This window comes from Streptococcus suis, assembly GCF_002964045.1.
GTDB classification, from domain to species: domain Bacteria; phylum Bacillota; class Bacilli; order Lactobacillales; family Streptococcaceae; genus Streptococcus; species Streptococcus suis_U.
The window spans coordinates 1-40,799 of sequence record NZ_POPB01000345.1; the positions used below are offsets into that span (position 1 = coordinate 1).

The following is a 40,799-nucleotide window of genomic DNA, read 5'->3' on the forward strand; positions in this document are numbered from 1 at the left end:
TTTTCTTTGTGTAGCATAGGAGAACCTCATAAGTCCTTTTTCTTATATTATACTCCTAAATACGAAGAAAAGCCCTTAGAAAATCAATTCTAAGGACTTTGTCTTCAGTCTGAAATCTCGGCCTTATAAGCCGAGATTTTCATATTTTGTTCGATAGCCAATCTGCAAGATTTTTCCATCCTGAATCAGCAAGGGACGCTTAATCAGCATGCCATCATTGGATAACAGTTCCAAAGCTTGATCCACCGTTAAACTGTCAAATTTATCCTTAAGACCAAGTTCACGGTAGCTATTGCCTGATGTGTTAAAATACTTTTTCAATTCAAGACCCGTTTCTTCCATCCAGGCTTTGAGCTGGTCTGCACTGGGCGGCGTTGCCTTGATGTCAATAGCTTCAAATTCCAAGCCCAAACTCTTCAACTCTGCCTTGGCCGCTCGGCAGGTCGAACATTTAGGATATTCATAAAATAATATCATTTCTTCACCTCAAAGTGTAGATTTTCATGTTGCAAGAGCCAGATTTTCTTGTCCAAGCCACCTGCATAACCTGTTAATTGTCCCTTTTGATTAAGAACACGATGACAGGGGACAATGATAGAGTAAGGATTTCGCCCAACTGCTCCACCAATTGCCTGACCAGACCGAAGACCAAGTTGCTGGGCAAGTCTTCCATAGTTGGTCGTCTGGCCATGCGGTATCTCTTTTAATAGCCGCCAGACTTTTTCCTGAAATTCCGTTCCAATAGCTTCAAGCGTCAGGCTAGAAAAATCTACATCTTGACCTGAAAAATAAGCATCTAGCAAGAGACTGGTCTGATCTAAAATAGGATGTGAGCCTAGCACAGGCTTTTCATCTAAACCACGTTCAAAAAACTTCTGGTCCTCAAACCAGACACCTCGCAAGCCTTTATCACCGGCCACTAGGGACATGGGACCAATCGGACTCTGGTAGATTGTTTTTACATACATACCTAGTTTTTATTTTTAATAACACGGACCTTGACAATAGCATCGGTCGCTTCAAAATTAGTAACCAAAGCGTCAATTTTACTCTTATCTGCCTCATCCAAATCCAGCAAGGTATAGGCATAGTCACCTTTTGACTTGTTGATGATATTATCAATGTTAATGCCCAATTCAGAAACAGCTGTAGTGATTTTAGCCACCATGTTTGGAATATTTTTATTAATCAAGGTAATACGATATGGAGCATCCAAAAATTGTTTGACATTTGGGAAATTGACGGAGTTGATGATTTCACCTGTCTCCATAAAGCGACGAATGGTCTGACCAGCCGCAATGGCACAGTTGAGCTCCGCTTCTTCTGTTGAACCACCAACGTGTGGGAAGACGATGATATTATCTTTATTCAACACTTCTTCAGTACCAAAGTCAGTGATGTAATTCTTGATAACCCCTGCTTCAATGGCTTCAAACAAATCGGCATTGTTAACCAACTCACCACGGGCAAAGTTGATTAAGGTTGTCCCTTTTTTCATTTGACCAAAACTATCCGCATTAAATAAACCACGTGTTTTGTCTGTTAAAGGAACATGAACAGAAATGTAGTCAGCATTGGTAAAGACTTCTTTCAAATCATCCACACGTTTGACGTGACTTGAGATAGTCCAAGCTGTTTCAACAGACACGTACGGATCGTAGCCAAGTACATTCATACCGAGACGGCGAGCATCGTTAGCGATGCGAGCACCGATAGCACCAAGTCCGATAACACCAAGAGTCTTACCTGAAATTTCTGTCCCTGCAAACTGCTTCTTACCTGCCTCCACTTGCTTTGGCACATCATCACCTGAAAGCGTGTTAGCCCAGGCTGTCGCTCCGATATAGTCACGAGCAGACAAGAGGATAGAAGCAAGCACTGCCTCTTTTACGGCATTGGCATTAGCACCTGGAGTATTGAAGACCACAATCCCTTTCTCAGTAGCTTCCTCAATAGGAATGTTATTGGTCCCTGCTCCCGCACGCGCAATAGCCTTGAGATTTTCAGGAAAATCAAAACCGTGCAAGTTTTCAGAACGGATGATAAAGGCATCTGGATTGACAGCATGGTCACCATCAATCTGGAAACGATTGCCCAATTCCTTCAGACCAACTTGGTTAATATTGTTAAAGGTTCGTACGCTAAATACCATTTTTCTTACCTAAAAAGGCGGAAGAGCTACCGCCTGACTTTCATTTTTATTATTTACAGTCTTATAGTTTGCTTTTAGTACTAGCTTCAAAGGTTCGGGGAACCTTTGGAGGCTGGAAATAAAGAGGCTGGGTAAAAAGTCCTGCCACACTTCTCAGAGTTCGTGTCAACATCTCAGCGCAGTGGTTGATTGGCAGATTTGTTCGTGTTTCACACTCCAAATCTGACCTAATCAACTGTGCGGGGGTGGGAAGACGAACTCTTTTTTGACCAGTCGAGTTCTTTCCCACTCCCATCAAAAGTCGCAGCTAACTTCAATAATACAGTGGAGTATTAAAGGTTGGAAATAAGGAAATGAAGTTTCCTTCGTTGATGTAATAAAAGATAAACTAGGAGACTGGGCCTAAGAGCCAACGGTCGTCTTCACTTATCTCCTGATAGAGACTGCGTTCGCTCTTGTGCTTGATTTTTTGGTAAGCTAGGCGTTCGCCGTCCAAGGGAACTTTTCCACAATAGACAAAACCTAGCTTTTCCAGAATATGCTGCATGGGCAAGTTTTTCTCATGGGTATCACAGCGGAAGTCTGGCCCCTTTTGCCCTTCGATAATCCCTTGCAGGAAGGTCTGAACCACACCCTGTCCCTGAAACTCCTTGGCTACTGCCACACGATGAATAGTGGTGTAAAGGGGATTGTTGTGCTGCCACTTGCCGTCGAAAATAGCTTCATAGGCAGCCTCTGTCCCACGAAAGACAGCCGCATAAACCGCAACCTTTCCGTCCACCAGACCAACATAGCCCTTGCCTGTTAAAATATCATCAAAAATCGTATCATGGTCAGGGTAAGCCCCTTGCCACTGGCTACTGCCAGAAGCTGCTAGAAAGGCTCTTGCCTGATCAATAATCTGACTAATAGCTGCTACTTCATTAGGATGAGCAAGACGGATTTCCATTAGGCATTCTCCGCTTCAAATTTCTTCATAAAGTCAATCAAATCAACCACACCTTGGCGTGGGAAGGCATTGTAAAGTGATGCCCGCATTCCACCAACAGAACGGTGTCCCTTGATATTCTTAAAGCCTGCCGCTGTCGCTTCTTTGACAAACTTGGCATCCAATTCCTCGCTTGGTGAAACGAATGGAATGTTGGCTACTGAACGCTCTTCTTTTTTACGGACAGGGTTGCTGTAAAAAGCTGACGCGTCAATATAGTCGTAGAGCAGACCTGCTTTTTCACGGTTGATTTTCTCCATTTCATCCACACCACCGATTTCCTTGACCCACTCAAAGACAAGTTTGGAAATGTAGATAGAGTAAGCTGGCGGCGTATTATAGAGCGATTCATTTTCTGCTTGAATGCGGTAGTCCAACATGCTTGAAAGCATTGGTTGGTCGTTGAGGAAATCCTCACGGATAATGACAACTGTCACACCAGCTGGACCAATATTCTTCTGAGCACCTGCATAAATCATAGCAAAGTCTTCTACATTGTAACGAGCTGCCAAGATGTTTGAAGACATATCACCAATAACTGGAACACCGTTGGTATCTGGAATGTCATAGACAGCTGTACCTTCAATAGTATTGTTGGTTGTCAAGTGAACATAGGCTGCACTTGGATCAATGTCATTTTTATTAAAGGTCGGCAATTCTGCATAGGTGATGTCTTCTGTTGAACCTAGCAAAATTGGTTCAAAATCAATAGTCTTAGATAGTTTCACTGCCTCTGTATAGGCTTTTTTACCCCAAGAACCACCTGCTAGATAGTAAGCTTTCTTTCCTTGAGCAAAGTTGAGCGGAATCATGGTGAATTCCAATGATGCTCCGCCTTGCAAAAACATCACCTTGTAGTTGTCAGGAATAGCCATGAGTTCACGTAGAGTTGCCTCAGCACCTTTAATAATGTCGTCGAAGTCTTTGGAGCGATGGGACATCTCCAAAACACTCATTCCCGAACCATTGTAGTCCAAGAATTCAGCTTGAGCACGTTCAAGCACTGGTTTTGGCAATACTGCAGGACCTGCAGAGAAGTTGTAGATCGTCATAAAATCCCTCCAAAAATGTAATGTGTTCATTATATCACAAATTTTCAGACTATTCCATAAAATTAACTGAATTCTAAGAAAAGATACGGAAATTAGAAAAGACTAGGCCTTAACCTAGTCCATGGTACACATCATATACTTCTTGTTTTTTGAGTTGGTAGCGTTTGGCAACTTCTTTAATGGCCTGGTTGGGCTTGCGACCTGCTGCGATTTCCTTTTCCACCTCAGCTTTTAAATCCACATCTTCTGCAGATGGCATCTCTTCTTCACCAGCACCAGCGACAATAAGCAGGCATTCTCCTTTTAGAGGGTTGTCATTCAAATAGTCTAAAACTTCTGAAATAGTGCCTCGCTGGTATTCTTCATAGAGTTTGGTCAATTCTCGCACGACTGTCACCTGGCGGTCTCCATAAACAGAAAGCATGTTTTCCAAGGTATCTGCCACCCGATAAGGAGATTCATAGAAAATCTGCGTCTCAGGATAGGCCCGTTTCTCTTGGAAAAAATCCTTTTGCTGCCCTGCTTTTCGCGGTAAAAATCCATAGAATATATGTGGTTGCGGAGCCAAGCCAGAAGCAATCAAGGCTGTAATTCCAGCGGACGCACCAGGCAATGCCACAACAGGTATGTCTTCTGCAATAGCTGCCTTTACCAAGTCATGACCTGGATCTGAGATGGAAGGCAAGCCTGCATCAGATACCTGGGCAATGGACTGACCCGACTTGAGCCAATCAATCAAGACTGGAATTTTTTCATGGGCATTGTGTTCATGAAAAGAGATTTGCCTGGTTTCAATCTCAAAATGTTTGAGCAAGAGTCCTGTATTTCGTGTGTCTTCTGCCGCAATCATATCGACATCCTTCAAGGTTTGAATAGCTCGGAAGGTCATATCTTGCAAATTTCCAATTGGAGTCGGAACCAAGAAAAGACTCCCAAAACTTGTCTGACCCTTAAATGATTTTTGTACTTTCATCTCAATCTCGATTCAATAGTTCAATACAGAACATACAAGGCTCGTCGTTATCCCTGCGTTGTCCATAAGAAAAGGTACAGATATGAAAACCATCTTCGTAAATGTTTTCCAGATTTTCCTTACCAAAATTGGAAGACTTATGCCCTGTCTTATCTTCTTTTTCAAGACGCTCTCTTAGTTTGGAATTTTCCAAACGGAGAGTCGTATTTTCGTCAATGACACCCTGTAAATGTTTCTTAATGGCATCAACTTCTGCCAAGGTCGTCAAGAGATTCTGTGAAAAATCATCAAGGGCATCAAAAATTTCTTTCTTATCCATGGTCTTCCTTTCTATTTATTTTAGTGTCACATATTCTAAACTGTTCTGTAGGCTAACATTTGCCTGCCACATGAGTTTGGCTTTCAAAACGATATCCATTTTTTCCCGTGCCAATGGCTCCATCATTTTTTCAGCCAAGAGCAAACTAAGGAGATCAAACAATCGGCCCTGCTCTGCTTTTTCCACAGCTAAAGAAACTAAGGTCCCCACTTGCAAATAAGCTTGATTTGGGTTAAGGAGGAGCAAATCAATGAACTTTTTAGACTGGCCAATTAAATCTATGAAACTTTTATTTTCTGCTAACTTCCTTGCCTCATCTTGACTGGATACCAGTCGCGCCAAAATTGTTGCATCGGATTTCAACAAGCCTTCTTCTTCCAACATGCGTTCCAGGGCTGGTAGATTTTTAGGAAAGCCAATAATCTGAGTCCGACTCTTTATGGTTGGGAGGACTGCCTCTTCCTGATTGGTCAATAGAAAAATATGAATATCCGATTGTGGTTCTTCAATCACTTTGAGAAGGGAATTAGCTGCATTTGCATGCATTTTTTCTGCATCTCGTATGATGAAAACCTGTTTACTCGATTCAAAACCAGACTGCGAAAAATTCTTGACCAATTCGCGTACCGTTTCCGTCTTGATGATATTGCCCTGAGGAGCTAGCAAGGTCACATCAGAAAATTCACCCGCTTCAATCAAGCGACATGGACGACAATTCTGGCAGGGCAAAACACCCGCTTTTTCCAGACAAAATAAAGACTGGCTCAGCAAAATCGCCATGTCATAACTGGCAAAATCACCAGAAAACAGATAGGCATGGGCCAGACGATTTTGCTCTAAAATGGTAAGAAATCGTTGAAATACGATAGGCTGTAAAGCTTTTAGTTCCTCAATCTTCATGTTCTCTCTGCAAACCGTTTCTGAATCACTGCCAAGGCATCCGCAACAACTGCTTCTAGAGGCTGACTGGCATCAATCTTGACCAAACGCTCTGGCTCTGCTTCTAAAATACTGAGATAGCCTTGCCGAACCCGTTTGTGCATATCAGCTTTTTCCATGTCCAGACGATCCACATCCCGATCTGCATTTCGAGCAATTCGAGCCAAGCCCTCTTCTGTATCGATGTCAAAATAGAGGGTCAGATCTGGTTTCAGACCATCTGTCGCAAACTGGTTGAGCCAGTTAATATCAGCCACATCCAGACCACGTCCAAATCCCTGGTAAGCAATGGAAGAATCGATAAATCGATCAATCAAAAGCAACTTACCTTCAGCCAAGGGAGGTAAGATTTTTTCTTTCAAGTGCTGGCGACGGGCTGCGATAAACAGCAACAATTCCGTCTTATCGTCCATCTCAGTATTGGCAGGATTGAGAATAATATTGCGAATCTCTTCAGCAATCGCCACTCCACCTGGTTCCCTCGTCGTCACGACCTCTGGACCAAGCTCCTGTAAGGCTGGTAACAATTCCTGCAAAACCGTTGTCTTTCCCGCACCATCAGGACCTTCAAATGTAATAAAAAAACCGTTTCTCATCATTTCCTCGTTCTTAGAACCTGTAGTCACCGTTCAGCACTTCCTTCCAATGCACGTTTTTCAGCTACTCAGCCTTATTTTTTCAAAATAAAATCAGTATCCAATGAAAAACTGCCTTAATTAGCGAAAAACTATCTCTTATATACAAACACTTTACTTGTGAATGCAGGTTCTTAGATATTCATTCCATTTTACCAAAAATTAGCCAAAAAATCACTTGAAAAATTGACTTGTATTTAAGGAGAAAATCTTTTACAATTAATATATACACCTGAATGGAGATTTTACTTATGGGACAGCTGAAAAATTGTTTACTTATTTTACTCGGTGCTGGCTTGTTTGCATTTGGCTTGAACTACTTGATCATGCCAAACAGACTATTCGAAGGCGGGGCAACTGGACTGACCTTGATTATCTACTATCTCTTTCATATACAACCCTGGATTATGAACATTATCATCAATATCCCCTTGTTCTTACTCGGTTGGAAAATTTTAGGAAAAAAGACCCTGTATCTTAGTATATTCGGTACTTTTGCCGTTACATTCTGGTTAGCAATTTTTGAAAAAATTCCATTTTCAATCCAACTCCAACAAGACCTTATCCTGGTCAGCATTCTCGGAGGAATCCTAATGGGGCTGGGCCTTGGAACCATTTTTAGGGCAGGCGGAACAACTGGCGGAAGTGATATTATTGCCCGAATAGGTCATAAATACCTACCATTTTCTATTGGACAAATCATCCTTTTTGTTGATATATTAATTTTAACATTGATCGTTATTGTCTTCAAAGACCTTCGTACCGTGCTTTATACCTTAATGATGCTGACAATTGCTTCTAGAATGATTGATTTTGTTACGGAAGGCGGTTACGGTAGCAAGGGCGTGATGATTGTTTCGCAAAAATCCGAGCAACTAGCCCAGGCAATAGATAGTGAAATTGAACGAGGGGTAACCTTTATCAAGGCCCAAGGTTTTTACAGCAAAACCAATATAAATATGATTTATTCTGTCATCTATAAGAGCCAATTACAAGAAATGAAAGAACTCATCCATCGCATCGATCCCCACGCCTTTATCACCATTACAGATGCCCGTGAGGTATTGGGGGAAGGATTTACTCTCGACAGGGATAAGAAACCACTCGAGCGACATTGAAAAACTGCAGACCAAAATATCTGCAGTTTTTGTATTATTCAGCTGGTTCAATTGGCTGTTCAGCTTCTGACTGGGCTGCTTTTCCTTGGTCTAGCAAGGCAGCAATAATTTTCTGATCACGCAATTTAACAGAATCATTAATGGTTTCTGCGGAGCGAACAATGGCTGCTTCCAACTCACGACGTTTTTGACGACCTTCGTCAATAGCCGCAATAATACCATTGTTCTGGGCGACCAAACTCTCTGCCAACTTGGTAACAGAAGCTACTGAAAGGGTAGGATTTTGTGCCGTACGTTCCATCATCGGAATGGCTTCTTTTGACGTATCCGCCAGCATTTGAAGAGCAGCATTGTTGGCATTGACAATGGCATCTGCTGTCTGACTAGATTTGATAGACTGTTGGAGGATACCCAACTGGGCAATTGACAGCTTCATTGTTGGAATGGTATTGCGGCGCAACATACCCAAACGTTGCTTCATATCCGACGAAACTTTGACAAGGTTACGCATTTGTGGTGTTGTTGTCCAGGCAACATAGAGGCGACTCATGTATTCTGAGTGTTGTTGTTCCAAGATATTGGCAACTTCCGTCACACGCGCCAGCTTTTCAGAAGCAACTTGATAGTCTACCGTAGTTGGTTGCAGACCTGACAAGCGTTCCTGCTCTGCTTTTGCTCGCTGGGCAGCCTCTTGACCAGTCGCTTCAATAAAGGCAATCACTCCGACTAAGTTCTCAATTGACTTGGTATTGTTCTCAATCAAGAGCTCTGCAGACACGATGTTGCGGGACAGGACTTCCTCTTGCTTGACCACGCTGGCCGCCATGCTGTCCATTTTCTTTTCAATGGTCTGCGAATCAAAGTAAAATTCCTGCAAGTCATTTTTTGTCTGCTTAAACAAGCGTTGGAAGAAACCTGGTTTCTTTTCTAATTCAGCAGTTGTCGAAATGTCCTTGTACTTGGCCACAAAACCATTCAATTCACGGTTGGTATTGGCCAACAGCTCATCCACCTGTGGAATTTCTATCTTTTTCTGCTCAGACAGAATGTGGTTGACCGTTGCATTGACTTCTTCCACGGCTTCCTTACCGAAGTCCAAGAGAGCATTCTGGTTGGCCAAGAAATTATCTACCAATTGCGGTGCCTTGGCCCGAATGCCTGTCTGTTGTTCTGGTGTCAACTGTGCCAAAAAAGATACCTTGGTCGAATCTCCAGCAGGTGTTGCTTGAATGATCTCTGTGGTCTTGTCCTTGGTCGACAAACTATTGTTGGCAATTTGATCAATATCGAAATTAAATCCTGACATTTTATCCCTCTTTCTTCTTCATCATGCGCAGGCTGATTTCAAAATCCTGCATATCTGCTTCGTTAAATTGTTTAATGGTATCGTCCAAATCCCTGTCAAAGGTTTCCAGAGCCAGCTTGGCCTGGGCAAGGCGCTCCTCTGCATTGAAATAATCTTTTGGAGATTCCTTAATTTTCAAATAACCTTGTAAAATATCCCTAAAGCGGCTCATATTGGCTTCATGAATAGCTGTCAACTCTTCCCGCTTATCCGCTGCATTTTCAAGTTTTTCTAGAATAACCTGATTGTCCCTTTGAATATTGCAATAGGTTTCAAGAATTTCAGAAGCCAATTCCGAAATTCGTTTTTGTTCGTCCCAGGTTTCATCTTGATAGGCTTCAACAGAATCCACCACTTCATCTTCATCAACAGATCCAGTAAATGTTGAAGTTTTTTCAGGTATTTTCAATTGATACTTGAGTTGCAAGGTATCAACAATTTCCTTGCTTTGATAGGCATCCAAGTACTTGCCATTCTTTTGATACAATTGGTCTAATTCAAATAATTCTCCTAAGATGCGACTACGCAAGCTTAAAACTGCTTTATCTTCACCATTTTCCGCCAACAATTGCTGGTGTTTTTCAAAACCAGACCGAATACTGAGTTGGAGGGTCTGCAAACGGTTGATTTTATCCCCATGCAAAAAACGGTTGATATTGTCACGATTAAAAAGAGCACCAAGAATTGGTAATAATACTCGTCCCAATCCCTTCAGCAAGCCCAAAACGAGGACAAGCAGGATACTTTCAATATCGTCATCTCGTCTGTACTTCTTATAATTCTTATATCCCATACTTCCTCCTCTTGTAATCCCTTTTATTATACCATATTACCGATTTTTCTAATCAAAAATTATCAATGAATAGAAAGAAAAAGTCGAGTAAACCCGACTTTTAGATATTCTTTGCAACTGTTGGTACCAAGCTATCAATTTGCAATCCAGCCCCTTCAAATAGTGACCGAACTTCCTCGATATCTACCTTACCATCAATTTGAACTTCAATCACAACCTTGCCAGACGTGGTTGCAAGTTGGACTGTTGACACAATATTGTATTCCTTATCAGCTACCAGACGGATGATCTTCTCTAATTCTCCTGCCTTATTGTCAACGAGGAAACGAGCACGCACACCCTCTTCACCATAGCCTGAAACATTGAGAAAGGCTGCAAAAACATCTCGGTCAGTAATGACACCGTAAAGCTGACCATTATCCACAACTGGTAAGATACCAACCTTGTTTTTATACATGAGGTAAACAGCATCTTCAAGACTTGCATAGCCTGAAACGGTGATGACATTTTTAATCATGACATCCTTAACCTTAGTCTTATTTAGCAGATAGTTCATCTCATAAATGGATAGGCTCGTTGCCTTAGATGGGCTTGCTTCTGCAATAGTTCCTTCTGTTACCAAGCCAACTAGTTTGTCATTTTCAATAACAGGTAGACGGTGCAAACCTTGTTCGCGCATCAAATCAGCCGCATGAGCAATGGTCGTATCTGGTGAAATGTAAACAACCTTACGAGTCATAAAATCTTTAACTGACATAGGATTTCCTCCTTCGAAATTTCATACCTTATTATATCACAAATCCGAAAACGATTTCAATATGTTGTGAAAAGAAATGAAAATCAGCGATAAAAAACCGCTGATTGTTCCACATATAACTATTTCTATTACCCTTTTACAGCAAAGTAATGACCACTTGGGCTAGCAAAGTTAAAGTTAGGGAATGGTTCCGCATTGACTGGACTGCAGGTATCTGTCAAACCAGCGATGCGTTCTTGAAGACCTTCAATATCGTCTGTTTCAAACAAGATACTTGGCTTCATATCGATCACCTCTGGTGATACTTGGCGAATAAATTCGTTAGCATAGACAGTAATAGTCGTAGTTGCTTCTGGATGTGGCTTCATATCAAAAGTTTCATAGCCCATCATCTCAGCTTCATTGAAGATTGTGAAACCAGCAGCGCTCCAAAAAGCCTTCTCAGCAGCAACATCATCCACATAAAACATCAATCCAAATTCTTTGGTAAACATCATTTCTCCTTATCATTTCAATGTGGTCTATACATAATTCCACATAATTAACTCAATCTATTTTATCTTATCAGCATTTTCTTCAGTTTGCAAAACTGGGATTTCTGATAATTCCTTTTTCAAATTCTTAATCTCACTTTTCAATGACATATTCTTAGTCAATCCAAGTAAATATTGAATGAACATACCAATCAAGAGCGAGCCAATTATCACCAAAATCAAGGGCATTCTAAATTGTCCAAATAAATAATTGACCACAACTACCTGACGATTTGTCAATGAAAGAACAACCGTCAAAAGTATGATGAGCACTATACCAATTAGCGATAACTTCTGTTTCATTCTATCTCCTTTTCTACTATGACAGTCTAGCATATGTAGGTTTGAATGGCAAGGAAGTCAACTTCCACGATGGAGAATAGAAATATAATACCCAAAAGATTGTCATCCGCAACATCCAATTTCACTACTAAAACAGCCTAATCTTGATATAAAGAAAAACACCTGCTGGAGTTTCCCATTTCTAACCTAAAAGGCCCAGAAATGAATAAATGGGAAGACCGTCTGCCGACGGTCCCTATTTCCAACTTAAAATGAGGCGTCAGCCTCGAGGGACAAACTAGCAACTTGCGTTACTGGTTTTCCTATTTCCCGATTAAAACAGCCTATCCGTAGATAAAGAAAAACGCCTGCCGGCGTTTCTTATCTCCAACTTAAAACGTGGGGTAACCCATTTATAAAGAAAACCGCTTACCAGCGGTTCTCATTTCCGACCTAAAAAGGTCCCCCGGACCTTGATATAAAGAAAAACGCCTGCCGGCGTTTCCCATTTCCAACCTAAAACGTGGGGTAACCGACTTATAAAGAAAACCGCTTACCAGCGGTTCTCATTTCCAACCTAAAAAGGTCCCCCGGACCTTTTTAGCCACCCAGATATGCTTTTTTGACTTCTTCTGAGGCGAGGAGTTCTTTTCCTGTTCCTGAGAGGACAACTTTTCCTGTTTCTAGTACGTATCCGCGGTCTGCGATGGCAAGGGCTTTGTTGGCGTTTTGTTCAATCAATAGAACGGTTGTTCCTTGTTTTTGGATATCTTGGATAATATCAAAAATTTCTTGAATGAAGATTGGCGCCAAGCCCATTGATGGCTCGTCAAGGAGCAAGAGTTTTGGTTGGCTCATCAATGCACGTCCCATTGCTAACATCTGCTGCTCACCACCTGAAAGGGTAGCAGCATCTTGGTTCTTACGTTCTTCTAAACGTGGGAAGCGTGCGAAGATTTTTTTCAAGTTGGCTTGGTTTTCTTCACGGTTGTTGCGAAGAAAGGCACCCATTTCTAAGTTTTCCATAACAGTCAAGCCTGCAAAGACATGTCGGCCTTCTGGAACTTGTGACAAACCGTCCGCAACGATTTTACGAGCAGGTACTTTTTGAATTTCATTTCCAAGGAAAGAAATCGTTCCAGCTGATGGACGAACAAGTCCTGAAATGGTACGAAGGATAGAGGTTTTACCAGCACCATTGGCACCGATCAAGGTTACAACTTCCCCCTCGTTGACCTCGAAACTGACATCTTTTACAGCCTCGATAACGCCATAGTTGACGGAAAGATTTTTAACTTCTAACATTGCCATTATGCTTCACCTCCAAGGTAGGCTTCAATTACACGCTTATTATTACGGATTTCTTCAGGAGTACCATGGGCAATCAAACGACCGTATTCCAATACATAAATACGTTCCGTTACTTCCATAACCAAGCTCATATCGTGCTCAATCAAGATGATGGTAATACCAAACTCTTCCTTAATTTTACGGATGAGTTGGGTCAATTCTGCCGTTTCCTGTGGGTTCATACCAGCCGCTGGCTCATCCAAGAAAAGAATTTTTGGCTCGGTCGCAAGGGCACGAACGATTTCCAAACGACGTTGTTGTCCGTATGGAAGGTTCTTAGCCAGCGTATCCGCATCACCATCCAAATCAAAGATTTTCAAGAGCTCAATGGCTTTGTTTTTTAATTCTTCTTCATTTTTATAGAAAGCAGGAAGGCGAAGGAAACTTGCTAAGACTTCTGCTTTTCCATGGTTACCAAGACCAATCAAGACATTTTCCAAAACTGTCATATTTTTAAACAAACGAATGTTTTGGAAGGTACGACCAAGACCAAGGGAGGCAATCTTTGAAGGAGCCTTTCCATTTAATACAGTACCTGCAAGAGAAATTGTTCCCTCACTTGGCTCATAAACGCCTGTCAAGAGGTTGAAAAGGGTTGTCTTACCTGCACCGTTTGGTCCAATCAAGCCGACCAATTCACCCTCATGAAGTTCCATGGTCACATCACCAACGGCAGTCAAACCACCGAAGTTCTTGGTTAAATTTTTTACTTCAAGTAATGCCATTACTTAACCTCCTTCTTCTTGAGTAGAGCTGCCACACTAAATTCTTTGGTTCCTAACAAACCACCCGGACGGAAGATCATCAAGAGAATCAATGCCAATGAGTAGATAATCATTGAAATATCTGAATAGCTCTTGAGAAATACGTTGAGAATTCCAAGGACAATTGCTGCCACAAATGTACCTGTGATGGATCCTAATCCACCTAATACAATGATAATCAAAACGTTAACAGAAGTCATGAAAGCAAAGTCCTTAGGGACAATTGTTCCAACATAACCCGCATGGAGTCCGCCAGCGATAGCCGCTGTCATAGCACCAAATACAAAAGCTGAAACTTTCATGAAAGTCGGATTAACACCAACTGACTCAGCAGCAATTTCATCTTCACGAACCGAAATAGTTGCACGTCCCATTGGACTACGCAAGAAGTTCACAGTAAGGAGTGTTGTGATAATGACAAATACATAAACCAGCTGCCAGTTCGTAAATAATGGAATGGACATGATACCAGCAGCGCCGTTTGTAACAGTTCCACCATTGATGATCAAAATACGGATAATTTCAGCAACACCAAGGGTCGCAATGGCAAGGTAGTCACCTTTCAAACGAAGGGTTGGCAGACCAACCAAGAGGGCAACAGCACCCGCAACCAACATACCAACAAGCAAGGCAATTGCAAAACCACCATAAGATGGCATCATTTTCCCAAGGATACCCACTGCGTAGGCACCAATAGCCATGAATCCAGCATGTCCAAGTGAAAATTGACCTGAAAAACCGACAATCAAGTTTAAGCCGACAGCCAAGATAATTTGAATACCGATTTGTTGTACAATTTGAACATAGTAAAAATTCAAAATCCCAGCCGAAACAAGTCCCTGAATGATTCCAAAGCCAGCTAATAAGATTGCCAACCAAATTGCATTAACTTTTAAATTTTGCTTCATGGTTACACCTTCTCTTTCACATTTTTACCAAGAATACCACTTGGACGAACAAGGAGGATGATGATCAATACAGCATAAACAATGGCATCACGGAAAGTATCCAATCCGATTACATATGTAAATGTCTCGATAATACCAATGACAAATCCACCAAGTGCTGCACCAGGAATAATTCCGATACCACCTAAAACTGCCGCTACGAAAGCTTTCAAACCAGGAGTCATTCCCATGAAAGGTTCGATTTGGTTGTAATAAAGTCCAAGTAGGACACCTGCAGCTCCCGCAAGGGCTGATCCAAGTGCAAATGTGAAGCTGATGGTACGGTTTACGTTAATCCCCATCAACTGAGCTGCATCACTGTCAACAGAAACCGCACGCATAGCTTTACCCATTTTTGTACGTTTTACAATTAATTGCAGCGCAACCATCAAGGCAAGCGATACACCCAAGATAATCAACTGGATGTTGGTTACAGATACTGGTCCAAGGTTGAAGTTCACCGATTCAATTGCTTGTGGAAACGCCTTAACATCCGCAGTAAATAATTTTACCATTGAATATTCAAGGAAGAAGGACACACCGATAGCCGTAATCAAAGCTGCAATACGCGTTGAATTTCGCAAAGGACGATAGGCCAAGAATTCAATGACCACACCAAGAGTAGCTGTTCCAACCATTGCTAAGATTAGGGCAACAAAGAAACGTGTGCCGCCATCCTCAATGAAAGTAAGGTTATTTAATAAGAAATACCCCATGAATGCACCCATCATATAAAGGTCTCCGTGGGCAAAGTTAATGAGTTTGATAATTCCGTATACCATGGTATAACCAAGGGCCAAGAGGGCATATACAGAACCTAAAATCAAACCATTGACAAGTTGTTGAAGCATTAGGTTCACCAATCTTTCTAAATATTTTCAAGCTCAATAAGCATTGTTACATTATACAAAATTTTCTGAAAATAAGCAAGTTACTTGATATTTTTTAATAATTCCTAAACGTTTTCAAACTTGGTAAAAACGCAGAGAAGGCTGGATAAACCAGCCCCCCTCGATTATTCTGAAATTGATACAGTATCAACTGAAGATTGCTTACCGTCTGTCAAACCTACTACATAAACAGATTTAACCACGTTATGCTCAGCATCGATAGACATAGTACCTGTTACACCTTCGAAATCTTTCAAAGCTGCAAGGTTGTCTTTGAGTGCTTTAGAATCAGCTGCACCTTCTGCTGCTTTAGCTGCCATGTAAACTGAGTCGTATGCAAGTGCAGAGAACATTGATGGCTCTTCATTGTATTCTTTCTTATATGCATCGTAAAACGCTTGTGCTTTCTCGCTAGCTGATGTTACGAATGCTGAAAGATAGTATACATTAGATGCTGCTGAAGCTGTTGCCAATTCAGTAAATTGTGGTGAGTCGAAACCGTCAGAACCAAGAATTGGTTGATTCAAGCCAAGTCCACGAGCTTGTTTCACAATTGTACCTGTTTCGTTGTAGTAACCAGGCATGATGATGGCATCAAACTCAGCATCTTTCAATTTAGTCAAAGCTGCTTGGAAGTCTTTATCTCCTGAAGCAAATGTGATTTCAGAAACAATCTCACCAGTGTAAGCTTTCTTGAAAGCTTCTGCTACACCCTTACCATAGTCAGAAGAGTTGTCATAGTAAAGAACAACTTTCTTAGCTGACATGTTTTCTGTCGCATACTTAGCCATAATTTGACCTTGGTATCCATCAGTAAATGTTGCACGGAAGAAATAATCTTGAACTTCACCTTTGTCATTTACTACAAGGTTTGTTTGCGTACCTGAAGGTGAGATCATTGGAATACCAGCTGAAGTTAATGCAGGGATAGATGCTGCTGAAGCACCAGATGTTGCAGGTCCAATGACAAGGTTTACACCTTCACTTGCCAAGCTAGTAGCAACAGAAGCTGCTTCTGCTGTTTCAGACTTGTTGTCTTTTGTAACAACTTCAATTTGCTTCCCATCAATACCACCTGCTGCATTGATTTCTTTCACAGCCAAGTTAGCACCTTTTTCTTCAGTTTGTCCGTATGAAGATACAGCACCTGACAACTCTAAGTTGTAACCAATTTTAAATGTATCACCAACACTTGAACCAGTTGCTGAAGAATTAGTTGTTGAAACAGTACCACATGCTGCAAGTAATGCTGCAGATGCAAATGTAGCAAGAGCTACTGCAAATTTTCTTGTTTTCATGAAAACTCCTTAAATCTTTCTTAAATTTTGCGATGTATCTAATATACTGAATTATCAGAAAATTGTCAACAAAAAAAGAAAAAATTTTTAAAAAAGCAAAAACAGGCCAGTTAGCCTGTTCAAATCTTTACAGTGTTGTCTCTTCTTCTCGCCACAAATTACCTACAAAATTTCGGTCAATTTCTTTTATGTAAGAAGGAACTACTTTTTTGACAAACTTTTCCTTCTTTAGTTTAGAGATAATTTCTTCCTGTTGGTCTTGATTGATATATACAGATACATATCGCAATCGTTTGGAATGGTAAATCATATCACCATATTGACTGAGTTTCCGTGCATCCCGGTTATAGTGTAAATAGATGGTTAAACATGTGCGTAATTGTTTCTCAAACATGATTTCCTCAAATTTCATTAATAAGTATTCTAGTACAAGTATACCAAAAAAGCATGACAGTTGTCATGCCTCTAAAGTTATTTTTTATTCAACGCTTCAATTAGTCGATCAGTATTTGCTGTATTATTTGTATTATTGTAGCGACGTTGAATCAAACTTTCAATCGTTCCTTTACAAGACAGTAAGTTCTCTTTTTCAAATACAACAGCATTAACTGTATATGAACCACCTGATGTGAAATTAAGAGTAAGATAGGTTTGGAACGAACTAAGTACTGTCAATACACCATAGGCAGCTAGTACCAATCCTCCCACAAAAGAGTTCCCTATCATATTAAAGCCCAAAATCGTAAAAATTACTCCCCAAATAAATGATTTGAAATCGAGTCTAAATGAATCGTCAACAGTTGCAATTTGTTCAACTGGGATTGTTCTATTTTTAGTTCCTAAAGGAATAACTTTCAAAATTGTATTTGGATTAGAAACCTTTACAAAGTCACCCTCCAGCATAACAGTAGCTTTCAAATAGAAAGTTAGATATGATACAATAAATGATTGTTTCATAGTAAATCTCCTTAATATTTTTACTCCTTCATTATACCCCCCCCCCCCGAACATTTTTGTCAAGGTTTTTTTGATAAATTTCTAAAAAAATATTGCAACAAGTACATGTTGCAATATTTTAAACTATTTCACTTTCGTATTGTCCATAATTTGGTCAATAAATCCGTATGCTAATGTTTCTTCAGCTGTCATCCAGTAATCGCGTTCGGCATCCTTGTGGATTTGTTTCACTGTTTTACCTGAATTGTCAGCCAAGATTTTTTCCAATTTGTTACGGGTTTTGAGCAAGTGTTCTGCTGCAATGGCCATATCCGTTTGCTGAGTACCGCCACCAGTTCCGCCCATTGGCTGGTGAATCATGTATTCTGCATTTGGCAACATGAAACGTTTGCCTTTCGCACCACTTGATGCAATGATGGTTCCCATGCTGGCTGCTGTTCCCATAACGATGGTTTGAACATCAGCTTTAATGAAATTCATCGTGTCTACAATGGCAAGACCTGCTGACACAGAACCTCCTGGTGTATTGACATAAAGATAAATATCCTTAGTCGGATCTTGGGCATCAAGGAAAAGCAATTGGGCAATGATTGAGTTTGCCATGTTATCCTCAACTGGTCCTGTCAACATGATAATACGGTCTTTCAAAAGGCGTGAGTAAATATCATAAGAACGCTCACCACGGCTAGTTTGTTCAATAACTACTGGAATCATACGAATCCTCCTTCATTTCAATAACAAGTATGAACCCATTATATAGAATTAGTCAAAATTGGTCAAATAAAAAACACGATTTTCACATGTGAAAAAAGAAACCAGCAAACTGATTCCTTTCTATCAATTATTTTGTACCGAACAAGCGGTCACCAGCATCACCAAGACCTGGTACAATATAGCCTTTTTCATTGAGTTTTTCATCCAAAGCTGCTGTGTAGATATCAATATCTGGATGAGCTTCTTGAAGAGCTTTCACACCTTCTGGAGCTGAAACAAGAGCTACGAATTTAATGTTAGAAGCTCCGCGTTTTTTCAATGAATCCACTGCAAGGATAGCTGAACCACCAGTCGCCAACATTGGATCAACTACCAAAATATGGCGTTGGTCAATATCTTCAGGTAATTTTACGAGGTACTCGACTGGTTGAAGTGTCTCTTCATCACGGTACATACCAATATGACCAACCTTTGCAGCCGGCACAAGGCTAAGCAAACCGTCAACCATACCTACTCCTGCACGAAGAATTGGTACAATGGCCAATTTTTTACCGGCAATTTGTTTTTGAACTGTTTTCGTAATTGGTGTTTCAATCTCCACATCTTCCAGTGGCAAGTCACGCAAAACTTCGTAACCCATTAGCATTGCGATTTCATTTACCAACTCACGAAAATCCTTAGTAGAAGTCGATGTGCGACGAAGGATTGACAACTTATGCTGAATGAGTGGGTGTGAAATGACTTGGAATTTACCCATGATGATAAAACCTCTCTTTTTTGTTTTTTCCATTTTACCAAAAATTCATGAAAAAAGCATGGGAAAAGAAAAGGAATTTATTTTTTGAGAACGATTGCCTCATATGGTCTTAATATTTGTCTATCCAAAAATGCAGCTTCATCGTAGTTATGCATAAACAAGGAATACTCTTCGCTTGATACGTCAAATGCTTGCTCTTCACTTGTGAAATTGACTAAAATAATGAAATCATCCTGTTCATCATATTTACGATAAGCCATTACCAATTCGTTCCCTGTCTCAATCACTTCATATTTTCCTTCAGACATACAAGGATACTCTTTCCGAAGAGCGATTAATTTTTGATAGGTGTAGAAAAGTGATTGTTTGTCTGCAAGTGCTTTTTCAACGTTGATGTCTTTGGCAGTATCTCCCAAAGCCAGCCAGGCTTGACCTGTACTGAAGCCCGCTCCTTCTGCTCCTGTCCATTGCATTGGACGGCGAGCATTATCACGGCCTTTGGCATTTATAGCAGTAATCAATTCCTCCTTGGTGAAGCCATTTTCAATCCGTTCTGCATACATGCGGCGTGTTTCAATATCATCCGCTTGGCTAATATCCGTAATCGGTGTATTAATCATACCGATTTCCTCACCTTGGTATATATAAGGTGTCCCTGACATAAAATGAAGATAAAAAGCCAACATTTTTCCGCTTAGTTCACGAAATGCAGGTCGATCATCACCGAAGCGAGAAATGGCACGAGGTAAATCGTGATTATTCCAGAAAAGCGAGTTCCAGCCTTTACCAACCAGTTCAGTCTGCCATTTGGATAGAACCTTATGCAAACGTGCTGGATCAAGTGGTGCCAAATCCCACTTTTCTTTCCCTTCCTGCTGATCAAGTCCTACATGTTCAAATTGGAAAATCATCGAAAATTCTTTTCGATCAGGATGCGAATATAACTGAGCATTTTCTGGATTGGCACTCCAGGTTTCCCCAACAGTCACTAAGTCGTAAGCACCAAAGGTTTTCTCATTTAATTCCTGAATAAGAGGATGGAGAGTTGGTCCATCGGCTGTAATTAATTTTTCCGGTTCTTTTCCAATCAAATCAATTACATCTAGCCTGAAACCACCGACACCTTTTTCAATCCAAAAATTGATCATATCCCAGATTTCTTGTTTCAGAGCAGGATTTTTCCAGTTCAGATCTGGTTGCTTAACAGAGAATTGGTGGAGATAGTATTTGTTCAGATGTGGAACGTATTCCCAAGCAGAGCCTGAGAAGGTCGAGCGTAATCCATTCGGCTCGTCAGCCCAAACATAATAGTCATAATAGGGATTATCTGGTCCTTTGAGGGCTTCTTGAAACCAAAAATGTTCATCTGAGGTATGATTGAGCACCAAATCCATGATTATTTTGATATTGCGTTTATGGCCTTCTGCAATCAGCTCTTCCATATCTTCCATGGTCCCAAATTCTGGAGCAATTCCTTGGTAATCACTGATGTCGTAACCATTGTCATCCATGGGGGACTGATAAACAGGACTAAGCCAAATAGCATCAATTCCAAGCTCGTGAAGATAATCTAATCTGCTGATAATCCCTCGAATATCTCCAATTCCATCTCCATTTGAATCTTGAAAACTACGAGGGTAAATTTGGTAAATGACGGACTTCTTCCACCAGTCTGTTTTTTGTATTTCTGGCATTTGATTGATCCTTTCTGTACAATCTAATTTAGGCAAGAAAAAGGGGAAGCCCCCCTCTTTCTATATAATCATATTACAACTCAATTGTAGTCATTTTGCCCTCTTCTATTTCAACAATTTCGAAGGATTTTTCTTTTAGGTTAGCTGTTAGGCGAGCAGACACCCCTGCATCTTGATTATCCCAGAAAATTTCCATACTTGTTTCATCCAGCATCTTAACGGAGAACTCTCCGTCGAAAGCTGGACTTGTATTGCGGAATTTAAGGAGTTTGAATAAGGATTGTACCACAGGTCGTTGTACTTCCTGCTCAATTTCTTCTAAATCATAGTAATGGCGATTGATATTGCGTCCTTCTTTACTTGATTCTAAAAGTTCAATATCATTTTCACCTGCAAGTAAACCAACATAGTAAATTTGTGGAATACCTGGTGCAAAACATTGGAGAACACGCGCTAATAGGTAAGCTTGATCGTTATTGCCAAGGGCAGAATAATAAGTACAGTTAATCTGATAAATATCCAAATTATTGTAAGCTTCAGTGCTATAAATTTTCTTGACATTTGCACCTTGTGCATACAAGGCTTCACGCGTTTCCTCTGTCTCCTCATCCGTCAGCAAATCCTTAACGTCTACAACACCGATTCCATCATGTGTATCTAGGGTTGTAAATTGCTTGCGAGGGCAAATCTCCATCCAGTGAACCAGGCGATTGACATGACCAGAATACAAAGCGTGGAGAACCAGCATTGGCAAGGCAAAGTCATAAACATAATAATCTTGTTCAGCAATTTTTTGCTGAATTGTATAATGTTCATGGATTTCAGGCAAGATTTCCACATCTTTTGGTGCCAATAACTGACGTGGAAAATGGAGCATTTCCCAAATATCAGGCTCCACAAAGAAACAGTTGGTTCCGATTTTTTTATTGGCATAAGCAAAGGCGTCCAAACGAATAATCGAAGCACCATGCTCTGCCAACTGTTCCAAATTTTCTTGGATGAAACGACGGGTTGTCTCCGTTGTCACATCCAAGTCAATCTGTTGCTCATCAAAGGTACACCAAACCTTCTCTTCACTACCATCAGCAAATGTTGCAATTCGATATGGAGCGCGAGGTTTACGCTTATAGATCAAATCAACATCTTCTTGCGTTGGCTCACCATTTGGCCAAAAGTTTTTATAGCGAATAAACAAATCCGCATAAGCTGATTCATCTTTCTTTTCAAGAAAATCAAGGAAATACGGTGACTTGGCTGAAATATGATTGATCATAAAATCGAACATCAGATAGTAGTCCTTACTCAATACTTCAATATCTGACCAATCTCCAAATGCAGGGTCCACCTTTGTATAATCCATTGGCGCAAACCCACGGTCACCTGATGATGGGAAAAACGGCAGTATATGGATACCTCCCACAACATCCTTTAATGGTCCCTCAAGAACTTTTTTCAAATCCTTGAGATTCTTGCCTAAACTATCAGAATAGGTAATCAACATAGCTTGGTTTTTAATTTTCATCGATATTCTCCTTTGTAAGCCTTTTCTTTTTTATTTTTTAGAAAAGGTTGAACAAGTCAACCTTTGTAATTATTTGACAGAACCACTTGTCATACCTGAAATAATATGTTTCTGGAAGACAAGGTATACCAATAAGATTGGGATAATCCCCACCACATAGGATGCAAATGATGGACCATAGTCACTAAAATACATACCTTGGTAATTGTATTGGAAAAGAGGTAAAGTCCACATGCTTTGATCACGGTTCAATACTAGTAAAGGCAAGAGGAAATCGTTCCAGACCCAGAGGGCATTGATAATCAAAACAGTTGCATGCATGGGTTTCATGAGAGGGAAAATGATTTTCCAATACATAGTAAATTTATCACAGCCATCAATAGCTGCCGCCTCATCCATTTCTTCAGGAACAATTGTCTTAATATAGCCGACATAGAGGAAGAGGGCCTGAGGAACTGCATAGGTCAAATATAGAATAATCAAACCGACAATATTGTTCAAACCAAGGCTTGACATTAATTTGGTCATTGGGAGCATAATCACTTGGAAAGGTACAAAAATCCCAATAATCAAGAAAAAGTAGATAAAGTTAAACACTGTCTGGCGTTTCATTTGACGGGCTACGGCGAAGGCTGCCATTGGAATAACAAGTAGAATCAAGCCAACAGCTACAATCGTAATCAAAGCAGAATTGCCAAAATATTGTACAATCCCATCATTAAACAAGCGTTCGTAGTTATTTAAGGTGAAATTTTCAGGAAGACCAAAGAAGTTGCTCGTGATTTCCTTGGTTGGTTTGAATGAGCTGATAATGGTCACGAGTAGCGGAATAAACATGAAGAGAATACCGCTGAAAAGCACGAGATAAACCCACCAATTTTTCTGTTTTTGAGTATTCATGTCTGTCCTCCTAAATTTCAAATTTCTTCGAAATTCTCATCTGAATTAATGAGATGACAATAATGAAGATGAAGAGTACTACAGCCAAAGCATTGGCATAAGAGAATTTATTATCTACAAAGGCATAGTTGTAAACGAGTAAACCCAAAGATTCTGTTTTGCCGTCTGGGCCACCACTTGTCAGTGCAAAGATAAGGTCAAATGCTGTCAAACCTGACTTCATTGCCAAGATGAAAACCATACTGATAGATGGTAATAAGAATGGAAGTTCAATATTAAAGAATTGTTGAGAGCGTGTTGCACCATCGATTGCAGCCGCTTCTTTCACATCTTCTGGAATACTTTGTAACCCAGACAAGAAGATGATGACTGGCATCGCCAATCCCTGCCAGAGAGCCACAAAAAGTACAGCTGGAATAACAGTATTTTCTTGTACCAATAAGTTTTCCATCAACCAATCGATATGAAGGATTTCTCCAATTTGTGTGAAACCATAGTTGAACAATTGGACAAAAATCAAGCCTAAAGTAACGGTTGAAAGAACTGCTGGGAAGAAATACCAGGTTCTAAAGAAACCAACAGCTTTAATCTTACGATTAAGGAGACTAGCCAACCAAATCCCTATAACAATTTCTCCAATGACCAAACCAATGGTGAAGATAATGGTAAAAGTCATAGACGTATAAAAATCAGGATTCTTCAAGATATCTAGATAGTTTTGAATGCCAATCAAGCTGAAATCTGATGTCAATCCATTCCAATCCGTCAGACTATAATAGATTCCCGTTAATAAGGGATTGAAGAAAAAGATTAACTGTAGACCAATTGGTATGGCAACAAATAGATAGGGCCAATATTTGGCAATAAAACCTTTTTGATTCATCATGATACTCCTTTTTTCTAAAATATAGTTGCTTAGGGTCAGTTTGAATGGAGTGGTTAGGGGGATTCAAACCAACCCTAAGCAACTATAAAGAAGAGCTAGGCTAATCTAGCCCTCCTTATAGTTTTCTTGAATTATTTTTTCATTGGGTCAAAGAAGGCATTTAATTTCTTCACAAGTTCGCCTGAATTTGGATTTTTCACTGCTTCTACTGTAATATTCCAGAACTCTTCTTCTGATTCCCATTCAGATTGCAACCAAACTACGTGTTTATCAGTAAAGGCATATTGTGTAACTCCGGCTGTTTCTTCAAACTTGCCTTCTGTTTCAACGCCTTCTACAGAAGTTGGTGAGCCATCTACATCATAGTATTTCTGGATAACTTCTGGACGAGAGAGGTATTCTAGGAATTTTTTAGACTCTTCTGGGTGCTCTGTATCTGCTGAAATTGATAGAGCAAGGTCAGCTGCACCGATGGTATAGTCGCCACCTTCTTTATCACCAGGGAATGTAAACATACCGTATTCAAATTCTGGTTCTTGTTGGTTTACAGCTGTAGCTGCCCAAGTACCTTGTGGAAGCATGAGAGCATCTCCTGCTGCAAAGGCTGCCACCGCATCTGCATAAAGCGCACCAGTTGCCCCTTTTTGTCCATTATCTGTCAACAGTTGCAAGCGTTCTAGAACTGCTTTTGTAGTCGCATCATCTTGAATTGCGCCTTTGGCACTACGGATTAGAATATCTTCTGCGCCATCAAATCCACCTGCAACAGTTACCCATGCCAACTGATGGTAGCCGTTCAAGGACCAAGCATCGTTCAATGAAAGAGCAAACGGTGCTGCACTGCCATCAGCCTTGATTTTGTCTACCAAAGCCACAAATTCTGCATAGGTAGTTGGAACTTCGAGACCTAATTCTTTGAACTTATCCTTATTATAGTAAATACCATAGGCATTTGCTGTCAAAGGAAGGGTGTAATTTTTTTCGTTAACAAGATAAGGCGCTACAGCACCATCTTTTAGATGACTGAGACCTGCATCATCACCAATTTCTAGGAAACGACCATCCGCTGCATATGCTTTGAAGTCCGCATTTTGTGGATAAATGTTAATCACATCTGGCGCTTCATTGTTGGCCATACGGGTTTTCAAAACAGTTCCTGCATCTGGTACATTTGAAAATTTAACATCAATCGTAGGATTTTCTTTTTCAAATTCATCAATAATTTCCTGTAGAGTTGCTTGCATTTCTGGTTTTTGTGAGAAATATTCAATCTCAACCTTATCACTACCACCACTTGCGTTCCCACAAGCTACCAAGAAGCTGGCAAAGGCACAAACTGACGCACATTTTAAAAATGTTTTCATTTTCATTATAAAATCCTCCTAGATTTTGTTAAAAATATATTGTACACTAAAATAATCTTTTTGAACATGGGGCATAGTAAGCCCAATGTTCATCAATTCATCCCCGTAGAATGTCTCTCCTAATTGTGGGCATTCGTAAAGGGCATCTGGGGCAAGTCCTTTTAATTGAACCTGTAAAAGCGGAGCTTCTGATTGAGCTAGTATTTTAACAAATGTAAATACTGCTTGACTTTTATCTTTGTTCACATAGTTTGCAGCCCATGTATTGCTTGTTTTTTTCAAGCGATAGAGCAAGCCTTCCTGAACTGTTGAGCGAATGGACTTGAAGGTTTGAATTTGTTGACGAATTTCATCCAATTCCACTTGAGAAAGTTTCGTCAAATCCAGCTCGTACCCAAAGGCTCCTCCCATCATAGCGACATTCCCACGTGTGGCAAGTGGGGTAATTCGACCGACTTGGTGGTTTGGAACAGCCGACACGTGTGCTCCCATAGAAGAGGCAGGTAAAATCAAACTCGTTCCTTCTTGGATAGAAAGTCGACCAATCGCATCTGTATTATCACTAGCCCAAGCCTGTGGCATATAGTAGAGCAACCCGAGATCATTTCGACCACCGCCACCAGCACAGGATTCAAATAAGATGTCTGGAAAACGCTTGGTCAAGGTATCCAATACCCGATAGAGACCTAAAATGTAGCGATGGTGGAATTCGTAGCGTTGATGATTTGCATAGGCTGGAGACATACTGGTGATATTGCGGTTCATATCCCATTTTACGTAACGAATTGGTGCTGACTCCAATATACTTGAAACCGAAGCAATAATATAATCACAAACTTCTGACTTAGTTAAATCCAAAACCAGTTGCTCACGACTGTAAATTGGTTGTCTTCCGTCAATTTGAATGGCCCAGTCTGGATGTTCCCTATACAGATCACTATCAATTGAAATCATTTCCGGTTCAAACCACAGACCAAATTCCATACCAAGTTGGTTGATTCTATCTGCCAGACCATTTAAGCCATTTGGCAATTTCTCCAAATTGACTTTCCAATCGCCTAATGAACTCTCATCATTATTCCGTTTGCCAAACCAGCCATCATCTAGTACAAAAAGTTCTACTCCAACTTGACTTGCCGATTTCGCCATCTCTACGATCTTATCTTCAGTAAAATCGAAATAGGTCCCTTCCCAGTTATTAATAAGGATCGGGCGTTCTTGATGGCTAAACTTCGAAGCCACAATATGATTTTTTATGAACTCGTGACTATCTTGTGTCATGCCAGTCAACCCTTTATCAGTGAATGATAAGAGGACTTCTGGTGTTTGGAAACGTGAATGTTGTCCTAATTCCCAACAAAATTGCTCATCATTCAATCCCATGCCCCAACGACAGGTCTCTAAAGGTGTCACTTCAACAAATCCAGTGAAATTTCCACTATATACTAATTGAGCAGCGTAGACATGACCACTATCTTCGGTTGTTGTTGGATCCGCCAACGCTAAGAATGGTGTTTTTGAATGACTTGAGGCACCACGAATACTTCCAATAGAAAATTTTCCTTTGGTTAATGGTGTTTGTGTCCACTCTTTCTCGTAACCATAACGTCCAGCTAAGCTATGGACTGTAAAATCCTTATGTGGAAAATCGAGGGTAAAAGACAAAGCCTTTTCGATTTTTGTTGGAAATTGACCTGTTTGAATGGTTGTAGAACGGCTAAGATAATTCGCGTCCTCAAACACACTGTACTGAAGCGTCACAGTAATATCTGTTAGCTGATCATAGAGATCAATCTCTAGACTATCTACCTCGTCCTCATCAGCAAAACTAGAAGGTAATCCTTCAAGTGCTTGTTTGCCTTTCTTTATTCTGTGTGCCTTATACTTTAAATCCAATGCCACACCAAACTCATTTCTCAAGTCAATTGCAGCTGTTCGGAAATCACCTAAACCATTACTAGAGTACTCCTGTTGTAAGGTATCCATAGAGTATGTCCTGTTTCCAGAAATCGGACTTGGTGAAAAGGAACGATCTAGATATGTGATTTTGTTTCCAGAACTAAAATTTTTAACCTTTTTACCAAAATATCTGTGAACTAAATCTCCTGTTTCCAAAATTTGAATAATGTATGAAAACTCTCTAGTTTGTAAGTGGAATAAGCGTTTTTCTTCTATAAATTGAATCATTTTCTTATCTCCTGTCTCATTTACATACTTTATTTTATAAAATGAAAACGCTTTAATTAATAGTCTTTTGTATCATAAACATGTTATAATGTTTCCTAAGGAGGATGAAAATGAATATTCTGAATATCTATAATGAGCTTGACAGCCATAATTTTGACCTAAATGTCGACCATTATGGTGCCGAACAATGTGATAAGAACTACTCATTTGGACCAACAATCCGAAATAACTATGTACTACATTTTATTACGAATGGAAAAGGTAAGATTACAATCAATGGAGATACGACTGAACTAACCGCCGGAGATATTTTTGTACTTCCAAAAAATCAATCCATTTTTTACCAGGCTGATGGGATAGAGCCTTGGACCTATACTTGGGTGGGTTTCAGCGGCTCTCGTGCTGAAAGCATCCTGACTCAAACTCGACTTCTAGAAAAATATTATCTCCATTCAAACCTCGATTCTCCTATATTAAAAAAGATGATTGACATCAATCATACAAAAAACCAATCTCTTCCAATGACTACGGAACTAATTCTTATCGGTCATTTGAATCAATTGCTCGCAGCACTTGTTGAAGAGTTCCCGAACGATGCATTTAAAGATGCCAATACAATTGCAAAAAATTATGTACATCACGCAATAAAAATAATACATAGTCAATATAGCAGTCCCATTAAAGTATCTGAAATCGCGGAGCAATTGGCCTTAAGTCGTAGTTATTTGTATAAAATTTTCAAGCAAGAAACTGGCTACTCTATCAAAGATTATATTGTTCAAGTAAAAATGAACCATGCATGTCAACTACTCGCTACTCCAGAACTTAGTATCACTGAAATCGCAAATTCTGTCGGCTACTTTGACCCCCTGGTTTTTAGTAGTGCATTCAAAAACCAATATTATATGAGTCCAAGTGATTATCGGAAATTTCATTTTCATTAATTCTATACGCCAAGACATTTCAAGTTCACAAAAAACAAAAAAGGATATTCTGAACAACGAGCAGAACATCCTTTTTAATTATCTACCAAACACTTCTACAATTCGTTCACAGGCTTCTTTTATGGTTTCAAACGGTGCTGCTGCATTGAGGCGGGCATGTTTGAGACCTTCTTTTCCAAAAGTTTGTCCATCGTTTAGGACAACTTTTGCCTCTTCTCTTAATTTTCGATGGATTTCAACATGTTCCAAATCATAAGCTGAGAAATCTAGCCAAACCAGATAAGTCCCCTGTGGTTTCAAGACCTTTATCTTGGTATGCTGGGTCAGATAGTCCGACACAAAGTCGATATTATTTTCAAGAACTGGTTTCAATTCTTCTAACCATGGACCGCCATATCGAAAGGCTGTTTCTGTTGTAATCAGGCCTATTGCTGGAATTTCATGTTGGTTATTGACCAACTGTCTCCTCGTGAAAGCCTTTCTCAAGTCTGGATTTTCAATGATGGCAAAGCTATTTTTGGTACCAGCAATATTAAATGTCTTCGTGGCAGAAGATAGAATAATCGAAAAATCTTTAAAATCTGAGTCCACCGTATTGAAACTGTGGTGCTTATTTCCGTAAAGCGTAAGGTCTTGGTGAATTTCATCTGAAACCAACACTACCTTATGCTTACGACAAAGTTGGCCAATTTTTTCCACTCCTTCCTTGGTCCAAACACGACCACCTGGATTATGGGGATTGCAGAAAATGTAGAGTTTCACTTCCTGTTCTACAAGTTCTCGTTCCAGCTGCTCAAAATCGATTTGGAATTGGCCATTTTCCACGCGCAAGGAATTGGTCACCAACTGACGATTGTTTAATTTTACCGTGCGGGCAAAAGGAGGATAGACAGGTGTATTGATAAGGACGGCATCTCCCTCTTCAGTAAATGCCTGAATTGCAACAGAAAGCGCTGGTACCACTCCTTCAATTAAAACGATACTTTCTCTTCCAACCTCATAGCCGTGTTGGTCTTTTTCCCAGTCAATAATGGATTGAAAGAGGGAATCACTAGCGTAGGGATAGCCAAAGATGTGTTGGTCCGCATACTGGCGAATGGCAGAGCGAATTTCGAGCAGGGGTTCGAAATCCATATCTGCAACCCAAAGTTGGAGCAATTCTGGATCCTGCTCACTCGTTTTCCACTTCTCTGAATGGTGACTCAATCGATCAGGTCTTGTTGTAAAATCATACTGGGTCATCTCTTATCCCTCCAAGGCTATTTTTAAATCTGCAATCAAGTCTTCCGCATCCTCAATACCAATTGATAAACGAAGAAGATCATCTGTCAGTCCGTAAGAATGACGGGTTTCAGCTGGAATATCTGCGTGGGTCTGAGTGGCTGGGTAGGTAATCAAGCTTTCCACTCCTCCCAAACTTTCTGCAAAGGTAAAGACTTGCAAGGTATTGAGAATATGAGGAATGCGGCTTTCATCTACTACTTTTACAGAAATCATTCCCCCCTTACCTGTATAATAAACCTGCTTGACTGCTGGGCTATTTTCCAAATAAGCTACAATTTTCTGAGCATTTTGTGTAGCTCGTTCCATGCGCAGCGAGAGGGTTTTCAGACCACGCATGAGTAGGTAGGCATCCAATGGCGAAAGGGTTGGACCTGTTGTATTTTGGTCGTAAAAGAGCTTGTCATAGAGGGCCTGGTCATTGGTCATGAGTACGCCTGCTAGGACATCATTATGCCCTGACAGGTACTTGGTCGCTGAGTGTAAGACAACATCGGCACCAAGCAAGAGAGGATTTTGATAAATAGGGCTATAAAAAGTGTTATCGACAATCACCTTGGCACCTTTGGCATGGGCGACAGCCGAAACTTTAGCAATATCAAACTCAACCATGAGAGGATTGGTAGGCGTTTCGAGGAATACATAGTCTGTCTGATCCGTGATGGCAGCCAGCAAGTCCTCTTCTGTATTGGCATAGGTGAATTTAAAGCGGCCCAACTGCTCCTGCTCGTTGAACCAGCGGAAGGATCCGCCGTAGAGGTCACGCGCCACTACTACCTTACTGCCTACTGGGAAACCGTTAAAGAGCAAGACCAGGGCAGCCATACCAGAGCTAGTCACTAGGGCATAGTCAGCCTTTTCAATCGCTGCCAGGGTCTTTTCCAAGCTAGCTCTGGTAGGATTTTTGGTCCGTGTGTAGTCGAAGCCTGTTGATTGACCAAATTCTGGATGCTGATAGGTGGTTGAAAGGTGGATAGGGGAAATCAAGGCCCCTGTTTTCTCATCACTATTGATGCCCGTATGCGCTAAAATCGTATCAATCTTATAATCTGTCATAACATCTACTCCAATCTAACTTACTAACTAGTCTAGCATGAAATAGAAGATTTGGTGTGAAAAACCTCAAAAAATGCTTATAGAAAAATAGGGTGCCTTGTTATAGTTTTTCTTTATAACTAGACTAGGCTGGACTTACCAATAAATACTTTCAAACCTATAATTTATTTGATATAATAAAAGAAGGAGAGGTGATTGTCATGAAAATCCAGTTTAACAAGCATTTCTATCGGTATAGTGCCTTCTATTCTATGATTTTTTGGACGTGTTTTTTTCTGTCAGACATTTTACTAGATACTTCCCAAACTCCTGCATGGTATAGCCTATTGGCTTATTTGATTATTTTTATCAATGCCATTCGGGTATTCTTCTTCAAGGAAGAAAAGGAGCTCACTCGCATGGGCTACATCTTCTATATTGGATTGATTGTGGTGATTATCTATCTGAAATTCATTTTTGGTAAGTAGAAGGAAGTTTACTATGTCTAGGAAATTCAATAAAGTATTCTATCGGACTTGGGAATTTGACTTTTCCCTACTTTGTTTAGTGACCTTTAGTTTCGTAGTTACAAAAGGAATCTTTGGGGTGTTCGATTTCATCCAATTTGCCTTGGGACTTTATGTCGGCTACCTTGCCTTCTTCAAACCTCGTAGCTGGATTAAAAAAACATGGCAACTATACTTGGTCATTAGTTTCATTGTCTCTTGGACAATCATTTCCTTCTTTGTACTGTGAGGATTTTATATGTTTAAGGAATTTAATAAAGAATTTTATCGGAGTTTGAATTTTTATTTGATGATATTGTTATTGCTGGGGAGTATAGGAGAATGGCTAAATAAGGGACCTAGCCTCTGGCTCGCACTCTTGCTCTTTGCTACTGTCGGTACTGCCCGTAGTGCCTTTTGGTCAAAAGAATGGACCTTGAAGGCAAATTGGCAAATCTATCTCTGTATCGCCTTCTTGCTTGTTGGGGTTTGGGTAGAATTTTTTGTTTAAGAGTTGTTGCTGGGCAAAAAGCCCAGCACCGCTTCTCAAAGTTAGTGTCAACATCTCAGCGCAGTGGTTGATTGGCAGATTTGTTCATGTTTTACACTCCAAATCTGACCTAATCAACTGTGCGGGGGTGGGAAGACGAACTCTTTTTGACTTAGTCGAGTTCTTTCCCACTCCCTTTTCTTTCAAAATAAACAGTGATTTTCATTCAAAGATGGTATAATATACCTATGCAAAAAATTGAGTTATTAGACGGAGAGCGGATTGACCAGCTCTTCTCGACAGATGTTCAGATTATTCAAAACCGGGAGGTTTTTAGCTACTCCATCGACAGTGTCCTCCTTTCACGTTTTCCAAAAATGCCTGCTCAGAAGGGGCTGATTGTTGACCTTTGTAGTGGAAATGGGGCGGTGGGCCTCTTTGCCTCCACACGCACCAAGGCTCAGATTATTCAGGTCGAGTTGCAGGAACGGCTTGCTGACATGAATCGCCGCTCCATCGCCCTCAATGGTCTGGAGGAACAGATCTCGGTCATCAATGACGACTTGGCAAACTTGCCTCAATATGATTTGCGGTCCAAAGTGGATTTGATGCTCTGCAATCCTCCCTACTTCAAGGTGGACGAGGGTTCAAACCTCAATGAAAGCGAGCATTATCTTCTAGCCAGACACGAAATTGCAACCAACCTAGACAGCATTTGCCAGGTGGCCCAACAGGTGCTCAAGTCCAATGGTCGCTTGGCCATGGTCCACAGGCCCGACCGATTTTTAGATATTTTGGACACACTGAGGACCTACAAACTAGCTCCCAAACGCATCCAGTTTGTCTATCCAAAGGCCAGCAAGGAGGCCAATATGTTACTGATTGAGGCTATCAAGGACGGCTCGGTGGACGGTCTGCACATCCTGCCACCTCTGGTTGTCCATGAGGAAAACGGCGACTATACTTCGGCTATTCATGAGATTTATTATGGAAAATAAGGCCTACTTTTATGTGCTGGAATGTGCCGACGGGAGTCTTTATACTGGTTATACGACTGATGTGGTCAAGCGGCTTGCTACCCATAATCGTGGGAAAGGGGCCAAGTACACCCGCGGACGCTTGCCTGTCAGCCTGCTCTATCAAGAAGCCTTTGCTAGTAAGCAGGAAGCCATGTCCGCCGAGGCTTTGTTTAAAAAGCGGAGCAGGCAGAGTAAGTTAGATTATATTGCAGAAAGAAAACAAAAAAATGCACAATAAAAAACAAATCCATCGCCTGAGAATTCTCTGGCACATCCTGAAAGTGACAGGTTTTGCGACCTTTCTCACTTCCTTTTTTAGCTTCATCTTCCTAGCAGCTGGTTTGCTACTCTGGTTGGAGCCTGATTTTACCAGCTACGGTGATAGTTTATGGTACAGCTTTGTGACGGCGACTACTGTTTGATATGGAGATTTACTGGTGACAACTACTTTCGGTCGCATCATCAGTATTACTTTAGCTATTTACGGCATTCTCTTTTTGGGCAGTCTGTCAGGTCTGGTGGTCAGCTACTATACCGAAGTCAGCAAACACTATTCCTTAGCCGTTGAACAAGACAAACAAAAAACTGGTTCCTAAGAGCCAGTTTTTTTAGTAACTTTCTAAAATCTCATCAATTTTCCCCATAGCTTCTTCAAAAATAGCTTGCGCCTGGTTTGGATCGGCCGATTGTCCTTCGATAAAGACCTGATGAATGTCTTCAAAGCCCAGAAACTCAAAAATAGACTTGATGTATTGGGCTGCCGGATCTTGACCTGCGTAAACTCCACCATTGGACTGGATATGCAACAATTTTTTTCCCTTGACCAGACCGATAGAGCCCTCAGTTCCATACTTGAAGGTCAGTCCTGCAACGTTAATGGTATTAATCCATGACACTAATTGACTTGGCACATTGAGGTTCCAAAGGGGATTGACCACGACAATCTTATCTGCTGCAAGAAATTGTTGGGTCAAGGCATTATAGCGGTCCAAGCGTTCTGATTGTTCAGGACTGATTTCTATACCTTTTTTGACTGCTCCCATAGATTCTAACAAAGGCTTATCCAAAGCTGGAATCTGGTCCTCAAAGACATCGACTATTTCTATCTCATCCTCTGGATGCAAACTGGCGTACCGAGTTTGAAACTCTTCCAAAGCCCGCAAGGCATAGGACTTTTGTGCGTCGAGGGGGTGGGCCTTTACAATTAATACAGTTGCCATTGTTTCTCTCCTTATCACTAATTATTGATAGTTCTATTCTACTCTTTTTTATTTGAAATTCAAATCATCTGCTCATAGCAAGAGGCTGGTCTCCCAGCCTCTGCTTTTTTAGATTGTTTTATTTTTTTAAATAGGTGTAAGCGACACAGTCCAGGCTATCAACGGCTGTAAAGCCAATTGCCTCATAGAAAGACCGTGTTTTCTCAGTATTGTCTGTCAAGAGATGAAGCTGATAAATACCCGGAAAGTGGGTAACGGCCTGCTCCAAAAGCTGACGCCCAATTCCTTGACGTTGATAGGTTGGCAAAACCAAAATATCCTGAATAAAAACGATTGAATGCCCGTCACCAACTGCTCGCAAGAGACCAACTAGACGGCCACCGTCAAAGGCAGCGAGAACCAGTAGACTATGTTCCAAGGCCTTCTCTAGCATTTCTGGACAGCTGGTATATCCTGTCCAGTCCACAGAAGCATAGAGGTCTAGGACTGCTTGAAAATCAAGTTGAGGATTTTGTCTGTAAGTAATCATGATGTTCTCCTTTGTATTGTTTTTTAGAATACAAAGGCTTTATCCATTGTTAAAATACCCATGGTCTTACCTCCTGTTTTACTACTTCTAGTATAACAAAAACTGCTCCAATTATGAAGCAGTTTTGCAACGACGATAAAAATAATAGAGACTCAAGGTTATGACAGATGTACCAAACAAAATCAGCACAAGGATAGATAGGGATGGTGAGCCTAATAGACTAACTATCAGCAATAATCCACCAATAATGAAGAGATAGCCTGCCTGCTTTCTTCCCTTTCGTTCTATTTCATTGGTCTTGCTATCCAATTCCTCCTTAGGTAAATAATTCCCTATTACCATGTAACCGATAGCCAGCAGTACAATGACAAGTCTCCGGTAATCCAATTCTACTCCTAAATTATACCAGAGTAAAGAAACTTGAACGATAAGAAACAGTAGCGGAAAAAACCATTTGACCACTCGAATGACTGGTGTTTTCCCTATCCCTTTCACATCATAAAGTACACAAATGAATAGGTGAACACAAAAGAATGATAGCGATGTCAAAATCATCATATACTTGGCCATAGAGCCATTTGGCTCACCATTTACGCCAAAATGCGTTACCATGGTATCTGGCAATGCTCCATAGTAACAAATCGTCAATACAGCTATTAGTAGAAATATACCAGAAGTTGCTAATAAGGTTTTTATGTCAATTTTCTTCATCTTGTTGCCCTCCAAAACTTGCAATCCAAACCAAGACTTCTTCAAAGACCGTATAGTTTAGACGATAATAAATAAAATTTTTCTGCTTTTCCTCCAAAATTAATCCAGCTTTTTTCAAAGTGGATAAATGATGAGAAACTGTTGCTCCTGTTAATTGAAATTGTTCTACAATTTCCCCAGCAGACTTCGGCCCCGACTTAAGACTATCTAGAATTTGCCTACGAATAGGAGCAGAAATTGCCTTCAAGGTTTCAGACAATCCCATAATAAGCCTCCTTGTCCATCTATTTAGAAATATTTCTAAATAGAATTTTACTCTGTTTTTATTGTTTGTCAAGAACTATTTCGATTATTTTCTAAATAGATTTCAAAAAAAAACAGACCACTCTTTATGGAGTCCTCTCTTGGTAGAGCATTTCACCTTCCCACTACAGTTGACAAAGAGCCCATTTTTTCTGTAAAACAAAAGACTCATTCTCCTTCCTAGATTAACTCTAGTCGAGAGAATGGGTCTTTTTGATAACCAATATTATCTTCGGTCAAACAATTTGAGCTAATTGATAATAATTGATTGACATACAACTTAGTCTTCTTTACGACGACGTTTAGCTGTATATGCAAATGTTCCTAACAACATTGTTGCCCCAATTATACCTGTAGCTGCTGATGAATCTTCACCAGTATTTGGCAACTGGTGTTGCGCTGGACTAACTGGTTTCTCAGCATCTGCTGGTTGTGTCGGTGCTCCAGGAGCAACTGGTTGTGCTGGTTCAGTTGGTTTAACTGGAACTTCTGGCTCAACTGGTTTATCTGGAGTCGGAGTTACAGGTTTTGTTGGTGTAACTGGTGTACCCGGCTTAATAGGTACATAGTTGATTGGGGTATCTTCACCTGGCTTAGATGGTACTGGCGGTACAATGTAGCCCTTGCTTGGATCATCTGGATCAACCGGTGGCAATGGGGTCACTCCATCTGGACCAACTGGGATAAAACCTGGAACATGTGGTAAAGTCGGAACTTCATCGCCTGGCTTGGTCGGATCAGTTGGATGATTTGGATACGGGATTGGCGTCACTGGTTGACCTGGAATGTTTGGTATCCATGAGCCGATTGGAACATAGACATAAGTCACTACTGTTCCACCTTCTACCATGGTTCCCGTCGCATTGCTTGGAACCTCTTTGAGAAGATAACCCTTGATAACCTTGCCTTCGCTAGTGTAACTATCACCAACCTTGCCTTCTGTGACAACAGGTGGAAGGAGGTCCTTACCAGACTCGTCCACATATTTCACAGTAACTGTCGTGGACTTAGGTGCCTCTGGAACGTAGTTTATCGGCGTATCAACTCCTGGATCCGTTGGAATTGGTGGGAGTTCATAGCCCTTGCTTGGATCATCTGGATCAACCGGCGGCAATGGTGTCACTCCGTCTGGACCGACTGGGATAAAGCCTGGAACATGTGGAAGGGTTGGAACTTCATCTCCTGGTTTGGTCGGATCAGTAGGATGATTTGGATACGGGATTGGAGTCACTGGTTGACCTGGAATGTTTGGTATCCAGGAACCAATTGGAACATAGACATAAGTGACTACTGTTCCACCTTCTACCATGGTTCCAGTCGCATTGCTTGGAACTTCTTTGAGAAGATAACCCTTGATAACCTTACCTTCGCTGGTGTAGTTATCACCAACCTTGCCTTCTGTGACAATTGGTGGAAGGAGGTCCTTACCAGATTCATCTACGTATTTGACTGTGACGGAAGTGGACTTAGGCGCCTCTGGTACGTAGTTTATCGGCGTATCAACTCCTGGATCTGTTGGGATTGGTGGGAGTTCGTAGCCCTTGCTTGGATCATCTGGATCAACCGGTAGCAATGGGGTCACTCCATCTGGACCAACTGGGATAAAGCCTGGTACATGTGGTAAAGTCGGAACTTCATCACCTGGCTTGGTCGGATCAGTAGGATGATTTGGATACGGGATTGGCATCACTGGTTGACCTGGAATGTTTGGTACCCATGAGCCGATTGGAACATAGACATAAGTGACTACTGTTCCACCTTCTACCATGGTTCCCGTCGCATTGCTTGGAACTTCTTTGAGAAGATAACCCTTGATAACCTTACCTTCACTGGTGTAGCTATCGCCTACTTTGCCTTCAAGCTGAGTTGACGGAATCAATTCCTTACCAGATTCATCCACGTATTTGACTGTGACGGTCGTGGACTTAGGCGCCTCTGGTACGTAGTTTATCGGCGTATCAACTCCTGGATCAGTTGGAATTGGCGGAAGCTCATAACCCTTGCTTGGATCATCTGGATCAACCGGTGGCAATGGGGTCACTCCATCTGGACCAACTGGGATAAAGCCTGGGACATGTGGTAAAGTCGGAACTTCATCGCCTGGCTTAGTCGGATCAGTAGGATGATTTGGATATGGGATTGGAGTCACTGGTTGACCTGGAATATTTGGTACCCATGAGCCGATTGGAACATAGACATAAGTGACTACTGTTCCACCTTCTACCATGGTTCCAGTCGCATTGCTTGGAACTTCTTTGAGAAGATAACCCTTGATAACCTTACCTTCGCTGGTGTAGCTATCACCAACCTTGCCTTCGGTGATAACTGGTGGAAGGAGATCCTTACCAGATTTATCCACGTATTTGACTGTGACGGTCGTGGACTTAGGCGCCTCTGGTACGTAGCTTATTGGCGTATCAACTCCGGGATCAGTTGGGATTGGTGGGAGTTCATAGCCCTTGCTTGGATCATCTGGATCAACCGGCGGCAATGGGGTCACTCCGTCTGGACCGACTGGGATAAAGCCTGGAACATGTGGTAAAGTCGGAACTTCATCGCCTGGCTTGGTCGGATCAGTAGGATGATTTGGATACGAAATTGGAGTCACTGGTTGACCTGGAATGTTTGGTACCCATGAGCCGATTGAAACATAGACATAAGTGACTACTGTTCCACCCTCTACCATGGTTCCAGTCGCATTGCTTGGAACTTCTTTGAGAAGATAACCCTTGATAACCTTACCTTCACTAGTGTAGCTATCGCCTACTTTGCCTTCTGTGACAACAGGTGGAAGGAGGTCCTTACCAGACTCGTCCACATATTTCACAGTAACTGTCGTGGACTTAGGTGCCTCTGGAACGTAGTTTATCGGCGTATCAACTCCTGGATCCGTTGGAATTGGTGGGAGTTCATAACCCTTGCTTGGATCATCTGGATCAACCGGTGGCAATGGGGTCACTCCATCTGGACCAACTGGGATAAAGCCTGGAAAATGTGGAAGGGTTGGAACTTCGTCTCCTGGCTTGGTTGGATCAGTAGGATGATTTGGATACGGGATTGGCATCACTGGTTGACCTGGAATGTTTGGTACCCATGAGCCGATTTCTCGATAAACCACTGTTATCGTTTGATCATTGTCATTGGCTGTGATAGTCAAGGCAGGCACCACCGAGGTATCCGTAATATATCCTTTGATTACTGGTGAGTCAACTGCTGGTACCGTTTTACTTTCTGACCATTCACCGTAGGTTACGCTACCTGTCACAATGTTAACTTTGGCTGTTCGTTGGAAATTAACAACTTGTTTAACAATTCTTGGGCTACCATCTTCAGCCAATACTGAAGTTTCATTCTCGTATTTATAAAGAATTGTGCGAATAACGGTTTTGTTTAGGTCGCTTTCTTTCAAGCCATCTGGCCATTTCGGTCCGTCCGGATTATTCGGATCCACTGGTGTGCCTGGGGTCTGTGGAGTATCTGGGGTGATAGAGACAACCTTAGCTTTCACAATGACAGTGAAGGTCTGAGGGGTATCCTTATCAGTGTCAAATACTTGTCCACCTTCCTTGGTGAAGCCATCTGTCACGACTTCATAACCTTGGTTAGTCAATTCAGTAATACGTGCTGTGGTGGTGTAGTTAATTGGCTCACCTGACTTACCGGTCACTTCATCAATGCCACCCAACTGCTGATCATTCTCATCTTGATAGGTGATGGTCGCTTTCTGACCATCTTTGACATAGGTCACAACAATTTCAGTATCTAGGGCAGTCGCTGGGACATCCAATATAGCTTCCACACTTATCTTGTCTGGGGTGTAACCTGCAATAGCTGGCGTATCTACCTTATCGAAGTCGTCATCGGTTGAAGTCCAGTTGCCATAAGTCACTTCTTTAGTCACTAGGTTAACAGTCGCAGTACGCTTGTAGGTCAGAGTTTCGACTACATCTGGCTGTGCTTCAGAGCCATCTTCGTATTGGTACTTGATGGTCCGTGTCACTGTTTGATTGAGGTCACTTTCCTTCAAGCCATCTGGCCATTTCGGTCCGTCTGGATTAGTCGGATCAACTGGCGTGCCTGGGGTCTGTGGATTATCTGGAGTGGTTGTGACAACCTTCTCTCTAAACACAACTGTGTAAACCTGTGGACTTGTTGTATTACGGTCAAATGTCGCATTAGTTGGGAAGTTGTCCTGTACCAATTCATAGCCACGTTCCTCAATCAAGGCAATGGTTTCTGCTGTGCTGTACTCGATCGGCTCGCCTGACTTACCTTTTACTTCATCAGCTGGAGAGAGTACCTTATTGCTACCTTCTTCCAAGTATTGGATGACTGCCTTCTGTTCAAGGGCCTTGTAAGTAATGACTGTTGGCTGAGTTGGGTCAGTCGGTACTGGTGGGATGTAGTTTCCATCTGGATCCTTAGGCAATTCATTTCCATCTGGTCCAACTGGGACATAGCCATCCACTTTCGGAATTGCTGGGGTCGGAGTTGGATCCGCCGGCTTAGTTGGGTCGGTCGGATGGTTGCCATAAGGAATTGGTGGAACTGGGTCTGTACCTGGTGGTGGAGTGATGGTCCAAGAGCTGAGGGCCTTGTAAACGACAATCTCATCTACATTATCTGTCGTAGCACTTGCTTCAAT

General features: G+C 41.2%; 43 protein-coding genes and 1 pseudogene. 8 read left to right on the top strand and 36 right to left on the bottom strand.

All coding sequences use genetic code 11. The annotated features are described in order from the left end of the window. Positions 1-123 precede the first annotated feature (123 nt). From C1E99_RS08020 to tmk, 9 genes are all read right to left on the bottom strand, one after another. A complete protein-coding gene (locus tag C1E99_RS08020; protein ID WP_105207204.1) occupies positions 124-477 on the bottom strand; it encodes an arsenate reductase family protein in 354 nt (117 codons plus the stop codon). Continuing rightward, entirely contained in the window at positions 474-968 is a 495-nt protein-coding gene (locus C1E99_RS08025) for a methylated-DNA--[protein]-cysteine S-methyltransferase (protein WP_105207205.1), read from the bottom strand. The genes C1E99_RS08020 and C1E99_RS08025 overlap by 4 nt, the downstream gene beginning before the upstream one ends. Positions 969-970: 2 nt before the next feature. Beyond that, positions 971-2,152: a 3-phosphoglycerate dehydrogenase family protein gene (locus C1E99_RS08030; RefSeq protein WP_105207206.1), complete on the bottom strand. Its 1,182-nt coding sequence runs from the start codon at positions 2,150-2,152 to the stop codon at positions 971-973. A gap of 388 nt (positions 2,153-2,540) precedes the next feature. Further along, positions 2,541-3,101, bottom strand: a complete 561-nt coding sequence (locus C1E99_RS08040; protein ID WP_105207208.1) for a GNAT family N-acetyltransferase — start codon at positions 3,099-3,101, stop codon at positions 2,541-2,543. Beyond that, the gene (gene serC, locus C1E99_RS08045) at positions 3,101-4,192 is read right to left on the bottom strand and encodes a 3-phosphoserine/phosphohydroxythreonine transaminase (protein WP_105207209.1); all 1,092 of its coding nucleotides are present in this window, start codon (positions 4,190-4,192) and stop codon (positions 3,101-3,103) included. The genes C1E99_RS08040 and serC overlap by 1 nt, the downstream gene beginning before the upstream one ends. A 109-nt stretch (positions 4,193-4,301) precedes the next feature. Beyond that, entirely contained in the window at positions 4,302-5,165 is an 864-nt protein-coding gene (gene rsmI / locus C1E99_RS08050; RefSeq protein WP_105207210.1) for a 16S rRNA (cytidine(1402)-2'-O)-methyltransferase, read from the bottom strand. Between the two features lies 1 nt (position 5,166). Then, positions 5,167-5,484, bottom strand: a complete 318-nt coding sequence (yabA, locus tag C1E99_RS08055) for a DNA replication initiation control protein YabA (RefSeq protein WP_044763240.1) — start codon at positions 5,482-5,484, stop codon at positions 5,167-5,169. Positions 5,485-5,499: 15 nt separating this feature from the next. Further along, entirely contained in the window at positions 5,500-6,384 is an 885-nt protein-coding gene (locus tag C1E99_RS08060; RefSeq protein ID WP_105207211.1) for a DNA polymerase III subunit delta', read from the bottom strand. Further along, positions 6,381-7,019, bottom strand: a complete 639-nt coding sequence (tmk, locus tag C1E99_RS08065; protein ID WP_105207235.1) for a dTMP kinase — start codon at positions 7,017-7,019, stop codon at positions 6,381-6,383. The genes C1E99_RS08060 and tmk overlap by 4 nt, the downstream gene beginning before the upstream one ends. A 290-nt stretch (positions 7,020-7,309) precedes the next feature. Here tmk and C1E99_RS08070 point away from each other — a divergent pair, with 290 nt between their 5' ends. Beyond that, positions 7,310-8,176 (top strand): YitT family protein, encoded by an 867-nt coding sequence (locus C1E99_RS08070; RefSeq protein WP_105207212.1) that lies wholly within the window; start codon positions 7,310-7,312, stop codon positions 8,174-8,176. 34 nt (positions 8,177-8,210) lie between these two features. Here C1E99_RS08070 and C1E99_RS08075 read toward each other — a convergent pair whose 3' ends face one another. The 20 genes from C1E99_RS08075 to C1E99_RS08170 all read right to left on the bottom strand — a co-directional run bounded on the left by C1E99_RS08075 (position 8,211) and on the right by C1E99_RS08170 (position 28,116). Continuing rightward, complete coding sequence (locus C1E99_RS08075; RefSeq protein ID WP_105207213.1) at positions 8,211-9,482, bottom strand: toxic anion resistance protein; 1,272 nt, start codon at positions 9,480-9,482, stop codon at positions 8,211-8,213. A gap of 1 nt (position 9,483) precedes the next feature. Continuing rightward, positions 9,484-10,314 carry a hypothetical protein gene (locus C1E99_RS08080; RefSeq protein ID WP_105207214.1) on the bottom strand — a complete coding sequence of 277 codons (831 nt, stop codon included), beginning with the start codon at positions 10,312-10,314 and terminating at the stop codon, positions 9,484-9,486. Between the two features lie 100 nt (positions 10,315-10,414). Further along, positions 10,415-11,071 (bottom strand): CBS domain-containing protein, encoded by a 657-nt coding sequence (locus C1E99_RS08085; RefSeq protein ID WP_105207215.1) that lies wholly within the window; start codon positions 11,069-11,071, stop codon positions 10,415-10,417. Positions 11,072-11,199: 128 nt separating this feature from the next. After that, on the bottom strand, positions 11,200-11,565 hold the full coding sequence (locus C1E99_RS08090) for a glyoxalase (RefSeq protein ID WP_105207216.1): 366 nt from the start codon (positions 11,563-11,565) through the stop codon (positions 11,200-11,202). Between the two features lie 57 nt (positions 11,566-11,622). Next, positions 11,623-11,907, bottom strand: coding sequence for a LapA family protein (locus C1E99_RS08095; protein WP_161951175.1), 285 nt, complete (start codon positions 11,905-11,907; stop codon positions 11,623-11,625). 579 nt (positions 11,908-12,486) lie between these two features. Beyond that, complete coding sequence (locus C1E99_RS08100) at positions 12,487-13,197, bottom strand: ABC transporter ATP-binding protein (protein ID WP_002937288.1); 711 nt, start codon at positions 13,195-13,197, stop codon at positions 12,487-12,489. Further along, positions 13,197-13,961 carry an ABC transporter ATP-binding protein gene (locus tag C1E99_RS08105; protein WP_105110046.1) on the bottom strand — a complete coding sequence of 255 codons (765 nt, stop codon included), beginning with the start codon at positions 13,959-13,961 and terminating at the stop codon, positions 13,197-13,199. Before C1E99_RS08105 ends, C1E99_RS08100 begins: the two co-directional genes overlap by 1 nt. Next, positions 13,961-14,908 carry a branched-chain amino acid ABC transporter permease gene (locus C1E99_RS08110; RefSeq protein WP_105107887.1) on the bottom strand — a complete coding sequence of 316 codons (948 nt, stop codon included), beginning with the start codon at positions 14,906-14,908 and terminating at the stop codon, positions 13,961-13,963. Before C1E99_RS08110 ends, C1E99_RS08105 begins: the two co-directional genes overlap by 1 nt. 2 nt (positions 14,909-14,910) lie before the next feature. Beyond that, positions 14,911-15,798 carry a branched-chain amino acid ABC transporter permease gene (locus C1E99_RS08115; protein ID WP_105207218.1) on the bottom strand — a complete coding sequence of 296 codons (888 nt, stop codon included), beginning with the start codon at positions 15,796-15,798 and terminating at the stop codon, positions 14,911-14,913. Positions 15,799-15,962: 164 nt separating this feature from the next. Further along, complete coding sequence (locus tag C1E99_RS08120) at positions 15,963-17,135, bottom strand: ABC transporter substrate-binding protein (RefSeq protein ID WP_105207219.1); 1,173 nt, start codon at positions 17,133-17,135, stop codon at positions 15,963-15,965. A 127-nt stretch (positions 17,136-17,262) separates the two neighbouring features. Further along, entirely contained in the window at positions 17,263-17,529 is a 267-nt protein-coding gene (locus C1E99_RS08125; RefSeq protein WP_105207220.1) for a DUF2129 domain-containing protein, read from the bottom strand. A gap of 77 nt (positions 17,530-17,606) precedes the next feature. Beyond that, positions 17,607-18,092 (bottom strand): hypothetical protein, encoded by a 486-nt coding sequence (locus C1E99_RS08130; protein ID WP_105107883.1) that lies wholly within the window; start codon positions 18,090-18,092, stop codon positions 17,607-17,609. 123 nt (positions 18,093-18,215) lie between these two features. Beyond that, positions 18,216-18,806: an ATP-dependent Clp protease proteolytic subunit gene (locus C1E99_RS08135; protein ID WP_014638366.1), complete on the bottom strand. Its 591-nt coding sequence runs from the start codon at positions 18,804-18,806 to the stop codon at positions 18,216-18,218. Positions 18,807-18,933: 127 nt separating this feature from the next. Beyond that, positions 18,934-19,563, bottom strand: coding sequence for a uracil phosphoribosyltransferase (upp, locus tag C1E99_RS08140; protein WP_105107882.1), 630 nt, complete (start codon positions 19,561-19,563; stop codon positions 18,934-18,936). Positions 19,564-19,640: 77 nt separating this feature from the next. Then, on the bottom strand, positions 19,641-21,257 hold the full coding sequence (locus C1E99_RS08145; protein ID WP_105207221.1) for a glycoside hydrolase family 13 protein: 1,617 nt from the start codon (positions 21,255-21,257) through the stop codon (positions 19,641-19,643). A 73-nt stretch (positions 21,258-21,330) separates the two neighbouring features. Further along, positions 21,331-22,779 carry a sucrose phosphorylase gene (gene gtfA / locus C1E99_RS08150; RefSeq protein WP_105207222.1) on the bottom strand — a complete coding sequence of 483 codons (1,449 nt, stop codon included), beginning with the start codon at positions 22,777-22,779 and terminating at the stop codon, positions 21,331-21,333. A 69-nt stretch (positions 22,780-22,848) separates the two neighbouring features. Then, positions 22,849-23,679, bottom strand: a complete 831-nt coding sequence (locus tag C1E99_RS08155) for a carbohydrate ABC transporter permease (RefSeq protein ID WP_009910491.1) — start codon at positions 23,677-23,679, stop codon at positions 22,849-22,851. A gap of 10 nt (positions 23,680-23,689) precedes the next feature. Further along, positions 23,690-24,562 carry a carbohydrate ABC transporter permease gene (locus tag C1E99_RS08160; RefSeq protein ID WP_161942061.1) on the bottom strand — a complete coding sequence of 291 codons (873 nt, stop codon included), beginning with the start codon at positions 24,560-24,562 and terminating at the stop codon, positions 23,690-23,692. 134 nt (positions 24,563-24,696) lie between these two features. Then, positions 24,697-25,935: an extracellular solute-binding protein gene (locus C1E99_RS08165; RefSeq protein WP_105207223.1), complete on the bottom strand. Its 1,239-nt coding sequence runs from the start codon at positions 25,933-25,935 to the stop codon at positions 24,697-24,699. 12 nt (positions 25,936-25,947) lie between these two features. Then, the gene (locus C1E99_RS08170) at positions 25,948-28,116 is read right to left on the bottom strand and encodes an alpha-galactosidase (protein ID WP_105207224.1); all 2,169 of its coding nucleotides are present in this window, start codon (positions 28,114-28,116) and stop codon (positions 25,948-25,950) included. A gap of 110 nt (positions 28,117-28,226) precedes the next feature. Here C1E99_RS08170 and C1E99_RS08175 point away from each other — a divergent pair, with 110 nt between their 5' ends. Beyond that, positions 28,227-29,060, top strand: coding sequence for an AraC family transcriptional regulator (locus C1E99_RS08175; protein WP_105207225.1), 834 nt, complete (start codon positions 28,227-28,229; stop codon positions 29,058-29,060). Between the two features lie 78 nt (positions 29,061-29,138). Here the strand turns inward: C1E99_RS08175 and C1E99_RS08180 are convergent, their stop codons facing one another. Both C1E99_RS08180 and C1E99_RS08185 read right to left on the bottom strand, forming a co-directional pair. Beyond that, positions 29,139-30,302, bottom strand: a complete 1,164-nt coding sequence (locus tag C1E99_RS08180) for a MalY/PatB family protein (RefSeq protein WP_105207226.1) — start codon at positions 30,300-30,302, stop codon at positions 29,139-29,141. Between the two features lie 3 nt (positions 30,303-30,305). After that, positions 30,306-31,397: a cystathionine gamma-synthase gene (locus C1E99_RS08185; RefSeq protein ID WP_105207227.1), complete on the bottom strand. Its 1,092-nt coding sequence runs from the start codon at positions 31,395-31,397 to the stop codon at positions 30,306-30,308. A 200-nt stretch (positions 31,398-31,597) separates the two neighbouring features. Between C1E99_RS08185 and C1E99_RS08190 the strand changes: the two genes are divergently transcribed. The 6 genes and pseudogenes from C1E99_RS08190 to C1E99_RS08220 all read left to right on the top strand — a co-directional run bounded on the left by C1E99_RS08190 (position 31,598) and on the right by C1E99_RS08220 (position 33,987). Then, positions 31,598-31,864 carry a hypothetical protein gene (locus C1E99_RS08190; RefSeq protein ID WP_161951176.1) on the top strand — a complete coding sequence of 89 codons (267 nt, stop codon included), beginning with the start codon at positions 31,598-31,600 and terminating at the stop codon, positions 31,862-31,864. 13 nt (positions 31,865-31,877) lie between these two features. Further along, positions 31,878-32,132: a hypothetical protein gene (locus C1E99_RS08195; RefSeq protein ID WP_105110059.1), complete on the top strand. Its 255-nt coding sequence runs from the start codon at positions 31,878-31,880 to the stop codon at positions 32,130-32,132. 9 nt (positions 32,133-32,141) lie between these two features. Continuing rightward, positions 32,142-32,393: a hypothetical protein gene (locus C1E99_RS08200; protein WP_105207229.1), complete on the top strand. Its 252-nt coding sequence runs from the start codon at positions 32,142-32,144 to the stop codon at positions 32,391-32,393. Between the two features lie 227 nt (positions 32,394-32,620). Then, positions 32,621-33,370 (top strand): tRNA1(Val) (adenine(37)-N6)-methyltransferase, encoded by a 750-nt coding sequence (locus C1E99_RS08210; protein WP_105207231.1) that lies wholly within the window; start codon positions 32,621-32,623, stop codon positions 33,368-33,370. After that, on the top strand, positions 33,360-33,629 hold the full coding sequence (locus C1E99_RS08215; protein ID WP_105107870.1) for a GIY-YIG nuclease family protein: 270 nt from the start codon (positions 33,360-33,362) through the stop codon (positions 33,627-33,629). Before C1E99_RS08210 ends, C1E99_RS08215 begins: the two co-directional genes overlap by 11 nt. Then, positions 33,619-33,987, top strand: a pseudogene (locus tag C1E99_RS08220) (potassium channel family protein). The gene C1E99_RS08215 and the pseudogene C1E99_RS08220 overlap by 11 nt, the downstream one beginning before the upstream one ends. 12 nt (positions 33,988-33,999) lie before the next feature. On the opposite strand, the gene C1E99_RS08225 reads toward C1E99_RS08220, so the two are convergent. From C1E99_RS08225 to C1E99_RS08245, 5 genes are all read right to left on the bottom strand, one after another. Then, positions 34,000-34,611 (bottom strand): FMN-dependent NADH-azoreductase, encoded by a 612-nt coding sequence (locus tag C1E99_RS08225; protein WP_105207232.1) that lies wholly within the window; start codon positions 34,609-34,611, stop codon positions 34,000-34,002. A 118-nt stretch (positions 34,612-34,729) separates the two neighbouring features. Continuing rightward, positions 34,730-35,140 (bottom strand): GNAT family N-acetyltransferase, encoded by a 411-nt coding sequence (locus tag C1E99_RS08230; protein ID WP_105207233.1) that lies wholly within the window; start codon positions 35,138-35,140, stop codon positions 34,730-34,732. A 111-nt stretch (positions 35,141-35,251) separates the two neighbouring features. Then, positions 35,252-35,851 (bottom strand): DUF1648 domain-containing protein, encoded by a 600-nt coding sequence (locus tag C1E99_RS08235; RefSeq protein WP_105207234.1) that lies wholly within the window; start codon positions 35,849-35,851, stop codon positions 35,252-35,254. Then, positions 35,838-36,116 carry an autorepressor SdpR family transcription factor gene (locus tag C1E99_RS08240; RefSeq protein WP_002936205.1) on the bottom strand — a complete coding sequence of 93 codons (279 nt, stop codon included), beginning with the start codon at positions 36,114-36,116 and terminating at the stop codon, positions 35,838-35,840. Before C1E99_RS08240 ends, C1E99_RS08235 begins: the two co-directional genes overlap by 14 nt. A 318-nt stretch (positions 36,117-36,434) precedes the next feature. Next, positions 36,435-40,799 (bottom strand): MucBP domain-containing protein (locus C1E99_RS08245; RefSeq protein ID WP_153060172.1); only part of this gene is annotated, 4,365 nt, incomplete at its 5' end.

Bases quoted from the DNA above. Each gene is read 5' to 3' on its own strand.
- C1E99_RS08210 (WP_105207231.1), top strand. From the start codon at position 32,621: ATGCAAAAAATTGAGTTATTAGACGGAGAGCGGATTGACCAGCTCTTC.
- C1E99_RS08100 (WP_002937288.1), bottom strand. From the start codon at position 13,197: ATGGCAATGTTAGAAGTTAAAAATCTTTCCGTCAACTATGGCGTTATC.
- C1E99_RS08020 (WP_105207204.1), bottom strand. From the start codon at position 477: ATGATATTATTTTATGAATATCCTAAATGTTCGACCTGCCGAGCGGCC.
- C1E99_RS08025 (WP_105207205.1), bottom strand. From the start codon at position 968: ATGTATGTAAAAACAATCTACCAGAGTCCGATTGGTCCCATGTCCCTA.
- C1E99_RS08230 (WP_105207233.1), bottom strand. From the start codon at position 35,140: ATGATTACTTACAGACAAAATCCTCAACTTGATTTTCAAGCAGTCCTA.
- C1E99_RS08040 (WP_105207208.1), bottom strand. From the start codon at position 3,101: ATGGAAATCCGTCTTGCTCATCCTAATGAAGTAGCAGCTATTAGTCAG.
- gtfA (WP_105207222.1), bottom strand. From the start codon at position 22,779: ATGAAAATTAAAAACCAAGCTATGTTGATTACCTATTCTGATAGTTTA.
- yabA (WP_044763240.1), bottom strand. From the start codon at position 5,484: ATGGATAAGAAAGAAATTTTTGATGCCCTTGATGATTTTTCACAGAAT.
- tmk (WP_105207235.1), bottom strand. From the start codon at position 7,019: ATGAGAAACGGTTTTTTTATTACATTTGAAGGTCCTGATGGTGCGGGA.
- C1E99_RS08160 (WP_161942061.1), bottom strand. From the start codon at position 24,562: ATGAATCAAAAAGGTTTTATTGCCAAATATTGGCCCTATCTATTTGTT.
- C1E99_RS08105 (WP_105110046.1), bottom strand. From the start codon at position 13,961: ATGGCATTACTTGAAGTAAAAAATTTAACCAAGAACTTCGGTGGTTTG.
- C1E99_RS08200 (WP_105207229.1), top strand. From the start codon at position 32,142: ATGTTTAAGGAATTTAATAAAGAATTTTATCGGAGTTTGAATTTTTAT.
- C1E99_RS08145 (WP_105207221.1), bottom strand. From the start codon at position 21,257: ATGCCAGAAATACAAAAAACAGACTGGTGGAAGAAGTCCGTCATTTAC.
- C1E99_RS08120 (WP_105207219.1), bottom strand. From the start codon at position 17,135: ATGAAAACAAGAAAATTTGCAGTAGCTCTTGCTACATTTGCATCTGCA.
- C1E99_RS08080 (WP_105207214.1), bottom strand. From the start codon at position 10,314: ATGGGATATAAGAATTATAAGAAGTACAGACGAGATGACGATATTGAA.
- C1E99_RS08240 (WP_002936205.1), bottom strand. From the start codon at position 36,116: ATGGGATTGTCTGAAACCTTGAAGGCAATTTCTGCTCCTATTCGTAGG.
- C1E99_RS08130 (WP_105107883.1), bottom strand. From the start codon at position 18,092: ATGAAACAATCATTTATTGTATCATATCTAACTTTCTATTTGAAAGCT.
- C1E99_RS08170 (WP_105207224.1), bottom strand. From the start codon at position 28,116: ATGATTCAATTTATAGAAGAAAAACGCTTATTCCACTTACAAACTAGA.
- C1E99_RS08110 (WP_105107887.1), bottom strand. From the start codon at position 14,908: ATGAAGCAAAATTTAAAAGTTAATGCAATTTGGTTGGCAATCTTATTA.
- C1E99_RS08175 (WP_105207225.1), top strand. From the start codon at position 28,227: ATGAATATTCTGAATATCTATAATGAGCTTGACAGCCATAATTTTGAC.
- C1E99_RS08085 (WP_105207215.1), bottom strand. From the start codon at position 11,071: ATGTCAGTTAAAGATTTTATGACTCGTAAGGTTGTTTACATTTCACCA.
- C1E99_RS08190 (WP_161951176.1), top strand. From the start codon at position 31,598: ATGAAAATCCAGTTTAACAAGCATTTCTATCGGTATAGTGCCTTCTAT.
- C1E99_RS08165 (WP_105207223.1), bottom strand. From the start codon at position 25,935: ATGAAAATGAAAACATTTTTAAAATGTGCGTCAGTTTGTGCCTTTGCC.
- C1E99_RS08215 (WP_105107870.1), top strand. From the start codon at position 33,360: ATGGAAAATAAGGCCTACTTTTATGTGCTGGAATGTGCCGACGGGAGT.
- C1E99_RS08125 (WP_105207220.1), bottom strand. From the start codon at position 17,529: ATGTTTGAGAAACAATTACGCACATGTTTAACCATCTATTTACACTAT.
- upp (WP_105107882.1), bottom strand. From the start codon at position 19,563: ATGGGTAAATTCCAAGTCATTTCACACCCACTCATTCAGCATAAGTTG.
- C1E99_RS08060 (WP_105207211.1), bottom strand. From the start codon at position 6,384: ATGAAGATTGAGGAACTAAAAGCTTTACAGCCTATCGTATTTCAACGA.
- C1E99_RS08225 (WP_105207232.1), bottom strand. From the start codon at position 34,611: ATGGCAACTGTATTAATTGTAAAGGCCCACCCCCTCGACGCACAAAAG.
- C1E99_RS08185 (WP_105207227.1), bottom strand. From the start codon at position 31,397: ATGACAGATTATAAGATTGATACGATTTTAGCGCATACGGGCATCAAT.
- rsmI (WP_105207210.1), bottom strand. From the start codon at position 5,165: ATGAAAGTACAAAAATCATTTAAGGGTCAGACAAGTTTTGGGAGTCTT.
- C1E99_RS08155 (WP_009910491.1), bottom strand. From the start codon at position 23,679: ATGAATACTCAAAAACAGAAAAATTGGTGGGTTTATCTCGTGCTTTTC.
- C1E99_RS08030 (WP_105207206.1), bottom strand. From the start codon at position 2,152: ATGGTATTTAGCGTACGAACCTTTAACAATATTAACCAAGTTGGTCTG.
- C1E99_RS08135 (WP_014638366.1), bottom strand. From the start codon at position 18,806: ATGATTCCAGTAGTTATTGAACAAACTAGCCGTGGTGAGCGTTCTTAT.
- C1E99_RS08075 (WP_105207213.1), bottom strand. From the start codon at position 9,482: ATGTCAGGATTTAATTTCGATATTGATCAAATTGCCAACAATAGTTTG.
- C1E99_RS08070 (WP_105207212.1), top strand. From the start codon at position 7,310: ATGGGACAGCTGAAAAATTGTTTACTTATTTTACTCGGTGCTGGCTTG.
- C1E99_RS08180 (WP_105207226.1), bottom strand. From the start codon at position 30,302: ATGACCCAGTATGATTTTACAACAAGACCTGATCGATTGAGTCACCAT.
- serC (WP_105207209.1), bottom strand. From the start codon at position 4,192: ATGACGATCTACAACTTCTCTGCAGGTCCTGCAGTATTGCCAAAACCA.
- C1E99_RS08195 (WP_105110059.1), top strand. From the start codon at position 31,878: ATGTCTAGGAAATTCAATAAAGTATTCTATCGGACTTGGGAATTTGAC.
- C1E99_RS08235 (WP_105207234.1), bottom strand. From the start codon at position 35,851: ATGAAGAAAATTGACATAAAAACCTTATTAGCAACTTCTGGTATATTT.
- C1E99_RS08090 (WP_105207216.1), bottom strand. From the start codon at position 11,565: ATGTTTACCAAAGAATTTGGATTGATGTTTTATGTGGATGATGTTGCT.
- C1E99_RS08115 (WP_105207218.1), bottom strand. From the start codon at position 15,798: ATGCTTCAACAACTTGTCAATGGTTTGATTTTAGGTTCTGTATATGCC.
- C1E99_RS08095 (WP_161951175.1), bottom strand. From the start codon at position 11,907: ATGAAACAGAAGTTATCGCTAATTGGTATAGTGCTCATCATACTTTTG.